Source organism: Streptomyces sp. NPDC000880 (assembly GCF_053599675.1).
The window spans coordinates 1-56,955 of record NZ_JBSFMS010000035.1 but is presented as its reverse complement, the minus strand read 5'-3'; the positions used below and the strand labels follow the sequence as shown (position 1 = coordinate 56,955).

Below are 56,955 nucleotides of genomic sequence, written 5' to 3'. Positions count from 1 at the left end.
GGCTCCGGCCGCCGAGGCGGCCAGCCGGCCCGCCTCCGCCCTCCAGCGCCCCGCATACGCGTCGCCACCCCGGCGGGCCGTACGCCAGGCCGCGGCCAGGTCGTCCCCGTACTCCCGAGGCGGCTCCTCGCTGAGCAGGGCCACCACCTCGGCGGCCCGGTGCGCACCCACCTCGTGCGCGCCGTCCAGTAGCGCCCGCGCCAGCCGTGGATGCAGGCCCAACCGGGCCATCCGTACGCCCCGTTCGGTCGCCCGGCCCGCCGCGTCCACCGCGCCGACCGCGGACAGTACCGAGCGCGCCGCGGCCAGCGCACCGGCCGGGGGCGGATCGAGCAGCGCGAGACCCGAGGCCGTCGGATCGCCCCAGCAAGCCGCCTGCAGGGCGAACGCCGTCAGGTCAGCGACCTTGATCTCGGGCGACGGAAACCGCACCAGCCTGGCGTCCTCCGCCTCGGACCAGCAGCGGTACACCATGCCGGGAGCCTCCCGGCCGGCTCGTCCCGCCCGCTGCCGCGCCGCCGCCTGTGAAGCCCGCACCGTGGTCAACGCGCTCAGGCCTCGGGCGTGATCGGTGCGCGGCTCGCGCGCGAGACCCGCGTCCACGACGACCCGTACGCCCGGCACGGTCAGCGACGACTCGGCGACCGACGTCGCGAGCACGACCCGGCGCCCGGGACCCCCGGACAGCACCGCGTCCTGCACCGCCGCGGGTGCGCGCCCGTGGACCTGGAGGACCTCCGCCTCCACATTCCCCAACTGGCCCGCCACCCGGGCGATTTCACCGACCCCGGGCAGAAAACACAGCACATCGCCCGTGCGCTCGGCGAGCGCACGGCGCACCACAGCGGCCACATGGGTCAGCAGCGCCGGGTCGACCCGCATCCCGTGCGGCGGCCGCACCGGCCGCGCGGGAGGGGCCCACACCACATCCACCGGATGCGCCACGCCCTGCGCCTGAACCACCGGCGCATCGCCGAGCAGCCGCGCCCAGCCCTGCGCGTCCGTGGTCGCCGAGGCAGCCACCAGTCGCAGCTCGGGGCGCAGCGCGGCCCGTACATCCAGCAGAAACGCGGCCACCGTGTCCGCGTCCAGATGCCGCTCATGACACTCGTCGAGGATCACCACATCGACCCCGGCCAGCTCCTGGTCGCGCTGCAGCCGCTGCAGCAGCACACCGGTGGTCACCACCTCCACCACCGTGCCGCGCCCCACCACGCGCTCCCCGCGCACGGTGAAGCCGACCTTCCCGCCGACCTTCTCGCCCAGCAGCCACGCCATCCGCCTGGCCGCGGCCCGCGCCGCGATCCGCCGCGGCTCGGCGACCACGACGCGAGCGCCGCGCTCGGCGAGGGCCAGCGGCACGAGGGTGGTCTTGCCGGTTCCGGGCGGCGCGCACAGCACGGCGCACCCGTGCTCGTCCAGCGCCCGCTCCAGGGCGGGCAGGGCGGAGCGTACGGGGAGGCTGCCGAGGGCTTCGTCGCGGATCACCGCCCCAGTGTCGCAAGAGTGCTGAGGCCGAAGCCGCCTACGAGGGGAAGGTCTTGTCGCAAGCCTTGCAGATCATGCGGTTCTTCCAGGAGGCCAGCTTGACCCGCTGGCGGGACGCGGTCGACTCCGCCGAGATCAGCCCGCCGACCCCGACGGCGATGGCGAGCAGCCCGCCCGGCCAGCTGCCGGTGACCAGCAGCGCGATCCCGCCGGCGACGAGGACGAGCCACCACCGCCACTGCGCCTCGGCCGCCACGGGCGGGGCGTAGCCCTTGCTGCGCGGGGCGTCCGGGGACATCCCGCCGTAGAAGACGCTCAGCCTCTCCACCGCCTCGCTCTTTCCGCACTCCGGGCAGACGTGCATGCGAACCCCCCCGATGGGAACGGCAGTCCGACGTACGAGTGCGTGAGTTCTTCCCCGGCCTTGAGGCGAACATGCCCGGGGTATCGCCGCTGGGCGCTCAGTCGCGCTCGCAGACGAAGATCGCTGTCCCCGGGATCAGATTCCCGCGCAGCGGGGACCAGCCGCCCCACTCCTGGCGATTCCAGGCAGGCCACTCGGGCTCGACGAGATCCACCAGCCGGAAACCGCCGGCCACCACGTCCCGTACCCGGTCGCCGATCGTCCGGTGGTGCTCCACGTACACCGCACGACCCGCCTCGTCCTGCTCGACGTAGGGAGTGCGGTCGAAGTACGAGGCGGCCACCGAAAGACCCTCGGGACCCGGCTCGTCGGGGAACGCCCAGCGGATCGGGTGGGTGACCGAGAAGACCCACCGCCCGCCCGGCCGCAGCACACGCCGCACTTCGCGGAAGACCTTCACCGGGTCCGCGACGAAGGGCACCGCCCCGTACGCCGAGCACGCGATGTCGAACGAGCCGTCCAGGAAGGGCAGCGCCCCCGCATCCGCCTCGACCAGCGGGACGTCATCGCCGATCCGCAGCGCGTGCTGGAGCTGCCGGTGGGAGAGGTCCAGGGCCACCGGGCGCGCGCCCTGCGCGGCCAGCCAGCGCGAACACTGCGCGGCGCCCGCGCCGATCTCCAGGACGTCGAGCCCCTTCAGTGAACCGGCCGGACCCAGCAGCCCCGCCTCCGCCTCGTCGAGCCCTTCCGGGCCCCACACGAAGCGGTCGTCGCCCAGGAACGCGCCGTGTTCGGTCTGATACTCATCGGCGTTCCGGTCCCACCAGCCGCGGCTGGCGCGGCTGCTCTCCGAGTCGCCGGCGTTACGGCGGGTGGCTTCCGGCTCGAAATCTTGGAACATCGTCACCGTCGTTGTAGTTTGCGCTCAGCGCGGCCAATGGCGGCCATTGTGGCCTCGGCAAACATTAGTTGTGCCGGGTATGGGGCGTTCCGCCCTGGGTGTGCGCCTTCGCGCATTGACCGTGTCCGGCTGCCCCCGTATGCTACAAGTTGCGCTGCGGGCCTGCGCGCCTCAGACAGAGCAGGTCGCGCTCGCATCTGTATGTATGTCCCCTCGGTTCACGAGGCGTCACCTTCTCTGGGCGGCGCTTCCTAGGCTGGCCGGCTTCTACAGCTGCGATACGGGCTCTCGGCGTAGCAGTACCTACGACTCAATGTCCGTACCGGAGCCCTTTCCCACATGACGAGCAGCACCGAGACCACCGCCACCACTCCGCAGGTAGCGGTCAACGACATCGGTAACGAGGAAGCTTTCCTCGCCGCGATCGACGAGACGATCAAGTACTTCAACGACGGCGACATCGTCGACGGCGTCATCGTGAAGGTCGACCGGGACGAGGTCCTGCTCGACATCGGTTACAAGACCGAAGGTGTTATCCCGAGCCGCGAGCTCTCGATCAAGCACGACGTCGACCCGAACGAGGTCGTCAAGGTCGGCGACGAGATCGAGGCCCTGGTTCTCCAGAAGGAGGACAAGGAAGGCCGCCTGATCCTCTCGAAGAAGCGCGCTCAGTACGAGCGTGCCTGGGGCACCATCGAGAAGATCAAGGAAGAGGACGGCATCGTCACCGGCACCGTCATCGAGGTGGTCAAGGGTGGTCTCATCCTCGACATCGGCCTCCGTGGCTTCCTGCCGGCATCTCTCGTCGAGATGCGCCGTGTCCGCGACCTCCAGCCCTACGTGGGCAAGGAGCTCGAGGCGAAGATCATCGAGCTGGACAAGAACCGCAACAACGTGGTCCTGTCCCGCCGCGCCTGGCTCGAGCAGACCCAGTCCGAGGTTCGCCAGACGTTCCTCACCACCCTGCAGAAGGGTCAGGTCCGCTCCGGCGTCGTCTCCTCGATCGTCAACTTCGGTGCCTTCGTGGACCTGGGTGGCGTCGACGGTCTCGTCCACGTCTCCGAGCTCTCCTGGAAGCACATCGACCACCCCTCCGAGGTTGTCGAGGTCGGCCAGGAAGTCACCGTCGAGGTTCTCGACGTCGACATGGACCGCGAGCGCGTCTCCCTGTCGCTCAAGGCGACGCAGGAAGACCCGTGGCAGCAGTTCGCCCGGACCCACCAGATCGGTCAGGTCGTCCCGGGTAAGGTCACCAAGCTCGTTCCGTTCGGTGCGTTCGTGCGCGTCGACGAGGGCATCGAGGGTCTGGTCCACATCTCCGAGCTGGCCGAGCGCCACGTGGAGATCCCGGAGCAGGTCGTCCAGGTCAACGACGAGATCTTCGTCAAGGTCATCGACATCGACCTCGAGCGCCGTCGCATCAGCCTCTCGCTGAAGCAGGCCAACGAGTCTTTCGGTGCCGACCCGGCCTCGGTCGAGTTCGACCCGACGCTGTACGGCATGGCCGCGTCCTACGACGACCAGGGGAACTACATCTACCCCGAGGGCTTCGACCCGGAGACCAACGACTGGCTCGAGGGCTTCGAGACCCAGCGCGAGGCGTGGGAGGGCCAGTACGCCGAGGCGCAGCAGCGCTTCGAGCAGCACCAGGCCCAGGTCATCAAGTCCCGCGAGGCCGACGAGGCCGCTGCTGCCGAGGGCGCTGCCGCCCCGGCCGCCGGTGGCAACGCCGGTGCGGGTGTCACGGGTGGTTCGTACTCCTCGGAGTCGGACGACAACTCCGGCGCCCTGGCGTCGGACGAGGCCCTGGCTGCCCTGCGCGAGAAGCTGGCCGGCGGCCAGAGCTGACGCTCCGACCCCAGCTGGTAACTAGCTGAAAGTAAGGCCCGCTCCCCCTGGGGAGCGGGCCTTACTGCGTTACTGCGAACTGAGCCTCCCCTTCGATGTGTTCATCGCGTGAGGCGGGAATGCCCGTGAGTCACCAGGCGTTCTTCTGTACGAACACGAGGAGGAGCGGTAATCGTGCTTGATCCGCAGGGTTTGTACGAATGGGAGCCGAAGGGCCTCGCCGTCGTCGACATGGCGCTTGCGCAGGAATCGGCCGGCCTGGTCATGCTGTACCACTTCGACGGATACATCGACGCGGGTGAGACCGGCGAGCAGATTGTCGACAGCCTGCTCGAAACGCTGCCCCACCAGGTGGTAGCCCGCTTCGACCACGACCGGCTGGTGGACTACCGCGCCCGCCGTCCGCTGCTGACCTTCCGCCGCGACCGCTGGAGCGCCTACGAGACGCCGACGCTGGATGTCCGGCTGGTCCAGGACGGCACAGGCGCGCCGTTCCTGCTGCTGGCGGGCCCCGAGCCGGACGTCGAGTGGGAGCGCTTCGCCGCCGCCGTCAGCCAGATCGTCGAGCGGCTCGGAGTGCGGCTCGCGGTCAACTTCCACGGCATTCCGATGGGCGTCCCGCACACCCGCCCCGTCGGCCTCACCCCGCACGGCAACCGCACAGACCTCATGCCGGGCCACCGCAGTCCCTTCGACGAGGCGCAGGTGCCGGGCAGCGCGGAGTCGCTGATCGAGTACCGCCTGATGGAGTCGGGGCACGACGTCCTCGGCGTCGCCGTGCATGTGCCGCACTATGTCGCACGCTCCTCCTACCCCGACGCCGCGCTGACCGCCCTGGAGGCGATCACGGCCGCGACGGGCCTCGTCCTGCCGGGCATCGCGCATTCGTTGCGTACGGAGGCGCACCGCACCCAGACCGAGATCGACCGGCAGATCGGCGAGGGCGACGAGGAGTTGGTGGCGCTGGTGCAGGGCCTTGAGCACCAGTACGACGCGGTGGCGGGCGCCGAGACCAGGGGCAGTCTGGTCGCGGAGCCGGTGGACCTGCCGTCCGCCGACGAGATCGGCCGCGAATTTGAACGCTTCCTCGCCGAGCGGGAGGGTGACGCATAGCCCGCTCACGTAGGCTGCGGCCATGCTGAAGGTGGGCCTGACCGGCGGGATCGGTGCCGGCAAGAGCGAAGTCTCCCGTCTCCTCGAGTCGTACGGAGCAGTGCTGATCGACGCCGACAAGATCGCTCGCGAGGTTGTCGAGCCCAGTACGCCCGGACTCGAGGCCGTGGTCGAGGCCTTCGGCCCGGAGATCCTCAGCCCGGATGGCACCCTGGACCGTCCCAAGCTCGGCTCGATCGTTTTCGCCGACACAGACCGCCTGGCGACGCTCAACTCGATCGTCCACCCGCTGGTCGGGGCGCGTTCCATGGAGCTGGAGAAAGCCGCAGGACCGGACGCCGTTGTGATCCACGACGTACCGCTGCTCACCGAGAACAACCTGGCGCCCCTGTACGACGAGGTGGTCGTCGTCGACGCCTCGCCCGAGACGCAGCTGGACCGACTGGTACGACTGCGCGGAATGGCGGAGTCCGAGGCGCGTGCGCGGATGGCGGCCCAGGCCACGCGCGAGCAGCGGCGGGCCATCGCCGATCTGGTCATCGACAACGACGGGCCGCTGGAGGATCTGGAGCCGCAGGTCCGCAAGGTCTGGGCGGAGCTGACCCAGCGCGCCGCAGCGCAGCCCGGCTCCCGTTAGGGCAGCCCGGCTCCCGCGTCAGGAGGCTTGATCGGAATACCGTTGCCGGAGGCGGTGTTGGAACCGGGAAGCAAGGGGAAGGATGCGACCGTGCCCAAGAGCAATCCGGAGACGCACGTCATCGACTTTCGCGCGGCCGAGCAGTTGCTGGCCGCGAGGGATCCGCGCGGCGCCGTGAAGCTGCTGGACTCGGTGATAGCGGACCACCCCGAAAACACCGCGGCCCGGCTGCTGCGTGCCCGCGCCTTCTTCGCCGCTGCCCAACTGCGCCCGGCCGAGCTCGAATTCGAGCTCGTCCTGGAGCGCGAGCCGGACAACGCCTTCGCCCACTTCGCACTGGCCCGCACCTTCGAGCGGGCCGGCCGTCCGGAACAGGCCAAGCGCCATTTCCGCCTGGCGGCGGCGCTGGACCCGAAGCCGGAGTATGTAAAGGCCGCGCGCTTCGACGCGCAGGCCTGAGATTCGGGGCCTGACGTTCGAGGCCTGATCTTGCGCAATCCGCTGGCGCTCTAGCGACCGGGGCGCGGACCGCGGCCGCCGTGGTCCGGTTCGTACGGCGGGATGTCGCGGCCCGGCTGGTAGTGCGGCCCCTGGTGGATGTGCCGCAGGACCATGAACAGGTCGACGGTGACGATCAGCAGCAGCACCCCGCACGCCGCCGCCCAGCCGGGCCGCGCCGCGAGGGCGAAGGCCGCCGTGCCCGTTCCGGCCCAGATCAGGCCCCATACACTCAGCCAGAGCCGCAGTCGCAGGGGACTGCGTGCAGTTGTCGGTTCACTCCCAGTGCGCATGGCAATGCATCTCCTACTACAGGATGCACCCGTATCCCCTCCCCGTTCCCGTAACCGAGCCGTTCCCGTAACCGAGCCGATGCCGACGTCGAGGAGCCGAGCAGTGGACAAGCAGCGATTCGGCCGAGGGCGCGGTGCCGGCCGAGGATCTGGGTCTGCAGACCGGCCGTGTCACGGCGAGTAACGGCGAACCGGTGCATCCGTACGACCGATATCCGCACAACTGATCCGGACATCCCGGTTATCCGGGACGGTGAGGGGGAGGAGTCGCTGGTGACAACGGAGTTGGTGGAGCTGCCGGAGGCGGACGAGCTGGCCGAGGCGCTGCTGGACCTGGCCGTGCCGCACGAGGACATCAACGAACTCCTGGCGCTGCGGGGCCGGATGACGGCGGACCCCGGGCTGCGCCGACTGCTGGAGAGGGGCGTCCAGGAGATGCTCCAGGACATGGGCAGGATCGGCGGAGGCGGGGAACTGCCGCGGATGCCCGATGGCTCGGGCGCGCCGGCCCGCTGCTTCCCGGTGTACGTCTTCGTCGCGGCCCTCCCGTACGTACGGGCATACCACCGGGAGCGTTCCGTGCCGGACGACGTCTCTCGTTACACGCTGGCCGACCAGCTTTGTGTTCGGCGATCCGGAACTGCAGCTCGACGCCCTGCCGCGCCGTACGACGCTGGAGCGCGCGATCGGCGACCATCTGCGGGCAGGCCGCCATTGGTACTCCGGCCACGGCTGGTTCGAGCTCTGAACGCCGGGCCGGACAAGGAGAAGTTGAAGTTTTTGAAGTCGGGGCACGGGGGGCGATGAGTCCGGTGGCGCCTCCCGGTCTATCTCTGCGAAAGCACTACGGAATGCTTACCGGAGGAGACCACGATGTCCGCAACGACCGCCGCCGCCGCTCCCACGACCGCCGCCACCGGAACCTCCCTGGGCCGCCGCTCGCACCTGGCCGTGCGTATGCTCCAGATCGTGCTCGCGGTGTTCATGGGCATCGCGAGCGCCGCGCCCAAGCTCCTCGGCCACTCCTCCGCGGCGGAGTCCTTCGACAAGATCGGCTTCGGCGACTGGTTCATGTATCTGACGGGCGGCCTGGAGCTGGCCGGCGCGATCGCGCTGGTGATCCCGATTCTCTCCGGGCTTTCGGCGCTCGCCTTCATGGGCCTGATGATCGGCGCCTTCATCACTCAGGTGACGGTGTTCGACGGCCAGTACGCGATCACGCCGGTCATCCTCTTCGTCGTCTTCGGCGGGATCGCCTGGGTGCGGCGCAATCACACGGCGGAGCTGGTCACTCTCGTACGCAAGCGCCTCTAGCGGCATGGGGTGGGCTCGGCTGGGCCCGGTCGGTCGGCTCGGTCTGGCTTCAGACGGCTCGGCCCGCTCGGCCCGCTCAGGGAAGGCCGCCCCCGGGGTGCGGCCTTCCTCCGTTCCGCCGGGGCCGGGCGGGCGCTGTCGACCGGGCGGCACGGCTACGCCCGAGACAGCGCTTGAGTCTCGCCCCAGGGGGCATACCGGGCATACCGTGGTATTTGACATCCACCTCGGACGGTAGGGGGTGCCCTGATGATCGAGGAGCTGGTGACTGCGGGTGTGGTGGCCGCGTCCGGCTTTGGGGCGTATGTAGTGGCGGCCGCCAAAGTGGTCAAGCAGTACGAGCGAGGTGTGGTCTTCCGCCTCGGCCGGTTGCGCAATGACGTGCGCGGACCCGGCTTCACCATGATCGTGCCGTTCGTGGACCGGCTGCGTAAGGTGAATATGCAGATCGTGACCATGCCGGTGCCCGCGCAGGACGGCATCACCCGGGACAACGTGACAGTGCGGGTCGACGCGGTGATCTATTTCAAGGTCGTCGATGCCGCCGATGCTGTGGTGCAGGTGGAGGATTACCGGTTCGCGGTTTCGCAGATGGCGCAGACGTCGTTGCGGTCGATCATCGGCAAGAGCGATCTTGATGATCTGCTGTCGAACCGCGAAAAGCTCAACCAGGGGCTGGAGTTGATGATCGACAGTCCGGCGATCGGATGGGGCGTGCAGATCGACCGGGTGGAGATCAAGGATGTCTCGCTGCCCGAGGCCATGAAGCGGTCGATGGCGCGGCAGGCGGAGGCGGACCGTGAGCGGCGGGCCCGGGTCATCAACGCGGACGCCGAGCTTCAGGCATCGAAGAAGCTGGCGGAGGCTGCCGGGGTGATGTCGGAACAGCCCGCGGCGCTTCAGCTGCGGCTGCTCCAGACCGTGGTAGCGGTCGCGGCGGAGAAGAACTCGACCCTGGTGCTGCCCTTCCCGGTGGAGCTGCTGCGGTTCCTGGAACGGGCGGCTCAGCAGCCCGGGCAGCCGCAGGTGCACGAGTCGCACGCCGGTTCACGGGCCGTGGATCCGCAGGCCGGGTCCCAGCCGCCACAAGTGGAGCCGCCGTCACCGTCACAGCCCTCACGGGCACCCGCGCAGGCACCGTCACCACCGCAGGCTGTCCCGCCGCTCTCGCCGCCATCGGTGCCTCCTGCGGCCTGAAGACCGTCGCCGCAGGTCGCGAGGTGCTCGGGCGGATGTCGCAGCACATTGTCAGACCCCACCCGTAAGGTCGTAGATCCAGTACTTCGGTACATCCGCATACGACCCGTGGGTGGGAGGTGACCCTGTGACGTCCGACATGCTGCGCCTGCGGGAGACGCTGCACACGTGTGCCGCGGTCTTCATTCCGGCGCCGCTGCCGCGTGAGGGCCGGGTCGCCTTCTGGGATCCGGACGGCGACCGGCTCCGGGGCGCGAGCGGCGAGCTGAGCGGTTGGCTCACCGTCGTAGGCCGCGACGGCACAGGCGCGGGCGCAGACACAGGCGCGGGCACCGACGCGGGTGTCCGCAGCCGCACCGTCCCCGCCCTGCTGCTGCCGGTCGCCGATGCCGTACCGCTGCTGACCCGCGCCCGCCATCACCCCGCCGCGCACCCCGCCGCGGCCTGCTGGGGCGCGGCAGCACTGCACGCCGTCCATCTGGTGGCGCGCGGCAGGCTGCTGCCCGGACTGACCGCGGCCGATCATGACGCGTGGCGCGCGGGCCCCCTGGACGCGGACGACATTGCCCAGCTGCGGGCCATCGCCGCCGCCATGCCGTACGAGGCGCATGCCGTCCCCGTCCCGGACCTGCGGCCGTTGCAGCTGCCCGACCCCGAGACGCTGGTGAGGTCGTTCTTCGACGCGGTGGCCGACACCCTGCCGCGTACGCCGGCTGCCGCGTACGCCGCGGGGGCGCCGTTCGCGGCCGCTTCCGCCCAGCATCTGCCCGGGGCGAGGGAGTGGGCGGCGGAGGCCGCGGCGGGCATGGACGCGGGGGTGCGGATCTCGCTGCGCCTCGACCTGTCCGCGTTCGAGCTCTTCGACATCGGGGAGGAAGACGGGGCCGAGCGCAACGCCGGGGCGGCCCTCGTCCAGGTGCACAGCCTCGCCGATCCGACGCTGGTCATCGACGCCGCCCGGCTGTGGGCGGGCGACGGGGACGAGCATTTCGGGCCGCGCGCCCGGATCGACGCGGTGCTGGCGATGCGCCGCGCGGCCCGGGTCTGGCCGCCGCTCGCCGGCCTCCTTGAGCGGGACGTGCCCGATGTGCTGCCGCTCACCGAGGACGATCTGTACGAGCTGCTGGGACCGGGGGCGGCACGGCTGGCGGCGGCCGGGGTGGCCGTGCACTGGCCGAAGGAGCTCGCCCGTACGCTCTCGGCCGCCGCGGTCGTACGGCCCGCGCCCGGCTCGGCGACGGACGGCACCCCCTTCTTCGACAGCGACAAACTGCTCAAGTTCAACTGGCAGCTGGCGCTCGACGGCGATCCGCTGACCGAGCGCGAGATGGACGCGCTGGCCGAGTCGCACCGACCGATCGTGCGGCTGCGGGACCAGTGGGTCGTGGTCGACCCCGATCTCGTACGCAAGGCGCGCAAGCGGGAGTTGGGGCTGCTGCAGCCCGTCGACGCCCTGGCGGTGGCGCTGACCGGCACGGCGGACGTGGACGGCGAGACGGTGGAGGCGGTGCCGACGGGCGCGCTGGCCACCCTGCGCGACCGGCTCACGGCGGCCTCCACCCCGGTCGCACCCCCACCTGCCCTCGCCGCCACGCTGCGCGACTACCAGCTGCGGGGCCTCGCCTGGCTCGACCTGATGACCTCGCTCGGGCTCGGCGGCTGCCTCGCGGACGACATGGGCCTCGGCAAGACGGTCACGGTGATCGCCCTCCACCTCCACCGCGACCGCACCGCCCCGACGCTGGTCGTCTGCCCCGCCTCCCTGCTCGGCAACTGGCAGCGGGAGATCGCCCGCTTCGCCCCCGGCGTGCCGGTGCGCCGCTTCCACGGCGCCGACCGCACCCTGCCGGAGCTCGACGGCGGCTTCGTCCTCACCACCTACGGCACGATGCGTACCAGCGCGGACCGGCTGGCCGCGCACACCTGGGGGATGGTCGTCGCCGACGAGGCGCAGCACGTCAAGAACCCGTTCTCGGCGACCGCCAAAGCCCTGCGCACCATCCCCACCCCGGCCAGGGTCGCGCTGACCGGCACGCCCGTCGAGAACAACCTCTCCGAGCTGTGGGCGCTGCTGGACTGGACGACCCCAGGACTGCTCGGCCCGCTGAAGGCCTTCCGCTCCCGCCACGCACGCCTCGTGGAGAACGGCGAGGACGAGGAAGCGGTCGAGCGGCTGTCCCGGCTGGTCCGCCCCTTCCTGCTGCGTCGCAAGAAGTCCGACCCGGGCATCGTGCCCGAGCTGCCGCCGAAGACGGAGTCCGACCATCCCGTGGCGCTCACCCGGGAGCAGGCCTCACTGTACGAAGCGGTCGTACGGGAGGCGATGGCGGCGATCGAGGGCGCGGAGGGCATCGCGCGGCGCGGGCTTGTGATGAAGCTGCTGACCGGACTCAAGCAGATCTGCAACCACCCCGCGCAGTATTTGAAAGAGCACAGCCTGAAGGAGCACAGTGCGGGGGACGGCACCGCGCGGCTGGCCGGCCGCTCCGGCAAGCTCGCACTCCTCGACGAACTCCTCGAGACGATCCTGTCCGAGGACGGCTCGGTCCTGATCTTCACCCAGTACGTCTCCATGGCCCGCCTGCTCTCGGCGCACCTCACGTCCCGTGCGATCGGGTCCCAACTCCTCCACGGGGGAACGCCGGTGGCGGAGCGCGAGCACATGGTGGACCGCTTCCAGTCCGGCGAGATCCCGGTCTTCGTGCTCTCCCTCAAGGCGGCCGGCACCGGCCTGAACCTGACCCGGGCGGGCCATGTCGTGCACTTCGACCGCTGGTGGAATCCGGCGGTGGAGGAGCAGGCGACGGACCGGGCGTACCGCATCGGCCAGACACAGCCGGTGCAGGTCCACCGGCTGATCGCGGAGGGCACGGTGGAGGACCGGATCGCCGACATGCTCGCGTCCAAGCGGGCACTGGCCGATGCGGTCCTCGGCTCCGGGGAGGCGGCCCTGACCGAGCTGACCGACCGCGAGCTGGCCGACCTCGTCTCGCTGCGGAGGCCGTCATGACACCGCGCACGCCTTCCCGTCACGACGACCGCCGGCGGACGTTCCCGGCCCTGGAGCCCCTCACGGGCGAGGAGTTCGCGTCCAGCTGGTGGGGCAACGCCTGGGTGGAGGCGCTGGAGGACACCGCGCTGGACCGGGCGCGGCTGACCCGGGGCCGTGCGTACGCGAACCGCGGCCATGTCGACGCGATCACGGTCACGCCGGGCCGGGTCATGGCGTACGTCCACGGCACCAGACCCCGCCCGTACCGCACGGAGATCCGCCTCCGTACGCTCACCGACGACGACTGGGACGACTTCCTGGCCGCGGCGGCGGCCCGCCCCGACCACATCGCGGCGCTGCTCGACAAGGACGTACCGCATGCGTTGGCAGCCGTGGCGGACCTCCTGCCCGCGCCCGGCGACCTGATCCCCGACTGCTCCTGCCCGGACGACGGTTACCCCTGCAAGCACGCGGCCGCGCTCTGCTACCAAACGGCCAGGATGCTCGACGAGGACCCGTTCGTGCTGTTCCTGATGCGCGGCCGCGGTGAACGCGAAATCCTCGCCGACCTCTCCCATCGCAACGCGACCCGGTCGGCGGCCGAGCGGACCAGCGCCGCGACCGCCGCGCGCCTGCCGACGGTCCCGGCCGGCGAGGCCCTCGCGCCACGCACGCTCCCGGCTCTCCCGCCCCCGTTCCCCGCGCCCAGCCACCCGGGCCGCCCCCCGGCCTACCCCCACACGCCCGACGCGCCCGACCCCCTCGCCCTCGACCTCCTTGCCACCGAGGCGGCCACCCGCGCCCACACCCTCCTCACCACCGGCGCCGACCCCACCGCGCAGCTGACCCAGTGGCAGGACGCGGTCCGGCTTGCCGCCGCCCACCCCGGCTCGGGCCTGACCGCCTCCACTCGGGCCCTCTACCGCGACCTCGCCGCCGCCACCGACCACACCCCCACGGACCTGGCCCGCGCGGTGGCGGCCTGGCGGCAGGGCGGACGCGAGGCCCTCGCCGTACTCGAAGAGCCCTGGGACCCGCCCGCGGGCCCCTTCGACCGCGCCCGCCCGGCCCTGATCGCCGCCGACTTCCCCCACTTCCGCCCCTGGCGCAACCACCTCTCCACCCGCTCCCTCCAACTCCGCTTCGGCCGCGACGGCCTCTGGTACGGCTATGAATCGGACCCGGACCGCGAGGACTGGTGGCCCCGCGGCACCCCCGACGCCGACCCGGTGGGCGCACTCACGGCACTGCTGGGCAGGTGACCGCCCAGTCTCCCTGCTCAGGCCACTTCGGCAGCCAGGGCGGCTGAGGCGGGAGAGCGGTGCCCACTGGGCCCTGGGGGCATGGGGGCCTTTGGGGGCTAGCTGCAGGAGGCCGCGAACCCGCACTCCTTAAGCCTTCCTGCCTCACATGGGTTTCATCTCCCGCTCCGCTCCGGATCCGGGCACCACGCGTTCTCGCGCGACGTGCCCCAGAGCCCGCAGAAGCCGACCTGGACGGGCGGCTTCGCCCCGTCGACGCGCTGGACCGAGATGAGCTTGTCCAGCGGGATCTGCTGGTCAACGACGCCGCCGAAGTCGATGCGCCCGCTCTCCCCGTCCAGGGCGGCGCCCCCGTGGATGCTGCTGAGCGCGTGCCACACGGCGGGCGGGGTGAGCGGCAGTTGGGGCGCGGTGTCCTGGAGCCGGCCGACCGCCTTCAGATACAGGTTGACTGCGTCGAAGGCGAGCGCCGCGTGTCCGTCGAGCGAGGTGCTCTTCACCTGTTCGCACTCCTCGGGGAACAGCCGCTTCATCGTGCTGTAGAGATCGCTGTCGTCCTCGCAGGACGCCGTCCCGCGCGTGAAGTCCAGGAATTCGTAAGGCACTCTGGGGTACGCGCCGCGCCGTGTGGGATCGGCCGCGAGCCGTGCCACGTCGTCGCCGCCGAGGAAGGTCGGCGGGCTGGAGCCGCAGGAGTTGTTGGACGACGAGAGGACGGTCTCGAAGTCCTCCGAACGTCCCGCGAAGAACACCAGCCCGTCATACCCGCAGGCCTTCTCGCCCACGGCCTGAGCCCCGGGGTACCCGGAGGTGCCGGCGGGGGTGGGCGATGGCTTGTAGCCCTGCTTCTCGACCGTGAAACCGTCGGCGCCGAAGGACTTGGCGGCGTCGTCGCGCAGGTTCTTGCTGTACTCGTCGGCCGGATCGGCGGAGTAGACGATCCGCACCGCGCGCTGCAGCTTCCCCTTCTCTGCCAGGTAAGAGGCGTACGCTGCGGCGACCTCCGCCTCCCTCCGGTTCTGCGGCGACACTTGGTAGTAGAGGGGCGAGTGGTCGTCGAGGGAGTCCGCTGACAGGGTCGTGGCCACCATCGGGAGACCGACGCGCGTCAGTTCGCCGATGGTTGTGATCGTCGCTTTGCGGCTCTGGTCGAGCCCGGTGACGCCGACAACGGTCCGGTCGGTGCGCATCATCCGCTCGATCGTGGCGACGACCTCGGGACCGTAGCGCATTCCGGAACCGGCGCTGGCCGGGTAGATCCGCAGGACGGGATCGGAGTCCCCCCGCTTGTCGAGCTGCCGCCGCTGGGCGCTTGCCGCGCCTTGCAGGGCCTCCCGTGCGTACGAGAGGGCGCTGGACGCCTGCCCCTTGCCGGGGCTGCTGAGGAGTGCCGACAGGTGCACCAGCGTCACCACGGGCCGCCGGGGGGCGTCGCGGTGGATCTCGTCGGCCTCGTCGTTCTGCCGGTCGATCGTGGCGAGGGTCTGCTTAAGGCGCTCGTCCGCGGCGCCGAAGGCGTAGCCGTGAGGGGCGACGCCCACGCACTCGCCGGTCGCTGCCTGCCGCTCCAGGGTGTCCGCGTCCGGATGGGACCGGCTCAGGTCGCAGTGCCCCTGCTGCCACTGCTGTTCGGCGTTGATCGCGTAGGCGGCCGCTGCGCCGAGCAACGCGAGCGCGAGGGCGGTGGCGGCGATGGTCACTCCACGGCGGGCCCAGGCCGCCGGCCGGTCCGTGGTGAACCGGCCGGCCATGCCGGCCTGTTCCTTGTGCTGCTCGTAGTCGCGGTCGTTGGCTGACAGCGGCGGACCCACCTGGATGGGCAGATACCAGAGGTCGGCCGTACGACGGCCCCGCGCGTCCTGGAGCTTGTGCTTCCAGACCTCGTACAGATCCTCGGTCAGCCCCCGCACTCTCCGGTGGCTGTGCTCGGTGCGCCTGCTGCTGACGACGACCAGCAGCGGATCGAAGGCGCCGGTATCGTTCCGTACCTCGATGAGCGAGCGGACCAGCTCCCGGCCGCGGTTGTCGGAGCTTACGCCCTTCAGGAACGCCACGCAGTAGGCGGTACGGCGAGCAGCGCGACGCCGCCAGATACGGCGCCAGTCACCGAGTCCTGGGCGTACGCCGCGACGTAGGCCTCGCGGATCCGCTCGATCTGCCGGTCGCGTAGGTGTGCCTCCGCGGCCGGGTAGAGCAGGATCAGCTCGTACGAACGCTCCCGCTCGATGGTGCCGTTGGAGTCCCGCCACTGTCCGCGGCCGTCCTGGACTGTCAGCCCGGACGGGAAGCTCGGCGTGACACTCCGGTCGATGAACGCCATGAACTGCCGGTCGGTCACATCGGGCCCGCCGTCCGGACGCTCTGTGCCGAAGAACAGCCGCGTCTCGATGTACGCCGCACCACGCGCCGCCGCGGACGGGGCCCTCGGTGCCTTCGTCTGTTCACTGCCGAGCGCGGCGGTGGAGGCGGGCGCGCCCACTGCCAGTACGGCAACGGTGGCACCGGCGACGGCCAGGAGAGTGCGCTGCTTCAAGGTGGGCACGGGGAGCGAGTCCTTCCATCGGGGTCTTCAGGGGCTGCGGGGGCCGCAGGGCGGCCGCCACGTGCGTTGCGACTCCGCCAGGGGGCCACGAAACAGTGCGCCGGGGCGCCGAATTCGTCTGGAGACAACCCGCACGAGCGCATCCCTCGATGCAGCGCCGCAAGGGCCGCCGGATCCAGGACTACGACGGCTAGGGAGCCGGCTGCGGGCACGAAGGCCCGTTCGACAAGCCGCACACACGAAAGAGTGAAAGGTGTATGTGCCATAACCCTATTGGCCTCATGACGTTATTCCGGTGCGGGCGAGTGCCCGTGAACGTCTCTTGAAGGCAGGGAACCCATGAGGCAGGTTCACCGAAAGGGTCTGGCCACCGTGATGCTCACGGGTGGCGCGCTCGCCATGGCAGGCAACGCGCACGCCGACTCGAACGCGGATGGCGGTGCGGCCCGTTCGCCGGGACTGCTGGCCGGTAACACGGTGCAGCTTCCCGTGAACGTCCCGGTCAATGTGTGCGGCAACACGGTCAATGTCGTCGGACTGCTCAACCCGGCGGCCGGAAACTCCTGCACCAACGCCGGTCAGGGCGGTGGTGGTTCGCAGGCCGGGTCCTCCGGCGCCACCGCCGAAAGTGGCGGAAAGGATTCGCCCGGTGTCCTGTCCGGCAACAGGGTTCAGGTCCCCGTCGATATTCCCGTCAACGTCACCGGGAACTCCGTGAACATCGTCGGCATCGGGAACGCCGCAGTCGGCAACTCCTCATCCAACGCCCCCGGCAAGCCGCCCGTCCGGCCGCGGCCCGCCACCCCGCCGAGGGCCGTAACGCCGCCGCAGCACGAGACACCCGGCTCCGACGTGGCCCTCGCCCACACCGGTGCCGGACCGGTCGCGTACGCCGTGCCCGCCGGCGCCGCGATGCTGCTCGGCGGCATCGTGCTCTACCGCCGCTCCCGGCCCGCCCAGGAGTCGGTTCGCCGCTCCTCCTAGTCCGGGCGCTCGGCCCAGTCCTGGCGCTCTGCCCAGGCGCGCCAGGACGCGAGCACTCCCTCGATCACCGCCGCCACCCGCGTACGTGCCTCGTGGCGGGCGACCCCGGCCATCAGCAGGGCGTCGTACTCCGTATCGAGATGCCGTACGGACGCCCGCACCGCGGCCGTCACCGCGCCCACCTCCATGGAGCGGCCCGCCGCGGTGCGGCCCACCCGGCCGCTGCCGCGCACCGAGGCGTGCGCCGCGACGTCCTGGGCGCGGGCGGGCGGACAGCCGGGGAACAGCCGCAGGATCTCGGCGGTGAGGCCTGCGGTGAACCGCACGTCCTCGGCCGCCCTGCGTAGCGCGTCCCTCTCGCGGCGGCGGGCCCGCGCGTCCGCGTCCGCCAGGCACGCCGACTCGGCCCGGGCCAGCGCCGCCCCCTCGACGAGCAGCCCCTGGCGTTCGTACCGCTTGCGGCGGCGGTTGAAGCGGACCACCACCGCGCACAGCGAACTCGCCTCGCGGGCGCGGCGGGTGAGCGCCGCACTGCCCCGCGGCAGATACACCAGGTGGGCAAGGTCCGCGCAGACCAGACAGACCGGGGCGTTGAACTCCAGCAGATGCAGCGGAAGAGGCCCCTTACGGCACTCCGCGCAGTGCCGCTCCTTCAGTGGTTCGATCACCACCAGGTCCATGCCCGGAGGGTACCCACCAGGTACGCTCCGCTCCCATGACGCTACTGCACTGTGCCGTGCTCGATGACTACCAGGGCGTCGCGCTCTCCATGGCGGACTGGCCGGCCCTCGCGCCCGAGGTCGAAGTCCGGTCGGTGCAAAGCCACTTCACGTCCGAGGACGAGGTGGCCGAAGCCGTCGGCGACTGCGAGATCCTGGTCGCGATGCGCGAACGGACCCCCTTCCCCGGATCGCTGTTCGCTCGCCTGCCGCGCCTCAAGCTGCTGATCACCTCCGGTATGCGCAATGCCTCCATTGACCTCGAAGCAGCGGCCCGGCACGGCGTCACCGTCTGCGGCACCGCCAGCAACTCCGAACCGCCCGTCGAGCTGACCTGGGCGCTCATCCTCGGTCTGGCCCGCCATGTGGTGCGGGAGGGCTCGGCATTCCACCAGAACGGCCCCTGGCAGTCCACGGTCGGCGCCGATCTTCACGGCCGCCGGCTCGCCCTCATCGGCCTCGGCAAGATTGGTGCGAAAGTCGCCCGCGTCGGCCAGGCCTTCGGCATGGAGGTGATCGCCTGGAGCCAGAACCTCGACAACGACCGGGCCGCCGAGCACGGAGTCGTACGCGCGTACTCCCTCGGGGAGTTGCTCGAAGCCGGCGACTTCGTCTCCGTACATCTGCAGCTCAGCCACCGCACCCGCGGTCTGATCGGGGCGAGCGAGCTCAAGCGGATGCGGCGCACCGCATATCTCGTCAACACCTCGCGGGCCGCGATCGTCGACCAGGCCGCGCTCGTACAGGCCCTGCACGACGGGTGGATCGCCGGAGCGGGATCCGATGTCTTCGAGAACGAGCCGCTGCCCGTCGGCGACCCGCTGCGCACCGCGCCGAACTTCCTCGGCCTGCCGCACCTCGGCTATGTCACCCGGCGCAATTACGAGGGATACTTTCAGCAGGCCGTCGAGGACATCGCCGCGTATCTCGCCGGCCGGCCGATGCGTACGCTCAGCGCACGCCCGGCGCAGCCGCCCCGATGAGCTCGGACAGCGTCTCGCGGGCCTGCTCCGAACGCTGCGACCGGTCCGCCTCGTCCGGCGCCTCGTGCATGCAGTTGGTCACCTCGAAGGCGGACGCGGCCGGCTCCAGCGCCTGGACGTCGTCACAGACCAACTGGACGCGGATCAGCGCCTGATGGGCCGCCGAGCGCAGCTGGTACGAGTCGATGCGGGCCTCCTCCGCGACCGCGCTGCCCGGTGACTCCTGCGCCCGGTGCCAGCGGCCGTTCTGGCCGCGCCGGTAGTCGACGAGCGCGCCCGCGAAGGCGCTGTACGCGGAGATCCGCTCCTGGCGCAACTGTTCGGCACGGGTGAGGGCAGCGGTGCGCTCCGCGGTCTGCCGCAAAGGAAGAAGTGGGTGGCCACCGAGCCCAGCAGGGTGCCTATGACCGCGATGACGAGCACTGGGTCACTGGCGGTATCCACTCAGGAAGCTGCCGATGCGGCGGACTGCGGCGTCGAGTTCGTCAGCGTACGGGACGGGCCTGCGTATCGCGTACCTTGGGGCGGTTTTGGCGACAGTGCGGGCGGCTGTTCGCAAGGGAACGCCGGGGCCGCGCCGAGGAGTCGGAGGGGTTCCATGGGGTTCGGCCAGATCATGGGGAGCGGGAAGCAGGGGCAGCGGCAGGGGCGTACGCGTACGGCGATGGTCCTGGTCGGGTGCCTGGCGGCGCTCGCGACAGTACCGTCCGCCGCGAACGCCACGCCCGGCAGCGGCGTCTCGGGGACGGTGCTCGCGCAGGGCGTGTCCCAAGAGACGCTGAAGCTGAAGACCAACGGCCGTACCGATGTGGTCGTACGGACGATCACGGTGGCCCCGGGCGGCTCCACCGGCTGGCACCACCACCCCGGGCAACTCCTTGCCGTCGTCAAGTCCGGGACGCTGACCCGGACTCTGGACGACTGTTCCGTCGAGGTGACTCCTGCCGGTACGGCGTTCATCGAGCCCTCCGGCGCGACGCACCGGCACATCGGGCGCAACCTGGGCAGCGAGCCGGTGGTGCTGTACGTGACGTATCTGCTGCCCGCCGGCAGCCCGCTGTCCGTCGACGCGGACGCCCCGCCCTGCGCCGGCAAGTAGCAGGTAGTCGGGGGCAGTCCTGCGGGGTGACGGTGATGGTCGCGGCCGAGGGCCCGGGTGCGGATCCTGGAGCGGGTCGGAGCCGGTATACGGCTTCCTGTCCATGTCCCTGCCGCGCTGGAGACCGACAAGGCGATGATGGAGGGGTGCGACTCGAAGCGATCACCTGGGAGCGGCTGACCGAGGCCTTGGCCGACCGGATCATGGCGGGGAAGGCCGAGGACGGCAGCCCCTGGCTGCGGGTCGGCGTCGACGGGGCGCCCGCCGCGCGGACCGGGGAGCTTGCCGAGCGGGTCGCCGAGGCGCTGCGGCTGCGCGGGCGGAGCGTGCTCGTGGCCGGGACGAGTGGGTTTCTGCGGCCCGCCTCGCTTCGGTACGAGTACGGGCGCGAGGACCCCGATACGTACTACAGCGGCTGGTTCGACACCGGGGCGCTGTGGCGGGAGGTCTTCGGGCCCCTGGAGGCCGGTGGCAGCGGGCGCGTGCTGCCCGATCTCTGGGATCCGCTGACCGACCGGGCGACGCGCAGTCCGCGTGTAGAACTCCCTCCCGGCGGCGTGTTGTTGCTGCACGGGCCGTTTCTGCTCGGGCACTGGTTCCCGTTCGACCTGAGCGTGCATCTGCGGCTCTCGCCCGCCGCGCTGCGGCGGCATACGCCGGAGAGCGAGCACTGGACACTGCCCGCCTTCGGGCGGTACGAGGACGAGGTGGGGCCGGCGGAGGCCGCCGATGCGGTCGTGCGGGCCGATGATCCGCGTCACCCCGCGTGGGGCGGCCTTCGCTGAGCCTCAGGCCGGGCTGTGCGGTCCCCTCCGCTCAGCCTCCCCCCGGGCTCTGCGGGCGCCCGCCGATCAGCGTCACCGCCTCCGCGCCCGCCCGGCAGCCCTCCGCCCCGGCCGTCGCCGCGTCCGCCCCGGCCAGCCGGGCGGCGAGGAACGCGCCGGTGAAGGCGTCGCCCGCGCCCGTCGAGTCCACCGCGACCGCCGGGGTCGGCGGGACGCGCGCCGTGACCGTGCCGGACTCGGCGACCAGCGCGCCGTCCGCTCCCAGCGTGACGACGGTCAGCGGGACAAGGCGGCTCAGCTTCGCGGCCGCGTCGGCCGGGTCGGGCAGGCCGGTGAGGAGGCGTGCCTCGTCGGCGTTCGGGAACAGCACGTCCGTGCCCGCGAGCGCTGCCAGCACGCGGTCCACGCCCAGCTCCGCGATGAAACCCGCCGAGGCCGGGTCCACGCTCACCGTGACGGCGCCGGCCCGCGCCGACTCCAGGGCGAGCCGGGCCAGTTGACGGCTGGAGGGGGAGAAGAGGAGGTAGCCGGAGAGGTGCAGATGGCCGACGCCGTCGAGCAGCGACGGCGACCAGTCGGCAGGGGAGATACGCAGCACCGCACCGCTGTCGGTGAGGAACGTCCGCTCGGCGGTCGCGTCGACCAGCGCGATGACTGTGGCCGTCGGGGCCTCGGCGTCCGCGATGAGGAGCGGCCGTACGCCCGCGGCGCGCAGCCGCGACTCGTGCCAGCCCGCCTCGTCGCGGCCGACCCGGCCGAGGAGACGTACGTCCGCGCAGCCCCAACGCGCCGCCCAGCACGCCGCATTGGCCCCTGCCCCGCCCGGCAGGATGCGGATCCGGGCCGCCGTGTCCGTGCCCCGGGCGAACGAAGTGAGATGGGGGTCTGCCAGGCCGGAAGCTGGTGGAGGCGCCCCGTGCCGGGCCACGACATCAGTGACCACATCGCCGATGACCAGTAACCCGGCGGCGGCCGTCACAGCGCCGCCGCGATCCGCGCCGCCAGCCCCACGTTCCCGCGCACCGCCGCCACATTGGCCTCCAGCGAAGCCCCCTCCGTCCGCCGCATCAGATGGTCGAGCAGGAACGGCGTCACGGCCTGGCCGCTGATGCCCCGCTCCCGGCACTCGTCCAGCGCCTCGCCGAGCACCCGGTCGTGCAGCGCCGGATCCAGCTGCTCCGCCCCCGGGACCGGATTCGCGACGATCAGCGCCGAATCCGGCCCGCCCAGCGCCTCCTTCGCCCGGATCACCTCCGCCACCTCCTCCGGCGTACGGACCGTCCAGTCGACCGGCTGCCCGGAGGAGGTCAGATAGAAGCCGGGGAACCGGTCGGTGCCGTACCCGAGAATTCCGATGCCCAGCGTCTCCAGCCGCTGCAGCGTGGCCGGCACGTCAAGGACCGACTTCACGCCCGCGCACACCACCGCGATCCGGGTCTGCGCGAGCACCCGCAGATCCGCGGACTCGTCCTGCGTCTCGGTCCACTCGCGGTGCACTCCGCCGAGTCCGCCGGTCGCGAAGACCCGGATCCCGGTCCGCGCTGCCAGGAAGGCCGTCGCCGACACGGTCGTCGCCCCGCTCACCCCGGCCGCCAGCGCGGGCGCGAGGTCCCGCTGCCCGAGCTTGCGTACGTCGTCGTCTCCGGCGACCCGCTCCAACTGTCCCTTGTCCAGGCCGATATGGACCATTCCATCCAGTATTGCGATGGTGGCGGGGACGGCGCCGCCGGACCGTACGATCGCCTCCAGCTCCTCGGCGACGGCCAGATTGCGCGGACGCGGCAGTCCGTGCGCGATGATCGTCGACTCCAGGGCCACGACGGGCTGGTGCGCGGCGAGCGCTTCTTGTACTTCCGCGGATACTTCCGTCACTTCCGTGGTCAGCAGCATGTCCCATCCCTGGCACGGGAGTGCCGCGCCCAAACCCGAACCAAAGTGCTCAGCCTGCTGACGGCCGGCCGGACAGTTCCGGGCCCGTGGCGGGAGCGGAACGGTCAGCTGAGCGCTCTGCGTACCGCGAGTGCGGCCATCGGCAGCAGCAGGCAGGCGCCGACCACGTTCAGCCAGCCGTAGCTCGCCTGCGCGACGATCAGTCCGGCGGCCGCGCCGCCCAGTCCCGCCGCCGTGTTCGAGGTCAGGTCGGACAGGCCCTGCACGGCGGCCCGGGCGGGCTGCGGCACGGAGTCGGTGAGCAGCGTGGAGCCGGACACCAGGCCCGCCGACCAGCCGAGTCCGAGGACGAAGAGCCCGGCGGCGGTCTGCCCGTGGCTCGCCCCCGCCGTACCGGCGAGCAGCGCGGCCGAGCAGAGCAGCCCCACCGCGAGGCCGATCACCGCGAGCCGGCCGACCCGGTCCGCGAGCCAGCCCATCACCGGCGAGAACGCGTACATGCCCGCGATATGGCCGCTGATCACCAGGCCGATCAGCTGGATGCCCGCGCCGTGGTGGCTGAGCGCGACCGGGGTCATCGACATGATCGACACCATCGCGGTGTGCGAGACGGCGACGGTGACCAGCGCCAGCCGGGCCATCGGCGACTCGCGCACGGCCCGCATTCCGGCCCGCAGTGAGCGGCCCTCGGGGGAGCGGTCGGCGGGGGACAGCGCGCGGGCGGTCAGCAGCGGATCGGGGCGCAGCAGGACGAGGACCATGAACCCGGAGACGAGGAACACCCCGGCCGCCCAGAAGAACGGCCCCGCGGCCGCCGGTATCCCGAGCCCGGACACGCTGCGGCCCGCGGGCGCTGCGATATTGGGGCCGAGCACCGCGCCGATCGTGGTCGCCCACACGACATTGGAGATGGCCCGGCCGCGTCGCTCTGGCTCGGCCAGGTCGGCGGCCGCGAAGCGCGCCTGCAGATTCGCCGACGAGCCGGCGCCGAAAAGGGCCATGCCCAGGAGCAGCAGCGGAAAGTTCCCGACGACCGCGGCCAGCACGACCACGCTCGCGCCCAACGCGCCGAGCAGGTAGGCGAGTACGAGCCCGGGCCGCCGCCCGCGGGCCGTCATCAGCGCGGCCAGCGGCATGGACAGCAGCGCGGTCCCGGCCACGGTGGCGGTCGGCGCAAGACCGGACAGTGCCTCGGCCCCGCTCACCTGCTGCGCCAGCACGGTGGCGAGCGCGATCCCGGTCGCGACGCCGAGTCCGCCGAGGATCTGGCTGGCGATGAGCACCGCGGTGATCCGCCGCCGCAGCGCGGGCAGCTCGTCGGCCGACACCGGCGCGGGAGCCGCGGCCTTGTCGATCGACGTCACCGTGCGCACGCCGTTCCACAAGGGGGCGCGACCCCGGCCAGGGAGGCGGTCGCGAGCCCGGCCGGGCGCCCGGCGGCCGCGGCAGGGGAGACTGCTCCCGCGACGACCGCGGCGGGCATATCGGATATATCGGTGGATATGGCAGGCGCGTCAGGGCTCGTGGTCACTGGCGCAGTGTGTCAGCCCGTACGCGCGTACGAAACCGCATTCCTCCGCATCCGGGCCGGGTGCCTCGGCGCAGGCCCCCATCAGAACAGCGGCTCCGGCAGCACCCCCTCCAGCGCCAGCAGCTTCCGCTTGGTCTCCAGGCCACCCCCGAACCCGCCCAGCCCGCCGTCCGTCTCCACCACGCGGTGGCACGGCACCACCACCGGCAGAGGATTGGAGCCCATCGCCGCGCCCACGGCCTGGGCGGCGCCCGGCCGGCCCACCCGGGCCGCCAGGTCGCCATACCCGACGACCGTGCCGTACGGCACGCCGTCCGCCAGTTCCCGCAGCACCTGCCGGTTGAACCCGCCGGACAGCGACCAGTCCAGCCGCATGTCGAACTCCCGCAGCCCGCCCGCGAAATACGCGTCCAGCTGGCGTATCGGCTCGGCCAGCAGGCCTGCCGCGTCCTGAACCGGCTCAGCGCCGAGCCGCCCCGCCAGCTGCCCGAGCGCCCTGTCCCGTATCGCCGCGTCGGCATGGAAGACCACGCTCACCAGGCCGTCCTCGGTGGCGGCGAGCAGCAGCGGCCCGATGTCCGCTCCCACGACGGTCCACTCGAAGCTCTTCATGCGAACCACCGTACGACCGGGCACTGACAGTGCCGGTTCAGTCCACCGCGTCCCGTACGACGTCCGGGTTGTTGGTGATGATGCCGTTCACCCCGACCCCGGGCGTACCGAGGAAGCCGGTCGTGATGTCGGGCCGCTGCTGGGTGCACGGCCTTCACACTGTCCGCGCCGAAGCTCTGAATGACCAGTCTGTGCTTGATGTGGAGGTGGTCGGGCCAGCCCTCCTCGCGCAGCACCCGCAGGGTGTCCTTCTCGATGCCCGGGTAGGCCTCGGGCTTCTTGATCTCCAGGAGCAACTTCTGGCCGTTGTCGTCGACCCGGTTCAGCGTCGGCACCCGCGCCCCCGCCCACTTCGCGCCGAACCAGCTGCCCGCGTCCGGCGTGGCGATCTCAGCGGCCGTGAAGTCCTTGATCTTCCCCGGCCCGCGCCCGGGGAAGCGCTGCGCCACGTTGGTGGTCCGCGCCAGTGTTCTCGGGCGCGTACGCGGAGGCGCCGCGGTGGGCGATCACAAGGGGTTCACCGTGCCGGGCCGGCGGTCTGGGCCGCGGCCTCGGCGGCCCCGGTCGCGGGGCCCGGGAGCAGTAGCGCGCCGACTCCCAGGACGGCGGCGGCCGTTGCTGCGACGGGTCGTGCGTACACCTGGACTCCTCACGGTGTCGGGTCGCGGACGGGCCGGGGGTGGCAGTTGACGGCCAACGAGGAACAGGCGAAGTATGGCCAGAACGTGAACGGATCCGCCCGGAACGCATCGCGTGACAGTTTCTGTGTCGATAAATCGCTGTTCAATTGTTTTCTTACAGTGGCGAGAGCCCTACTCTCGCCCCCGGACCAGACGTTCCGTCAGGGATCGCGGGGATCACAAGGAGCGAAGGGCTAACCGGCATGCAGGGGACTGTCGACGGATTCAGTTACGGCCTCGTCACGCCCGTGGTGGCCTACATGATGGCGTGGCTCGGCGGGGCTCTCGGCCTCCGCTGCACCACAAGGTCCATCCGTAACGGGCGCTCCTTCAAGCCGGGCTGGCTCGCCCTGGGCGCGACCGCGATCGGCTCGGGCATCTGGACGATGCACTTCATCGCGATGATGGGCTTCACCGTCGCCGAGGCCCCCATCGGCTACGACAGACCGACGACCTTCGCCAGCCTGGCGGTCGCCATCGTCATGGTCGGCATCGGGATCTTCATCGTCGGATACCGCGGCGCGACCCCCATGGCCCTGGTCACCGGCGGCACGATCACCGGCCTCGGGGTGGCCTCCATGCACTACCTCGGCATGGCCGGAATGCGACTGCAGGGACGCCTCGAGTACGACACCCTGACCGTCGTTCTCTCCGTGGTCATCGCCGTCGTGGCCGCCACCTCGGCACTCTGGGCGGCCGTATCGGTCCACGGCTTCCTGGCGAGCCTGGGCGGCAGCCTGATGATGGGCGTCGCCGTGAGCGGCATGCACTACACCGGGATGGCCGCGGTCAGCGTCCACCTGCACGGGGCGGCCGGCTCGGCCGGCACCGGCGACTCGCCCGCCACCCTGCTCGCGCCCATGCTGGTCGGCCCGGTCGTCTTCCTGCTCCTCGCCGGAGTGGTGGTGATGTTCGACCCGCTGCTCGTCATGGGCACGCCGGACTGGCGGCGGGCCGCCCAGGGGGTTCCCGCCCGCCCCGGAGTGCCCGCGCAGCGCACCGGGCAGCGGCAGGGACAGCCCCCGGCCTGGGCCGCCGACCGGTCCGCCCGCCGGGGCTCGCAACGGTCCCGCGACTGGTAAGTGCCTGACGCCACAGCGGATCGCCTCCGGTTGTCAGTGGTGGGTCGTACGGTGGATCCATGCGGCCCGTTTCCCAGATCGAACGTACGGTGGCGCCCTTCGAGGTCGTCAGTCCCTACCAGCCCAGCGGCGACCAGCCGACGGCCATCGCCGACCTGGAGCGGCGCATCCGCGCAGGTGAGAAGGATGTCGTCCTGCTCGGTGCGACCGGTACCGGCAAGTCGGCGACCACCGCCTGGATGATCGAGAAGCTTCAGCGCCCCACCCTGGTGATGGCGCCGAACAAGACCCTGGCCGCCCAGCTGGCGAACGAATTCCGCGAGCTCCTGCCGAACAACGCCGTCGAGTACTTCGTCTCGTATTACGACTACTACCAGCCCGAGGCGTACGTCCCACAATCGGACACCTACATCGAGAAGGACTCCTCGATCAACGAAGAGGTCGAGCGGCTGCGCCACTCCGCGACGAACTCCCTGCTCACCCGTCGCGATGTGATCGTGGTCGCCTCCGTATCGTGCATCTACGGCCTCGGCACCCCGCAGGAGTACGTCGACCGGATGGTGCCCCTCAAGGTCGGCGAGGAGATCGACCGCGACCAGCTGCTGCGCCGCTTCGTCGACATCCAGTACACGCGCAACGACGTGGCCTTCGCGCGTGGCACCTTCCGGGTCCGCGGCGACACCATCGAGATCTTCCCGGTCTACGAGGAGCTCGCCGTCCGCATCGAGATGTTCGGCGACGAGATCGAGGCGCTCTCCACCCTCCACCCGCTCACCGGCGAGATCATCAGCGAGGACGATTCGCTGTACGTCTTCCCGGCCAGCCACTATGTGGCGGGCCCGGAGCGCATGGAGAAGGCGATCAACGGCATCGAGGGGGAGCTGGAGCAGCGCCTCGCCGAACTCGACAAGCAGGGCAAGCTGCTGGAGTCCCAGCGGCTGCGCATGCGCACGTCGTACGACATCGAGATGATGCGCCAGATCGGCTCCTGCTCCGGCATCGAGAACTACTCGATGCATTTCGACGACCGGAGCCCCGGCTCCGCGCCCAACACCCTCCTCGACTACTTCCCCGAGGACTTCCTCCTCGTCATCGACGAGTCGCATGTCACCGTGCCGCAGATCGGCGCGATGTACGAGGGTGACGCGTCGCGCAAGCGGACCCTGGTCGACCACGGCTTCCGGCTGCCCTCAGCCCTCGACAACCGGCCGCTGAAGTGGGAGGAGTTCCAGAAGCGGATCGGCCAGAGCGTCTACCTGTCGGCGACCCCCGGGACGTACGAACTCTCCCGCGGTGACGGCTTCGTGGAGCAGATCATCCGCCCCACCGGACTGGTCGACCCGGAGGTCGTCGTCAAGCCCACCGAGGGCCAGATCGACGACCTGGTGCACGAGATCCGTCTGCGCACCGAGAAGGACGAGCGTGTCCTGGTCACCACCCTCACCAAGAAGATGGCCGAGGACCTCACCGACTACTTCCTCGAACTGGGCATCCAGGTCCGGTACCTGCACAGTGACGTCGACACCCTGCGCCGAGTCGAGCTGCTGCGCGAACTGCGCGCCGGCGAGTACGACGTGCTGGTCGGCATCAACCTGCTGCGTGAGGGCCTCGACCTCCCCGAAGTGTCACTGGTGGCCATTCTCGACGCCGACAAACAGGGCTTCCTGCGCTCCGGCACCTCGCTGATCCAGACCATCGGCCGCGCGGCGCGCAATGTCTCCGGCCAGGTCCATATGTACGCGGACACCATCACCCCGGCGATGGCCCAGGCCATCGAGGAGACCAACCGCCGCCGGGAGAAGCAGGTCGCGTACAACACCGAGCGCGGCCTCGACCCGCAGCCGCTCCGCAAGAAGATCAATGACATCGTCGCGACCATCGCGCGCGAGGAAGTCGACACCGAAGAGCTGCTCGGCACCGGCTACCGCCAGGCGAAGGCGGACAAGCCCGGCAAAGGCGCCAAGGCGCCGGTCCCGGTGCTCGGCGGCCGGGGCGGCAAGACGGGTGAGGTGCTCACCGACCGGCCCGCGGCCGAACTGGCCGGGATCATCGAGGAGATGACCGACCGGATGCGGGCCGCGGCCGCCGACCTGCAGTTCGAGATCGCCGCGCGGCTGCGTGACGAGGTGAGCGAGCTGAAGAAGGAGCTGCGCCAGATGAAGGAGGCGGGCCTCGCCTGAGCCCCACGCACCTGGTGTGTTTCAAGAGCGACACAAAAACGAGCCGTTCCTGCTGCGCCGTTGACGCTACTGCGTAGGGTTTCAGTCCAACCGCCCAGACAGGCGGCCGAGGGGAACGTTCTGAGAGGGGACAGCGCGTGAGCGTCAACTTGTCCAAGGGACAGGGCATCAGCCTGCAGAAGTCCGACGGGGGCGAACTGAGTGCGGTGCGGATGGGCCTGGGCTGGCAGGCTGCCCCTCGCCGTGGACTGTTCGGGTCGCGCACGAGGGAGGTCGACCTCGACGCATCGGCCGTGCTGTTCGCCGACAAGAAGCCGGTGGACGTGGTTTTCTTCCGCCATCTCGTCAGCGACGACGGCTCGGTCCGGCACACCGGAGACAACCTGGTCGGTGGAGCGGGTTCGGGCGGCGACGACGAGGCCATCCTCGTCGACCTCCAGCGGGTGCCGGTCCACATCGACCAGATCGTCTTCACGGTGAACTCCTTCACCGGGCAGACCTTCGCAGAGGTGCAGAACGCGTTCTGCCGCATCGTCGACGAGACCAACGGCCAGGAGCTGGCGCGCTACACGCTCACCGGCGGTGGTCAGTACACCGCTCAGATCATGGCGAAGGTGCACCGCGTGGGCGGCGGCTGGCAGATGACCGCCGTCGGCACCCCGACCAACGGCCGTACCTTCCAGGACCTGATGCCGGCGATCCTGCCGCACCTGTAGGCGCGGCGCGTACGGAAGACACGCAGCTCCCGGAGGAACCGGCCCGCCGGGAGCTGCACCGCTCACCACCACCGCACAGCACTGAGGGGACAGAGCGATGACGGCCGAGCTGGTCCGGGGGCAGAACCACCCCTTGCCCCACACCCGCCTGGAGATCCGGGTGTCGGCAGGCCATCCGGTCGTGGCCTGCGCCACCTGCTCCGACCCGCGGGGAGCCGTGCGGGACGAGTGGATCGCACACCCCGGCGCACCCACGCTGCCCGGCATCGAGGTGTCCCGGCGGGCCACCGAAGCGCCCCGGTTCACCGTCGACCTGGACGCGGTGCCCGACGCGGTGCACCAGGTCAATGTGCTGCTCGCCCTCCCCGAAGGCGCTGGGGGACCGGCCCACTTCGGCGCCACCGCGGCCCCCTTCCTGGCCGTCACCGGCCAGGACGAAGCCGGGCTGGCGAGCTTCACCATCACCGGCCTGGACGCCGAGACCGCGCTCGTCGCGGTCGAGCTGTACCGCCGCCAGGGTGCCTGGAAGGTGCGCGCGGTGGGTCAGGGGTACGCGGGCGGGCTCGCGGAGCTGCTGGCCGACCAGGGGCTGCACACGGCCCGCGAGACGGCCGCCGGCATCCAGGAGACGGTGGCGGCCCCCCGGGCGGAGCCGGCGCAGCTGCGTACGGGCGGCGCCGACGGCGCGTACACCAGGCCTGCCACACCGCGGCCGAATCAGACAACCGGGCCGGACGCGACGCTTCTGGCTGCCGGCGCCCAGTCAGGCGGCGCGGGCTCCCAGCAGACACCCACGCCCGACCCCCCGCACGCGGGCGGGCCGATCAACTACGCGCACCCGCGGCGCCAGTCCGTCGCGCCCCCGCCGTCGCCCCCGGCCGCCCATCCCGCCCGGCCCGGGCAGCCGGCCCCGCCCGTCGCGGGCGACGCCACCGGCTGGTCCATGGAGGAGCGTCTCTACAACCAGATCTGGGGCATGTTCGAGGACCTGGCCCGCAGCGTCGCCGCGTACCGCAGCGCCGTCGATTTCGCCGAGACCCGACTGGACCAGGAGCTCGACCAGGTGCTCTCCGACCCGCGCAGCCGCATCGGCGGCGCCGGGGACGCCACCCGCGAGGCGGCCCGCGCAAAGTGCCGGCAGCTGACCGACCGGGCCCGTCAGGTCCTCGACCGAGACCTGGCCCAGCTCACCGCCGAGTCCGAGGTCGTTGAGCCCGCGCTGCCGCCCGCCTTCGCCCGCTGGGACAATCCGGCCTGGCATGCGTACCGCGTCCCGATGGAGATCCCGATGGCGCTGCGCCTGGGCGATCTCGCTCTGCCCGAGAGCCCCGAGCTGCGCATACCGTTCCTGGTGCGGCTGCCGCTGGAGCGGGGGCTGTGGGTGGACAGCGGACGTTCCGGTTCCGAGGCGGCGATCGTGCTGGACGAGGCACACCTGCGTAGGCTCGCCCTGGACTGCGCGGTCGCGAACGCGGCCCGGCTGCTCGCGGTCTACCCACCGGGCGAGTTCACGGTTCACGTCATCGACCCGGCGGGCACCGCGGCCCCCTCGCTCGCCCCGCTGGTCGGCTCCGGGGCCCTCGCCGGTCCGCCGGCGGTCGGCGCGCAGGGCGTGAGCGACACGCTTGCCAAGCTCACCCAGCGGGTCGACCTGGTGACGATGGCAGTCCGCGGCGGTGCGGCCGACTCGCTCCCGCCCGACCTGGACATCGCGGAGCAGCTGCTGATAGTCAACGACTTCCCGCACGGTTTCGACGACCGCGCGGTCACCCAGTTGCGCTACCTCGCCGACGAGGGCCCGGCGGTCGGTGTCCATCTGCTGATGGTCGCGGACCGCGAGGACGCGAGCGCGTACGGACCGGTGCTCGACCCGCTCTGGCGCTCGCTGCTGCGCATCACCCCGGTCCCGGACGACCATCTGGCCGACCCGTGGGTCCGGCACGCCTGGACCTACGAGCCGCTCACGGTGCCGCCGGACAGCGCCGTGCTGCGCCAGGTGCTGGACCAAGTGGCCGCAGCCCGTCGCTCCTGGCGTCGCTGACCTGCACATTTGAAGCCCGCTTTACCAAGCACTTTACCTTCTCTTGGGGATTCCTGTACGCTCCTTTGAGCGGAGGGGAGTACTCCCGGCTGCGGCGTTCCCGTCAGTACGGACCGATACCGGGGTCCCGGGGCGCCGGCCCGTGCGGCAGAGCCGCTCGGGTGGAGGAGACCTCCGGCAGCGACGACGCTGATCAGTAGCCGTACGACGCCGGAGGCGCAGTGGACGTTTCATTGACCATGTGGACGCTGACCATTCTTGGTCTGAGTGCTCTGATCGCTGTCGACTTCTTCATCGGGCGCAAGCCCCATGACGTGTCGATCAAGGAAGCCGGAATCTGGACGGTCGTCTGGATCGTCCTGGCCGCTCTCTTCGGCCTCGGCCTGCTGGTATTCGGTGAGAGCCAGGCATCGGGAGAGTTTTTCGCGGGCTTCATCACCGAGAAGTCGCTGAGCGTCGACAATCTCTTCGTCTTCGTCCTGATCATGGCGAAGTTCGCGGTGCCGTCCCACCTCCAGCAGCGCGTGCTGCTCATCGGCGTGCTGATCGCTCTCGTCCTGCGCGCCATCTTCATCGCCGCCGGCGCCGCGATCATCGCCAGCTTCTCCTGGGTCTTTTACATCTTCGGCGCGTTCCTCATCTACACCGCCTGGAAGCTCATCCAGGAGGCGCGCTCCGACGAGGAGGAAGAGGAGTTCGAGGAGAACCGCCTCCTCAAGTCCATCGAGAAGCGCTTCGGCGTCGCCGACAAGTACCACGGCACCAAGCTCTTCATCCGCAACAACGGCAAGCGCGTCATGACCCCGCTGATGGTGGTCATGCTCGCCATCGGCACCACCGATGTGCTCTTCGCGCTGGACTCCATCCCCGCGATCTTCGGCCTGACCCAGGACCCGTACATCGTCTTCACGGCGAACGCCTTCGCCCTGATGGGCCTGCGCCAGTTGTACTTCCTCATCGGCGGCCTGCTGAGGAAGCTGGTCCACCTCAGCTACGGCCTGTCGGTGATTCTCGGCTTCATCGGCGTCAAACTGGTGCTGCACGCCCTCCACGAGAGCGGGGTGCATGTCCCCGAGATCTCGATTCCGTTCTCGCTGGCGTTCATCTGTGGCGTGCTGATCGTCACCACGATCACCAGCCTGATCGCCTCGAAGAGGAAGGCGGAGAGGGAAGCGGCCGAGGCCGACGAGGAGTCCCGGAAGGACGGCGTCGAGGCCCGGCAGCGGTAGGACGCAGGGGGTGTCACGTACCGGGACGGAGCGGTTGCCGGATGGCGACCGCTCCGTCCGGTTCTCAGTACGTGACGGTGATCCGGCGCCCCGGACCCATCCACGCGGACCGACCCGCCGTAAGTGCTGTCGGCGGACGGCAGCGAAGGGAGCGGCGGCGTACGAGAGCCCGGACGGAACGAGAGCAGGGAACGAGACCGGGGAACGGGAGCACGCAACGAGCGCGCTACCACCCGCGCTTGCGCCACTCCGGCAGATGCGGCCGCTCGTCACCCAGCGTCGTGTCCTTGCCATGCCCCGGGTAGACCCAGGTCTCGTCCGAAAGCAGGCCGAAGAGCTTCGTCTCGACGTCGTTGATCAGGCTCGCGAAGGCCTCGGGATCCTTGTGCGTGTTGCCCACCCCGCCGGGGAAGAGGCAGTCGCCCGTGAAAACGTGCGGGTGGCCGTGCGGGTCGTCGTAGACCAGGGCGATCGAGCCGGGGGTGTGCCCCACGAGATGACGGGCGGTCAGTTCGACGCGGCCCACCCGGATCGTGTCCCCGTCCTCGACGGGCACGTCCGTCGGGACGGGGATGCCCTCGGCGTCGTACCGGCCGGCGTAGGTGCGGGCACCGGTCGCGCGGACGATGTCGTCCAGCGCCTGCCAGTGATCGCCGTGGCGGTGGGTGGTGACGACGGACGCGATGGAGTCGTCGCCGATCAGCCTCAGCAGCGTCTCGGGCTCATTGGCCGCGTCGATCAGCAACTGCTCGTCGGTGGCCCGACAGCGCAGCAGATAGGCGTTGTTGTCCATCGGGCCGACCGCGACCTTGGAGATCATCAAGTCTGGGAGTTCGTGCACATCCGCAGCGCCGCCGACCTTCACCACTCCGCTGTATGTCATGGGGTCAGCCTATAGCGGCGGCAGCGCCGGAAGCAGGCCTCCCCCGGTGTTCAGATCCGACCCGTCGCGGCGGCCGGCGAGCCACCCGAGAAGTGGGGGGGCGGGGCCGGTGACCGTCACCGGGGCGCCCTCCGTGCCGCCCGTGTGCCACTCGCCGGAGCCCTCGCCCGAGGCGTCGGCCGAGCCGTCGCCGGAGGCCTTGCCGGCCGCGACGATGCGGGTCGGCGGGACGTCCGCGCGCCCGGAGAAGCGCTGGGCGAGGAAAACGATCTCCCGGTCGGTAAATTCTTCGGGCAGGTCCTCCAGCTCGTAGCCGATGTTCAGGTCGACGTGGTGCAGCTCGACCTCGGCAAGCCGGCGGAAGGGGACGCCGGCCGCGGCGTCCTTGATGCCGTTGCGCAGCTCGACCGTGCGGCTCCAGTCGGCGGGGACCGCGGACGCGGACTGGAAACGGGCGGCACTCTCGCGTACGTCGGCGAGCTGGGTGGCGAGCGGGCGGTGCGCGTCCCGCTCGATGTCGGTGTCGCGTGTCTCGGAGCTCACATACATCGGGCGGCCCTCGAGAACATTTACGAGCGCGTCAGCGTTACGGGAGAGGTGGGCCAGCACATGGCCGCGGCTCCAGCCCGGGAGCCGGGACGGCGCGGCGCCCCCGGAGTCGTCAAGACCGGCGGCTGCGGTCAGGAGCCGATCGGTGGCTTCACGTACAGAGGCCAGGTCACGCAAGGGATCGATCATGGGGCCGACGATAGCCCGGGCACTCGATCGGGTGAAGGTGGCAGAGCGTGGCCGTAATTCGAATGCGCGTGCTATAGGCTCGGTGGAGGCATCCTGGTTGCAGCAGGCATTTCACAGCTTGGAATCCAAACGATCCGGCGCCCCCATAGTCTGGGACGGGGGCTTTGCCCCCCCGCTTCTCTCAAGAAAGGTGCGGACCGGCGTGGCCGACCGTCTCATCGTTCGTGGCGCTCGCGAGCACAACCTCAAGAACGTCTCGCTCGACCTCCCGCGTGACTCCCTCATCGTGTTCACCGGGCTCTCCGGGTCGGGCAAGTCGTCCCTCGCGTTCGACACGATCTTCGCCGAGGGGCAGCGCCGGTACGTCGAATCGCTCTCCTCGTACGCCCGGCAGTTCCTCGGCCAGATGGACAAGCCGGACGTCGACTTCATCGAGGGCCTCTCCCCGGCCGTCTCCATCGACCAGAAGTCGACCTCGCGCAACCCGCGCTCGACGGTCGGCACCATCACCGAGGTCTACGACTACCTCCGGCTGCTCTTCGCCCGTATCGGCAAGCCGCACTGCCCCGAGTGCGGCCGGCCCATCTCGCGCCAGTCGCCGCAGGCCATCGTCGACAAGGTGCTGGAGCTGCCCGAGGGCAGCCGCTTCCAGGTCCTCTCGCCCCTCGTGCGCGATCGCAAGGGCGAGTTCGTCGACCTCTTCGCCGACCTCCAGACCAAGGGATACAGCCGGGCGCGGGTCGACGGACAGACGATCCAGCTCGCCGATCCGCCCAAGCTGAAGAAGCAGGAGAAGCACACCATCGAGGTGGTCGTCGACCGCCTCACCGTCAAGGACAGCGCCAAGCGCCGGCTGACCGACTCGGTGGAGACCGCGCTCGGGCTGTCCGGCGGCATGGTCATCCTCGACTTCGTCGACCTCCCCGAGGACGACCCCGAGCGCGAGCGGATGTTCTCGGAGCATCTCTACTGCCCGTACGACGACCTGTCCTTCGAGGAGCTGGAGCCCCGCTCCTTCTCCTTCAACTCACCGTTCGGCGCCTGCCCCGACTGCACCGGCATCGGCACGCGCATGGAGGTGGACCCCGAGCTGATCGTCCCGGACGAAGAGAGGTCCCTCGACGACGGCGCGATCCACCCCTGGTCGCACGGCCACACCAAGGAGTACTTCGGGCGGCTGATCGGCGGTCTCGCTCATGCCCTCGGCTTCTCCACCGACATGCCCTGGGCCGGGCTGCCGCAGCGCGCCAAGAACGCCCTGCTGTACGGACACAAGACCCAGGTCGAGGTCCGCTACCGCAACAGATACGGACGGGAGCGGGCCTACACCACCCCAGCCTTCGAGGGGGCCGTGCAGTTCGTCAAGCGGCGGCACAGCGAGGCAGAGAGTGACTCCAGCAGGGAGCGCTTCGAGGGCTATATGCGCGAGGTGCCCTGCCCGACCTGTCAGGGCACCCGGCTGAAGCCGGTCGTCCTCGCGGTCACGGTGATGGAGAAGTCCATCGCCGACATCGCCGCGATGTCGATCAGTGAGTGCGCGGACTTCCTCGGCGAGTTGAAGCTGAACGCCCGCGACAAGAAGATCGCCGAGCGGGTGCTCAAGGAGGTCAACGAACGGCTGAAGTTCCTGGTCGACGTCGGCCTCGACTACCTCTCGCTGAACCGCGCGGCCGGCACGCTCTCCGGTGGCGAGGCCCAGCGCATCCGGCTCGCCACTCAGATCGGCTCCGGCCTCGTCGGAGTGTTGTACGTGCTGGACGAGCCGTCCATCGGCCTGCACCAGCGCGACAACCACCGGCTCATCGAGACCCTTGTCCGGCTGCGTGACATGGGCAACACCCTCATCGTCGTCGAGCACGACGAGGACACCATCAAGATGGCCGACTGGGTCGTCGACATCGGCCCCGGCGCCGGCGAGCACGGCGGCAAGGTCGTGCACAGCGGCTCGCTGAAGGAGCTCCTTGCCAACAAGGACTCGGTGACCGGGCAGTATCTCGCCGGTAAGCGGTCCATTGCGACGCCCGACATCCGCCGGCCCACGGACCCGACCCGTCAGCTCACGGTCCACGGCGCACGCGAGAACAACCTGCGCGACATCGACGTCTCGTTCCCGCTCGGCGTGCTCACCGCGGTCACCGGTGTCTCGGGCTCCGGCAAGTCGACCCTGGTCAACGACATCCTCTACACCCACCTGGCCCGCGAGCTGAACGGCGCCAAGTCGGTGCCGGGCCGCCACACCCGGGTGGACGGCGACGACCTCGTCGACAAGGTGGTGCACGTCGACCAGTCGCCCATCGGCCGTACGCCGCGCTCCAACCCGGCGACATACACCGGCGTCTTCGACCATGTCCGCAGGCTCTTCGCGGAGACGATGGAGGCCAAGGTCCGGGGCTACCTCCCCGGCCGGTTCTCCTTCAACGTCAAGGGCGGCCGCTGCGAGAACTGCTCGGGCGACGGCACGATCAAGATCGAGATGAACTTCCTGCCGGATGTGTACGTCCCGTGTGAGGTCTGCCACGGAGCGCGCTACAACCGCGAGACCCTGGAGGTCCACTACAAGGGCAAGTCCATCGCCGAGGTGCTGGACATGCCGATCGAGGAGGCGCTGGACTTCTTCGCGGCCGTCCCGACGATCGCCCGTCATCTGAAGACCCTCCACGAGGTGGGCCTCGGCTATGTGCGGCTCGGCCAGTCCGCGCCGACGCTCTCGGGCGGTGAGGCCCAGCGCGTGAAGCTGGCCTCGGAGCTCCAGAAGCGTTCCACCGGCCGCACGGTCTACGTCCTGGACGAGCCGACGACCGGTCTGCACTTCGAGGACATCAGCAAGCTGATCAAGGTGCTGTCCGGCCTGGTGGACAAGGGCAACACAGTCATCGTGATCGAGCACAACCTGGACGTCATCAAGACCGCGGACTGGGTCGTCGACATGGGCCCGGAGGGTGGCAGCGGCGGCGGTCTGGTCATCGCCGAGGGCAGCCCGGAGCAGGTTGCGGGGGTGCCGACCAGCCACACCGGCAAGTTCCTGCGGGACATCCTGGACGCCGAGCGGATCAGCGACGCGGTGGTGCCGGCGGCGCGCAGGGCGCCGAAGAAGGCGGCGGCCAAGAAGCCCGCCACGGCGAAGAACGCGGTGGCCGCGAAGGCGAGCCCTGCCAAGAAGACGGCGACGGCGCGGACCAGCCGGGCCCGCAAGGCCTGACCGGGGATGCCGTTGTGTCCTCGATCTCCCCCGACTTCGTCCGGGGGAGATCGAGGACGGAACCGTTCAGCCGTTCAGCTCCGACGCGTACGGCGGCTCCGCGCCCGTGCGGGAGCAGGTCACTGCCGCAGCCCGGGACGCGAAGTGCAGCACCTCGTGCCATCCCTCCGCGCCCAGACCGGCCAGGGCGTTCGCAGACAGGGCGTCCCGGGCCGCGAGGCCGTGCAGCAGGGCAGCGTTCACCGTGTCGCCCGCGCCGATCGTGTCCGCGACGGTCACCGCCGTGGCCGGGACCGAGACCTCAAGCCCGCCCCGCGTCCGTACCGACAGCCCCGCCGCACCCCGCGTCAGCACCACCGCCGCGGGCCCCTCCGGCACGCCGCCGAGCCACCGGGCGTCGTCCTCGGACAGCTTCAACAGCGACACATACGGCAGCCAGCCGGCGAAGCGCGCCCGGTAGGCGTCCGCGTCCGGGATCAGACCGGCCCTGATGTTCGGGTCGAGCAGCGTGAAGACCCTGCGTCCCGCCTCCCGTCGCAGCAGCGCTTCGTACGCGGTCGCGCCCGGCTCCAGCACCAGCGAGCAGGTCCCGAGTGCCAGTGCCCGTACGGAGTCCGGCAGTTGGGGCGGCAGCTCGAAGAGCCGGTCCGCGCTGCCCTGCACATAGAAGCGGTACCCGGCGGAGCCGTCCGCGCCGATGCTCGCGACCGCCAGCGTCGTCGGCTCGGGCCCGCGCTGGACGAGGGAGGTCCCGACCCCCGCGGTACGCAGCCCGGCCAGCAGCGCCTCGCCGAAGCCGTCCGTCGAAACCCGGGAGCAGAAGCCGACCGTCGCGCCGAGCCGGCCGAGCGCCACAGCCGTGTTGTACGGTCCGCCGCCGAGCCGCGGCAGCAGCATGGGCAGCGGGTCGCAGTCCCCCTGCGGGACCAGGTCGATCAAGGACTCTCCGGCGACGACGATCACGGCGAGAACGTAACCCATAGCTTCCGGGGGCAACAGGGAGCCCGCCAGGTGGGCCGCCGATCTCCGCCGGTATCGTCGGGTCTGTCACCGACGCACTGATCAGTGGAGTTTCCATGTCCGGCCAGCCAGCCGCCCGCCGTACCGTGCTGAAAGGCGCCGCCCTCGCCGGGGCGGCCGGCCTGGGGGTCGCGGCCTGCTCCACCGAGTCGAAGCTCGGCCACGCAGAGAACCCCACACCCACCGCGCCCGTCGATCTCGGCGCGGCCGACGCCGTCCCGGTCGGCGGCGCCAAGCTCTACCGCGAGCAGCGCCTGGTCGTGAGCTGCCCGGCCAAGGGCCAGTACAAGGCATTCAGTGCGCAGTGCACGCACGCGGGCTGCGTTCTCGACAAGGTCGAGGGCACCGAAGGCAACTGCCCCTGCCACGGCAGCCGCTTCGACGTCACCACCGGCAAGGCGCTCCATGGCCCGGCGACCGTGCCGCTCCCCGAGGTGCCGATCAAGGCCGAGGGCGGCAAGCTCGTCGCCGGCCCGGAGGCGTGAACCACAAACGCGAGCGTCAGTCCCAGTCCCAGTCGATCCCCAGGATCCCCGGACGTACGCCCTGCTCCACCAGATGGACCGTACGGTGCCGGCCGCTCAGTGTCAGATCCGTCCTGGCGCCGCGCGGCACTCCTGTCGTGGCCTGCGCGAACCGCCGGCACCGCACCGGCAGCGCAGCCTCGTCGAAGCGCACCTGGAGGACGTACTGCCCGCCCGCGAAGCTGAAGCCTCGGACGTACTCCTCGCTCGGCCCGCCGGTCCCGTCCTCGAAGCCGTAGCCGAAGAGGTACGTCTCACCCGCGCGCAGCCGGGCGTCGAAGAGCAGCTCCGCGATCAGGACCCCGGTCTCCCGGTGCCACCGCACCCGCCCCGTGCGGCAGTTCTCCAGCGCGCTGACCTCCACCCGCGCGGGATCGCAGCCCGGATTGCCGTGGTGAATGGCCAGATAGCGGTCGATGCCGTCGCGGTGGGCGCGTACTACATGCGCCGAATCGCGCCCCAGCAGCTCGCGCCCCGCCCCGATCCGTACCCGCTCGTGGTGGCCCACCGTGTGCAGCCCGCCGTCCGCCGGCGACTCGAGCTCGGCAAGCACCTGCTCCACCGCGCCGGAGGTCCCCACCAGTGAGCGGTAGGAGCGCGTAGCGGGGCGCTCGACATCGGTTCGGGTGCCGCCTTCGCCGACGCCGAGCAGCCGGATCAGCGAGTTCCCGGGCAGTTCGAGTACGTCCTCCAGAGCACGCACGGCGCGCAGCGACTCGGGGCGCTGCGGGCGGCGCGCGCCCTGCTGCCAGTAGCTGAGGCTGGTCACGCCCACCTTTATCCCGCGGTGCGCGAGATGGTGCTGGACGCGCTGGAGCGGCAGCCCGCGCACCGCGAGGGCAGCGCGCAGCGCCAGATGGAACGGGCCGGTGTGCAGCACCTGTGCCAGATCGGCCTCGGTGTGCCCCATGGTTCCTCCAGCGACTTGCGGGAATTAAGTGAGCGTTTACGACGGGGGCGAGCCGCTGTGGGTGGGCGGCGACCGGCGTCCAGGTGGAGCGGGACGGAGGTGTTCACATCCCGGCCGCAGTGTCCACAGCGCCGTGTCATCCCGCATTGAAGCGTGTTGACCCGCCGCCGACAAGGACTGATGCTCATCCGCGGCGTCCGGACGCGATACCCACGCCGATCCGGTGATCACGGTCGCCTCGGCGACGGCGGTCACGGGCGCGCTCGCGCACCCGCCCGGGTCGGCACGGCGGCCTGGCACTGCCGTACGGGATCCGGTGCGGAGCCCCGACGAGGGCCGGACCCGGCCCGCGCTGTCACTGCCCGCCAGTAGGCTGGTCGACATGGCAGACCCCTCCAGTTACCGCCCCAAGCCGGGACAGATCCCCGACTCACCGGGGGTCTACAGATTCCGCGACGAGCACCGCCGGGTGATCTACGTCGGGAAGGCCAAAAGTCTGCGCCAGCGCCTCGCCAACTACTTCCAGGACGTGGCGACTCTGCACCCGCGCACCGCCACCATGGTCACCACGGCGGCCTCCGTGGAGTGGACGGTGGTCTCCACCGAGGTCGAGGCGCTCCAGCTGGAGTACTCCTGGATCAAGGAATTCGACCCGCGGTTCAACGTCAAGTACCGGGACGACAAGAGCTATCCGTATCTCGCGGTCACCCTCAACGAGGACTTCCCGCGGGTCCAGGTGATGCGCGGCGCCAAGAAGAAGGGCGTGCGCTACTTCGGTCCGTACGGCCACGCCTGGGCGATCCGCGAGACCGTCGACCTGATGCTGCGGGTCTTTCCCGTACGCACCTGCTCGGCCGGGGTCTTCAGGAATCACCAGCAGAAAGGGCGCCCCTGTCTGCTCGGCTACATCGGCAAGTGCTCCGCGCCCTGCGTGGGCCGGGTCACCCCCGAGGAGCACCGCGAACTGGCCGAGGAGTTCTGCGACTTCATGGCCGGCCGCACCGGCACGTACATCCGCCGTCTGGAGAAGCAGATGATGGCGGCCGCCGAGGAGATGGAGTACGAGAAGGCGGCCCGGCTGCGCGACGACATAGGGGCACTCAAGCGGGCTCTGGAGAAGAACGCCGTCGTGCTCGCGGACGCCACCGACGCCGATCTGATCGCCGTCGCCGAGGACGAGCTCGAAGCCGCCGTGCAGATCTTCCACGTCCGCGGCGGCCGGGTGCGCGGCCAGCGCGGCTGGGTCACGGACAAGGTCGAGGCCGTGGACACCGCCGGCCTCGTCGAGCACGCGCTCCAGCAGCTGTACGGCGAGGAGCGGGGCGAGGCCGTCCCCAAAGAGGTCCTCGTCCCGGCCCTCCCCGATGACACCGACGCGGTCAGTCTGTGGCTGAGCGGCCGGCGCGGCTCGAATGTCTCGCTCCGTATCCCTCAGCGCGGCGACAAGAGGGACCTGATGGAGACGGTCCAGCGCAATGCCCTGCAGGCCCTCGCACTGCACAAGACCAAACGCGCCAGCGATCTCACCACCCGCTCGCGCGCCCTGGAGGAGATCGCCGAGGCCCTCGGTCTGGTCTCGGCGCCGCTGCGGATCGAGTGCTTCGACATCTCGCACCTCCAGGGCGAGGACGTGGTGGCGTCCATGGTCGTCTTCGAGGACGGCCTGGCGCGCAAGAGCGAGTACCGCCGTTTCCAGATCAAAGGCTTCGAAGGGCAGGACGATGTCCGCTCGATGCACGAGGTGATCACCCGCCGCTTCAGGCGGTACCTCGCGGAGAAAGACAAGACGGGGGAGTGGATCGGCGAAGACACCCCCGAGTCTGTGTCTGACGGAGAAGAGGACAACAGGCCCAAGCGCTTCGCCTATCCGCCCCAGCTCGTCGTCGTGGACGGCGGAAAGCCGCAGGTGGCCGCCGCGCAGCGCGCCCTCGACGAGCTCGGCATCGACGATGTCGCCGTGTGCGGACTGGCCAAGCGCCTCGAAGAGGTCTGGCTGCCGCACGACGACGACCCGGTGGTCCTGCCACGCTCCAGCGAGGGGCTCTATCTCCTTCAGCGGGTCCGTGACACAGCCCACGACTTCGCCATCCGCTACCAGCGCTCCAAGCGGACCAAGCGCATCAGGACCAGCCCGCTGGACGCGGTCCCGGGTCTCGGCGAAACCCGGAAACAGGCGCTGATCAAACATTTCGGCTCGGTGAAGCGGTTGAAGCAGGCGACAATCGAGCAGATCTGCGAGGTTCCCGGCATGGGCCGCAAGACGGCGGAGTCCGTCGTGGTGGCCCTCGCCCAGGCGGCTCCGGCCGCCCCTGCCGTGAATACGGCAACAGGAGAGATCATTGAAGAGAACGACGGGGGCAGCAGGACATGACTGAGCACGATGGAGACGGAGCAGCAGACGTGAGTACGGGCACCACGAGCGAGCCCGGCGGGGCCGCGGACGCGGCAATCCCCGAGCTGGTGATCATCTCCGGAATGTCGGGCGCCGGGCGCAGCACGGCCGCGAAGTGTCTGGAGGACCTCGGCTGGTTCGTCGTCGACAACCTGCCGCCCGCGCTGATCCCCACCATGGTGGAGCTCGGCGCACGCTCGCAGGGCAATGTCGCCCGGATCGCCGTCGTCGTCGACGTACGCGGCCGGCGGTTCTTCGACAACCTCCGCGAGTCCCTCGCCGACCTGGACACCAAGCAGGTCACCCGGCGAATCGTCTTCCTCGAGTCCTCCGACGACGCCCTGGTCCGCCGCTTCGAGTCGGTCCGCAGACCGCACCCCCTCCAGGGCGACGGCCGGATCGTCGACGGCATCGCGTCCGAGCGTGACCTGCTGCGCGAACTGCGCGGCGACGCCGACCTGGTGATCGACACCTCCAGCCTCAACGTCCATGAGCTGCGTGCCAAGATGGATGCCCAGTTCGCGGGCGACGAGGAGCCGGAGCTGCGGGCCACGGTGATGTCGTTCGGATTCAAGTACGGACTGCCGGTCGACGCGGACCTCGTCGTCGACATGCGCTTCCTGCCGAACCCGCACTGGGTCCCGGAGCTGCGTCCGTTCACCGGCCTCAACGAAGAGGTGTCGAACTACGTCTTCAACCAGCCCGGCGCCAAGGAGTTCATCGACCGCTACACCGAGCTGCTCCAGCTGATCGCCGCGGGCTACCGCCGCGAGGGCAAGCGGTACGTGACCATCGCGGTCGGTTGCACCGGCGGTAAGCACCGCTCCGTCGCCACGTCGGAGAAGCTCGCCGCCAGGCTCTCCTCCGCGGGGATCGAGACCGTCGTTGTCCACCGGGACATGGGGCGCGAGTGACCGGACGTAACCTCCGTCTGCGGCGGCTGCGCAGGTCCACGCACGCGCTGACCGGACGGAAGCGCGGCGCACAGCCCAAGGTCGTCGCGCTCGGTGGCGGCATGGGCTTGTCCGCGTCACTCACGGCCCTGCGCCGTATCACCGGCGACCTCACCGCGGTCGTCACCGTCGCCGACGACGGCGGCTCCAGCGGCCGGCTCCGTGACGAGCTCGGCGTGCTGCCGCCCGGTGACCTGCGCAAGGCTCTCGCTGCGCTGTGCGGCGACGACGACTGGGGCCAGACCTGGGCCCGGGTGATCCAGCACCGCTTCGAGTCCAAGGGCGACCTGCATGAACACGCGGTCGGCAATCTGTTGATAGTGGCCCTGTGGGAGCAGCTCGGCGACCATGTCCTGGCCCTGGACCTGGTCGGCAAGCTGCTCGGCGCACACGGCCGGGTGCTGCCGATGTCCGCCGTCCCGCTGGAGCTGCAGGCGCTGGTCCGGGGCCACGACCCGGCCCGCCCGAACGACGTGGTTACCGTGCGCGGCCAGGCGACCGTCGCGCTCACGCCCGGTGAGGTGCAGTCGGTGCACCTCGTCCCGCACGACCCGCCCGCCGTCCCCGAGGCCGTCGCCGCCGTCCTGGACGCCGACTGGGTGGTGCTCGGCCCGGGTTCCTGGTTCTCCTCGGTGATCCCGCATCTGCTCGTGCCCGAACTGCTGAACGCGCTGATCGAGACGAAGGCCCGCCGCGTCCTCTCGCTCAACCTCGCGCCGCAGCCCGGCGAAACAGATGGCTTCTCACCGCAGCGTCATTTGGAGGTTTTGGGACGACACGCGCCTAAACTCGCCCTGGACGTGGTGCTGGCCGACGAGGCCGCCGTGCCCGACCGTGAGTCCCTCGCCGACGCCGCCACGCGGCTCGGCGCCGCGGTCGAGCTGGCCCCCGTGGCCTCGCCCAACGGCGTTCCGAAGCATGATCCGGAGCTGTTGGCCGCCGCGTACGACCGTATTTTTCGGATGCATGGAAGGATCGGCCCATGGCGATGACGGCAGCGGTGAAGGACGAAATCTCCCGGCTTCCCGTCACCCGGACCTGCTGCAGAAAAGCGGAGGTCTCGGCGATCCTTCGGTTCGCGGGCGGGCTGCACCTGGTGAGTGGCCGCATCGTGATCGAGGCGGAGCTGGACACCGGCATCGCGGCACGCCGGCTGAAGCGGGACATCCTGGAGATCTTCGGGCACAGCTCCGAGCTGATGGTGATGGCGCCCGGCGGACTGCGCCGCGGCTCGCGCTACGTCGTACGGGTGGTGGCCGGCGGCGACCAGCTGGCCCGCCAGACCGGTCTCGTCGACGGCCGCGGCCGCCCGATCCGGGGGCTGCCCCCGCAGGTCGTCTCCGGTGCCACCTGTGACGCGGAGGCCGCCTGGCGAGGTGCGTTCCTGGCACACGGCTCGCTCACCGAGCCGGGCCGCTCCTCCTCGCTGGAGGTCACCTGCCCCGGCCCGGAGGCAGCTCTGGCTCTGGTCGGCGCGGCACGCCGGCTCTCCATCGCCGCCAAGGCGCGTGAGGTACGTGGCGTGGACCGCGTCGTCGTGCGCGACGGGGACGCGATCAGCGCGCTGCTGACGCGCCTCGGGGCGCACGAGTCGGTGCTGGCCTGGGAAGAGCGGCGGATGCGCCGCGAGGTGCGCGCCACCGCCAACCGCCTCGCCAACTTCGACGACGCCAACCTGCGCCGCTCGGCGCGCGCCGCGGTCGCCGCGGGCGCCCGGGTGCAGCGCGCGCTGGAGATCCTCGCCGAGGAGGTGCCCGAGCACCTCGCCGCGGCCGGCCGGCTGCGGATGGAACACAAGCAGGCTTCACTCGAGGAGCTGGGCGCGCTGGCAGACCCGCCGCTGACCAAGGACGCGGTCGCGGGCCGTATCCGCCGGCTGCTCGCGATGGCCGACAAGCGAGCCCAGGACCTCGGCATTCCGGGTACGGAGTCCAATCTGACCGAGGAAATGGCCGACGGTCTCGTCGGCTGAGTCCGGCTGAGTTCCGGCTGATGTCCACCACCATGATCGAGCCACCGCTGTCGGCGCCTTCCAGGTGCCGACAGCGGCGTTATGTCTATTTGTATGCTCTTGACATGATCATGAAGTGTCATGAGCCTGACGTCTGTCCACTTTCGTGGCACACAACAGCAAAGGGAGGCTCATGAGACGCAGAGCGAGATCGATCCTCGCCGCGGCTTCACTGCTGATGGCCGGACTGGCGGCCGCACCGATCGCCCAGGCGGAACAGGCGGGTGACGACGACGGACTCTCCGTATGGCATGCGAAGGTCACCAAAGCCCAGGTCCCGCTGATCCTCGCGGCGGGCGCCGACGCACATGAACTCAGCGAGCAGGTGCCCGACAAGGGCACCGCCACGGTCGAGCTCTACCTCACCGAGCAGCAGGCCGGCGCACTGCGCGAGCAGGGCATCGGCATCACCGAGCACACCATCTCGGGCACGGCCGAGAACCGCGTGGCCGCCGCGGGCGACGGCGTCTTCCGCCCGTACGGCGGCGAGACGGGCCTGAAGCGCGAGATCCTCGCCACCGCGCAGGCCAACCCCGCCCTCACCAAGGTCGTCAGCATCGGCAAGACCCTGGGGGGCCAGGACATCCTCGCCCTCAAGCTCAGCAAGGGCGCCAAGAAGTACAAGGACGGCTCCAAGCCCGCCACGCTGTATCTGTCCAACCAGCACGCCCGCGAGTGGATCACCCCGGAGATGACCCGCCGGCTGATGCACCACTACCTGGCGGGCTACGGCAAGGACCCTCGGATCACGAAGATCGTCGACTCCACCGAACTGTGGTTCGTCCTCTCCGCCAACCCCGACGGCTACGACTACACGTTCAAGGGCACCGCCGAGCGCCAGTGGCGCAAGAACCTCCGCGACAACAACGGCGACGGCAAGACAGCCCCCGGCGACGGCGTCGACCTCAACCGCAACTTCGCCTACAAGTGGGGCTACGACAACGAAGGTTCGTCCCCCGACCCCGCCTCCGAGACCTACCGCGGCACCGGTCCGGCCTCCGAGCCCGAGACGAAGGCGCTCGACGCCTTCCAGAAGCGCATCGGCTTCGAGTACGGCATCAACTACCACTCCGCGGCCCAACTGCTCCTGTACGGAGTCGGCTGGCAGGTCGCCACCCCGACGCCGGACGACGTCCTGTACGAGTCCCTCGCCGGTACGCCCCAGAACTCCGCCGTCCCCGGCTACCGCCCCCAGGTCTCCTCCGAGCTCTACACCACCAACGGGGAGGCCGACGGCCACGCGGCCAACGTCAACGGGATGATGATGTACACCCCGGAGATGTCGACCTGCGCCACCGCCTCCAGGATCGACCCCAACGACTCCTGGAACGCTGCCGACTGTGCATCCGTCTTCACCTTCCCGGACGACGAGAAGCTGATCCAGCAGGAGTTCGCCAAGAACATCCCGTTCGCGCTCTCCGTCGCCGAAACCGCGGCCCACCCCGACCAGCCGTCTTCCTCGCTCGGCCTGAAGGCCGCGGACTTCACCCCCGATGCCTTCACCACCTCCTACGCCGCCGGCGGCGACCAGGAAGTCTCCGTCATCGCGCGCAAGTCGGTACGCGACAAGGAGCTCAAGTACCGCGTCAACGGCGGCCGTACGCACGACCAGGCGCTCAGGGCCTGGAAGGGCGGCGAGGTCTACGGCGGCGATGACAACATCCGCTTCGACGAGTACCGGGCCAAGGTGCAGGACGGCGACGTCGGCGACAAGGTCGAGGTCTGGTTCACCGGTGAGACCAAAGCCGGAAAACCCACCTCCAGCGAGCACTTCACCTACACGGTCGCCGAACGGCCGCGCGGCGACACGCTGGTGATCGCCGAGGAGGGCGGCACCGCCCCGGCGCAGAACACCGCCGCGTACACCAAGGCCCTCGCGGACAACGGCCACAGCGCCGCGGTCTGGGACGTCGCCACGCAGGGCGTCCCGGACGCCCTCGGCGTGCTCAGCCACTTCGAGACGGTCATCTGGTACACCGGCGCCGGACAGCCCTCCGCGGCGACCACGGGCGTCGTACGGGACTACCTCAACGAGGGCGGGAAGCTGATCAACGCCGGTGAGCTGGCCGGCGGCGACGTCGACCTCGGTGGGGCCGACTCCAACGACTTCGCGCAGTACTACCTCGGCGCGTACAACCGCGTCGGGCTGAAGTCCCCGTTCTCCTTCGCCGGCACCGGAAGGCTCGCGGGCGCGAAGGCCTCACTCGCCGCTGCGCCCGGGAACCCGCTCGATCTGGCCGGGGCGTACACGATCACCTCGGACACCCTGAAGCCCGACCGGTTCCCGCAGTTCAAGAGCGCCTCCGCGGGCGGATACCCGGGCATCCGCACCCCGTTCGAGCCGGCTGACGGCTCCTGGTTCGCGGCGGCGAAGCATGAGGACGACGCGTACATGCGGCTGTCGCGCACCGTGGATCTGACCGGCACGGCGGCCGGTGCCAAGCCGAGCCTGCAGTTCCAGCTCAGCCACGACACCGAGCGCGGCTTCGACAATGTCGTCGTCGAGGCGCACACGGTCGGCCAGGAGGACTGGACGACCCTGCCGGACGCCAACGGCGGCACCACCACCCAGGTGCCCGTCCAGTGCGAGGAGGGCTACTACGTAGAGGGCCACCCGTTCCTCGCCCACTACCTGACCGTCACGGACAGCGGCTGCACGGCGACCGGCACCAGCGGTGCCTGGAACCGCTTCACCGGTTCCTCCAACGGCTGGCAGCCCGTCTCCGTCGACCTCAGCGCCTACGCGGGCAAGCAGGTCGAGCTCTCCATCTCGTACGTCACGGACCCGGGCACCGGCGGAATCGGCGCCTTCGTCGACGACACCGAGCTTGTCGTCGGCGGCACCCCGCAAGGTCCGGAGGGCTTCGAGACCGCGCTCGGCCCGTGGACCGTCGCCAGGCCGCCGGCCGGCAGCCCCGGCAACACCGGCGACTGGGCACGCGCCCAGGCGCTGTTCCATTCCCAGGCTGCCGTCACCACCCGGGACACCGTGCTCATCGGCTTCGGCCTGGAGCATGTGCCCGGCGCGGCCGACCGCAAGCAGCTCATCGGAAAGGCTCTCAGCGCGCTGCCGCGCTGACGCTGCGTAGCAGGGACGGCGGTCCGTGGCCCCTACTGGGGGGTACGGATCGCCGTGCCACGCAGGGAGCCACTCGATGTCACCCCGGGGCCCTCATGGAGGTAGGGTCGTAGGCGGTCGGGGACATCCCATACAACTCGCCGGCGTCTAAAACCGGCGTACCAACGAGGAGATCGGTTCGTGACGATCCGCGTAGGCATCAACGGCTTTGGCCGCATCGGTCGTAACTACTTCCGCGCGCTGCTGGAGCAGGGTGCAGACATCGAGATCGTGGCTGTCAACGACCTTGGTGACACTGCGACCACGGCCCACTTGCTGAAGTACGACACCATCCTGGGCCGCCTCAAGGCCGAGGTGACCCACACCGCCGACACGATCACGGTCGACGGCCACACCATCAAGGTGCTCTCCGAGCGCAACCCCGCCGACATTCCGTGGGGCGAGCTGGGCGTCGACATCGTCATCGAGTCGACCGGCATCTTCACCAAGAAGGCCGACGCCGAGAAGCACATCGCCGGCGGCGCCAAGAAGGTCCTCATCTCGGCTCCGGCCAAGAACGAGGACATCACCATCGTGATGGGCGTCAACCAGGACAAGTACGACGCGGCCAACCACCACGTCATCTCCAACGCCTCCTGCACCACCAACTGTGTGGCGCCGATGGCCAAGGTTCTCCTGGAGAACTTCGGCATCGTCAAGGGCCTGATGACCACGGTCCACGCGTACACGAACGACCAGCGCATCCTGGACTTCCCGCACTCGGACCTGCGCCGCGCCCGCGCCGCCGCCGAGAACATCATCCCGACCACCACCGGTGCCGCGAAGGCCACCGCGCTGGTCATCCCGGAGCTGGCGGGCAAGCTCGACGGCATCGCGATGCGCGTCCCGGTCCCCACCGGCTCCGTGACCGACCTGGTGGTCGAGCTCGAGCGCGAGGTCACCAAGGACGAGATCAACACCGCGTTCCAGAAGGCGGCCGAGGGCCAGCTCAAGGGCATCGTGGACTACACCGAGGACCAGATCGTCTCCTCGGACATCGTCAATTGGCCCGCCTCCTGCACCTTCGACTCCTCCCTGACCATGGTCCAGGGCAAGAACGTCAAGGTCATCGGCTGGTACGACAACGAGTGGGGCTACTCCAACCGCCTCGTGGACCTCACGGTCTTCGTCGGCGGCCAGCTCTGATCTGCAACGAGAGCACCACGATGTGAGCGATAGGGCTCGGGCAGCGCAACGCAGCGCGGTTCGAGCCCTTCGCACGTCCCAGCCCTCTGAGGAGCCGTACACATGAAGACGATCGACCAACTTCTCGCCGAAGGGGTCGCCGGCAAGCGGGTATTCGTCCGCGCCGACCTCAATGTGCCGCTCGACGGCACCACGATCACCGACGACGGCCGCATCCGCGCCGTAGTGCCGGCCGTCGCCAAGCTCGCCGAGGCGGGCGCGCGTGTCGTCGTCGCCTCCCACCTGGGCCGGCCCAAGGGCGCCCCGGACCCGGCCTTCTCGCTCGCCCCCGCGGCCGCGCGGCTCGGTGAACTGCTCGGTGCCGACGTCGCCTTCGCCACCGACACCGTCGGCGAGTCGGCCAAGGCCGTCGTCGCGGGCCTCGCCGACGGCCAGGTCGCCGTCATCGAGAACCTCCGCTTCAACCCCGGTGAGACCAGCAAGGACGACGCCGAACGCGGCGCCTTCGCCGATCAGCTCGCCGGTCTTGCCGATCTGTACGTGGGCGACGGCTTCGGCGCCGTACACCGCAAGCACGCCTCGGTGTACGACCTCCCGGCCCGCCTGCCGCACGCCGCCGGCTACCTCATCGCCACCGAGGTCGGCGTCCTGAAGAAGCTCACCGAGGACGTCGAGCGCCCGTACGCCGTCGTCCTCGGCGGTGCCAAGGTCTCCGACAAGCTCGGCGTCATCGATCACCTGCTGGAGAAGGCCGACCGCATCCTGATCGGCGGCGGCATGGCGTACACCTTCCTCAAGGCCCAGGGGTACGAGGTCGGCATCTCGCTGCTCCAGGAGGACCAGATTCCGGCGGTCCGGGAGTACCTGGAGCGGGCCAAGGCGAAGGGCGTGGAGTTCGTGCTCCCCGTCGATGTCCTGGTCGCGCCCGAGTTCCCGGACCTGAAGACCAAGGCCCCGGCCAACCCGTCCACCGTCGCCGCGGACGCGATCCCGGCCGACCAGCTGGGTCTGGACATCGGTCCCGAGACCCGCAAGCTGTACGCATCGAAGCTCGCCGACGCGGCCACCGTCTTCTGGAACGGTCCGATGGGCGTCTTCGAGCACCCTGACTACGCCGAGGGCACCAGAGCCGTTGCCCAGGCGCTCGTGGACTCCCGGGCGTTCTCGGTCGTCGGCGGTGGCGACTCCGCCGCGGCCGTCCGGATCCTGGGCTTCGACGAGAAGGCATTCAGCCACATTTCGACCGGTGGCGGCGCGAGCCTCGAGTACCTCGAGGGCAAGACGCTTCCCGGCCTCGCCGCACTGGAGGACTGACCCCTAATGACTGCTCCCGAAATGGGCCGCACCCCGCTGATGGCGGGCAACTGGAAGATGAACCTCAACCACCTCGAGGCCATCGCCCATGTCCAGAAGCTCGCTTTCGCCCTGGCGGACAAGGATTACGAGGCCGTAGAGGTCGCCGTAATTCCGGCCTTCACCGCCCTGCGTTCCGTGCAGACCCTGGTCGACGGCGACAAGCTCAAGATCAAGTACGGTGCGCAGGACCTCTCCGCGCACGACTCCGGCGCGTACACCGGCGAAGTCTCGGGCTCGATGCTGTCCAAGCTGAAGTGCACCTACGTCACCGTGGGCCACTCCGAGCGCCGGCAGTACCACGCGGAGACGGACGAGCTCTGCAACGCCAAGGTGAAGGCCGCCTTCCGGCACGGCCTGACCCCGATCCTCTGCGTCGGTGAGGGCCTGGAGGTCCGCAAGGCCGGCCAGCAGGTCGAGTACACGATCACGCAGCTCGACGGCGGCCTGAAGGACATCCCGGCCGAGCAGGCCGAGTCCATCGTGATCGCGTACGAGCCGGTGTGGGCCATCGGTACCGGCGAGGTCGCCACCCCCGAGGACGCGCAGGAGGTCTGCGGTGCGATCCGCGGGCGCCTGGCCGAGCTGTACTCCCAGGAGCTGGCCGACAAGGTCCGCATCCAGTACGGCGGCTCGGTGAAGTCCGGGAACGTCGCCGCGATCATGGCGCAGCCCGATGTGGACGGCGCTCTGGTGGGCGGTGCTGCGCTGGACGCGGACGAGTTCGTCAAGATCGTCCGGTTCCGCGACCAGTAAGTATGCGGTAGCGCGGATCCGTCGTACGCTTGCGGGGGCCCGAGGCTTCTCCGAGCCCGGGCCCCCGTCGTCCATTTCAGTCCGAGGAAGTTGGTCCAGCCGTGATTATGGGGTTTTCGATCGCCCTGATCGTCTTCAGCCTGCTGATGATGCTGCTGGTGCTGATGCACAAGGGGAAGGGCGGCGGCCTCTCCGACATGTTCGGTGGCGGTATGCAGTCCTCAGTAGGCGGCTCCTCGGTCGCCGAGCGCAACCTCGACCGCATTACGGTGGTCATCGGCCTGCTGTGGTTTGCGTGCATTGTCGTACTTGGCTTGCTGATGAAGTTGGACAGCTGACCCGTCGCCGTCAGCGTCTCGGTGCGGGGTGTAACTCCAATCACTGGACGCACGTTGGGCCTTACGTAGACTGGGGCATCTTCGAGCACCATCACGCAGGGAGTTACGACCGTGGCAAGTGGCAACGCGATCCGGGGAAGCCGGGTCGGAGCGGGGCCGATGGGTGAGGCCGAGCGGGGCGAGTCCGCGCCGCGCCTGCGCATCTCCTTCTGGTGCTCGAACGGGCACGAGACGCAGCCGAGCTTCGCCAGCGACGCACAGGTTCCCGACACTTGGGACTGTCCTCGCTGTGGGTTCCCGGCCGGACAGGACCGGGAGAATCCGCCGGACCCGCCGCGCACCGAGCCGTACAAGACGCACCTCGCCTATGTACGCGAGCGGCGCAGCGACGCGGATGGCGAGGCGATTCTCGCCGAGGCGCTCGCGAAACTGCGGGGCGAAATCTAGAAGTTGTTACCCGGCCGGATGCCTGTGGGCGTCCGGCCGGAGTGCGTTCGCGGCCGGCTCGGCGCGGGGGCCCGGCGGAGCCGCCGCGGTGATCACGGACTTCCGGGCCCGCAGCGTGGCGGGCTGCCTGTCGGCCCACAGACTGGCCGTCCGGATCGGGCGAATACGGAGCGTGTTCGCCGCGGGGCTTGTGCGGACCGGGTGCCTGGTCGCCATGGGGTCCGTGGGCGCGCTGTGGGTCACGATCGCCGCGATGGCGGTGTCCGCGGTCATGGGCATGGTGTGGAACGTCAACCAGACGACGCTGGTCCAGGAGCGAAACCCGCCGCAGCTGAGCGCCGGATCGGCGCCGCCTTCCGTACGCCCGCGATCGCCGGCGCTCCGCTCGGCGCGCTGCTCGGCGGAGCGGCAGCGGCCGCCTGGGGGCCGAACACACCCGCCTTGCCGACGGCCGCACTGCGCATTCCGGCAGTCGCGTCGCTCACCCCTCTGATCAATTAGGTTGGAGACGCAGCGGGGCACGCAGGCAGGTACGAGAAGAAGTGGGCTGATGTCCAAGATGCTGTGTCTTCCCGGGGGACAACCCCCGGACCCCCGGCCGAAAAGCAGGTCAGCGGGGCTGAACCGACCGTCCAGGCGAGGGTGAATCTCTGTGAACGCAGAAGGCCGTACGAGGCTCAATCAGACGCCCGAATGGGCTGCTCTCGGCAAGCACCGCGAGCAACTCGGACAGACGCATCTGCGGGAACTGTTCGCAGCCGACCAGGCGCGCGGCAGCCGGTACACCCTCCAGGTCGGCGATCTCTACCTCGACTACTCCAAGCATCTGGTGACCGACGAGACGCTGGCGCTGCTGCGCGCGCTGGCCGCGGCCACCAACGTCGCAGCGCTGCGGGACGCGATGTTCCGCGGCGAGAAGATCAACACCACCGAGGACCGCGCCGTCCTGCACACGGCGCTGCGCGCCCCGCGGGACGCCGTGATCGAGGTGGACGGCGAGAACGTGGTGCCGGCGGTGCACGCCGTGCTCGACAAGATGGCCACCTTCTCCGACCGCGTCAGGTCGGGCGAGTGGACCGGCCATACCGGCAAGCCCATCAAGAACGTGGTGAACATCGGCATCGGCGGCTCCGACCTGGGCCCGGCCATGGCGTACGAGGCGCTGCGCTCATACACCGCGCGCGATCTTACGTTCCGTTTCGTGTCGAACGTCGACGGGGCCGATCTGCACGAGGCCGTAAGGGACTTGGACCCGGCCGAGACGCTCTTCATCATCGCCTCCAAGACCTTCACCACCATCGAGACCATCACCAACGCCACCTCCGCCCGCGACTGGCTCCTCTCCGGGCTGAAGGCGGGTCAGGACGCCGTCGCCAAGCACTTCGTGGCGCTGTCCACGAACGCCGAGAAGGTCTCCGACTTCGGCATCGACACGGCGAACATGTTCGAGTTCTGGGACTGGGTCGGCGGGCGCTACTCCTTCGACTCGGCGATCGGCCTCTCGCTGATGATCGCGATCGGCCCGGACCACTTCCGCGACATGCTCGCCGGCTTCCACCTGGTCGACGAGCACTTCCGTACGGCTCCGGCGGAGGCCAACGCGCCGCTGCTGCTCGGCCTGCTGGGCGTCTGGTACGGCGAGTTCTTCGACGCGCAGTCGCACGCCGTGCTGCCCTACTCCCACTATCTGAGCAAGTTCACCGCCTACCTCCAGCAGCTCGACATGGAGTCCAACGGCAAGTCCGTGGACCGCGAGGGCAACCCCGTCGACTGGCAGACCGGTCCCGTCGTCTGGGGCACGCCCGGCACCAACGGACAGCACGCGTACTACCAGCTGATCCACCAGGGCACCAAGGTCATCCCGGCGGACTTCATCGGATTCGCCAAGCCGGTCGGGGATCTGCCGCCCGGTCTGGTCGCCCAGCACGATCTGCTGATGGCCAACTTCTTCGCGCAGACGCAGGCGCTCGCCTTCGGCAAGACGCCTCAGGAGGTACGGGCGGAGGGTGTGCCCGAGGAACTGGTGGCGCACAAGACGTTCCAGGGCAACCACCCGACGACCACGATCCTCGCAGGCGAGCTCACGTCGTCCGTGCTCGGCCAGCTGATCGCGCTCTACGAGCACAAGGTGTTCGTCCAGGGCGCCATCTGGAACATCGACTCCTTCGACCAGTGGGGCGTCGAGCTCGGCAAGGTGCTCGCCAAGAGGATCGAGCCGGTGCTGACCGAGGGGACAGGCGGCGAGCAGCTGGACAGCTCGACCTCGACGCTGGCGGCCAAGTACCGCACACTGCGGGGGCGTTGAGCCGATGGAGGAGGAGGGGGTGAGGCTGAGGCTGCCGAACAGCACACTGAACGAGCGGGTGGTCGGCTGGTGGCGAGTGCAGTTGCTGTTGGCGACCGCGCTTCCGGTGGCCGTGCTCGCCGTACTGGGCCTGCTTATCGAGCCGGCCCGGCTGTGGCTGCTGACGCCCGCCGCCGTGCTGGCGGTGCTGGGCCTGGCCTGCACCCTCCTCCTCCCCAAGTGGTGGTTCCAGGTGCACCGCTGGGAGGTCACGGACGAGGCGGTCTACGTCCGTACGGGGGCGATCTGGCAGGAATGGCGGATCGCGCCCATGTCCAGGATCCAGACTGTGGATACGGTGCGTGGGCCGCTGGAGCAGGCCTTCCGGCTCGCCACGGTCATCGTCACCACCGCGTCCTCCAAGGGCGCGATCAAGATCGAGGGGCTCGACCATGAGCTCGCCGCGGAGCTCGCGCAGCAGCTGACCCGTATCACCCAGGCCACGCCCGGGGACGCGACATGAGCTCGGCCGAGCCGGAGCCGGTGGCCGAGAAAGAGTGGCGGCAGCTCGACAAGCGCACCGTGCTCGTCACTGCCTTCATCCTGGCGGGGGCGGCCGCGGGCGCAGGGCTGCCCACCACCCTCGGCCTCGCCGGCGGAATGCCGCTCGGGCAGGCGGTCGGATGGGTGCTGGCCGGTGCCGTGCTGCTGATCGCGGTGGGCACGGGCGCCGACTACGTACGGTGGCGCCGGACGCGCTACCGCATCGGCCTCGAGCGCGCCGAGCTCCACACCGGACTGCTGCTGGTCAAACGCCGATCGCTGGCCCGCGAGCGCATCCGTAGCGTCGACCTGTCCGCCAACCCGCTGCTGCGCGTCCTCGGCCTGGTCAAGGTACGTATCGGCACGGGCGAGCACACCGCCGGCGAGTCCACGCTGGAGCTCGACCCGGTCAGCAAGGCGGAGGGCGAGCGGTTGCGTACACAGCTGCTGGCCCGGGCGGCGACGACCGCTCCCGGCACCCACCGCGAGGGCGAGCTCGCTGCCTTCGACCCGTCCTGGATCCGGTACGCGCCGGTCAGCTTTGTCGCCCCGCTGCTCGGTGGCGCCGCGGCCGGCGGTGTGATGCAGGTCAGCGAGTGGTTCGGGGCACAGGGCAAGGTCATCGACTGGGTGCGGGACCGGTTCCAGGACACCCCCATCGCCGTGGCGGTCGTGGTGCTCGTCGTCGCGGCCGTGGCCGTCGGAGTCGTCGGCGCGCTCGGCCTGTGGATCGAGATGTGGTGGAACTACCGCCTGGAGCGTGAGCCGGGCGGCACCCTGCGAGTGCGGCGTGGCCTGTTCACCGCGCGCTCGATCTCCATAGAGGAGCGCCGCCTGCGCGGTGTCGAACTCGTCGAGCCGCTCGGCGTCAGACTGTTCGGCGCGGCCCGGGTGGACGCGGTCGCCACCGGTCTCACCGACGACGAGCGGGACAAGCACGCCGATCTGAAGGTGCTGCTGCCGCCGGCCCCGCGGGCGATGGCGGACGAAGTGGCCGCGCAGGTGCTGCGCGAGCCCGTGGCCCCGACGAGCGCGGCCCGCCTGACCGCCCACCCCCGGGCGGCGCGCACCCGGCGGCTGCGCTGGGCGCTGGTATCGGCGCTGCTGCCGCTGCTGGTGCTGACGGTTGTGGGGGCCTGGCTCACCTCCGTACTGCTGTACATCGCGGCGGCGTGCGCGTTCGTGGCGCTGCCGGCCGCGGTGATCCTCGCCCTGGATGCGTACCGCAGCCTGGGGCACGGCATCAGCGGTGCGTATTTGGTGGCCCGCTCCGGCACGGTCTGCCGCGCGACGGTCGCGCTGCAGCGGGGCGGGGTCATCGGCTGGACGGTGAAGCAGTCGGTCTTCCAGCGCCGGGCCG

Annotated in this window: 50 protein-coding genes and 2 pseudogenes; 34 read left to right on the top strand and 18 right to left on the bottom strand. The window is 70.3% G+C overall.

Annotated elements, in window-relative coordinates; genetic code table 11:
• The 3 genes from ACWDO5_RS14715 to ACWDO5_RS14705 all read right to left on the bottom strand — a co-directional run.
• Positions 1–1,488, bottom strand: a 1,488-nt coding sequence (locus ACWDO5_RS14715) for a DEAD/DEAH box helicase (RefSeq protein WP_450530650.1), incomplete at its 3' end; no start/stop codon positions are given.
• Positions 1,489–1,525: 37 nt separating this feature from the next.
• A complete protein-coding gene (locus tag ACWDO5_RS14710) occupies positions 1,526–1,852 on the bottom strand; it encodes a hypothetical protein (RefSeq protein WP_450530649.1) in 327 nt (108 codons plus the stop codon).
• Between the two features lie 97 nt (positions 1,853–1,949).
• Positions 1,950–2,753, bottom strand: coding sequence for a class I SAM-dependent methyltransferase (locus ACWDO5_RS14705; RefSeq protein WP_450530648.1), 804 nt, complete (start codon positions 2,751–2,753; stop codon positions 1,950–1,952).
• A 339-nt stretch (positions 2,754–3,092) separates the two neighbouring features.
• Between ACWDO5_RS14705 and rpsA the strand changes: the two genes are divergently transcribed.
• The 4 genes from rpsA (at position 3,093) to ACWDO5_RS14685 (ending at position 6,810) form a co-directional block, all read left to right on the top strand.
• Positions 3,093–4,601, top strand: a complete 1,509-nt coding sequence (rpsA, locus tag ACWDO5_RS14700) for a 30S ribosomal protein S1 (protein ID WP_398988003.1) — start codon at positions 3,093–3,095, stop codon at positions 4,599–4,601.
• A gap of 174 nt (positions 4,602–4,775) precedes the next feature.
• The gene (locus ACWDO5_RS14695; protein WP_450530647.1) at positions 4,776–5,714 is read left to right on the top strand and encodes a PAC2 family protein; all 939 of its coding nucleotides are present in this window, start codon (positions 4,776–4,778) and stop codon (positions 5,712–5,714) included.
• A gap of 22 nt (positions 5,715–5,736) precedes the next feature.
• Positions 5,737–6,351 carry a dephospho-CoA kinase gene (gene coaE, locus ACWDO5_RS14690; RefSeq protein ID WP_450530646.1) on the top strand — a complete coding sequence of 205 codons (615 nt, stop codon included), beginning with the start codon at positions 5,737–5,739 and terminating at the stop codon, positions 6,349–6,351.
• Between the two features lie 90 nt (positions 6,352–6,441).
• The gene (locus ACWDO5_RS14685) at positions 6,442–6,810 is read left to right on the top strand and encodes a tetratricopeptide repeat protein (protein WP_450530645.1); all 369 of its coding nucleotides are present in this window, start codon (positions 6,442–6,444) and stop codon (positions 6,808–6,810) included.
• A 50-nt stretch (positions 6,811–6,860) separates the two neighbouring features.
• On the opposite strand, the gene ACWDO5_RS14680 is transcribed toward ACWDO5_RS14685, so the two are convergent.
• Complete coding sequence (locus ACWDO5_RS14680) at positions 6,861–7,142, bottom strand: DUF6343 family protein (protein ID WP_450530644.1); 282 nt, start codon at positions 7,140–7,142, stop codon at positions 6,861–6,863.
• Between the two features lie 273 nt (positions 7,143–7,415).
• Here ACWDO5_RS14680 and ACWDO5_RS14675 point away from each other — a divergent pair.
• The 5 genes and pseudogenes from ACWDO5_RS14675 (at position 7,416) to ACWDO5_RS14655 (ending at position 13,907) form a co-directional block, all read left to right on the top strand.
• A pseudogene (locus ACWDO5_RS14675) lies at positions 7,416–7,890 on the top strand (acyltransferase domain-containing protein).
• Between the two features lie 125 nt (positions 7,891–8,015).
• Positions 8,016–8,456, top strand: a complete 441-nt coding sequence (locus tag ACWDO5_RS14670; RefSeq protein WP_450530643.1) for a DoxX family protein — start codon at positions 8,016–8,018, stop codon at positions 8,454–8,456.
• A gap of 249 nt (positions 8,457–8,705) precedes the next feature.
• The gene (locus ACWDO5_RS14665) at positions 8,706–9,653 is read left to right on the top strand and encodes an SPFH domain-containing protein (protein ID WP_450530642.1); all 948 of its coding nucleotides are present in this window, start codon (positions 8,706–8,708) and stop codon (positions 9,651–9,653) included.
• A gap of 139 nt (positions 9,654–9,792) precedes the next feature.
• Positions 9,793–12,663: a DEAD/DEAH box helicase gene (locus ACWDO5_RS14660; RefSeq protein ID WP_450530653.1), complete on the top strand. Its 2,871-nt coding sequence runs from the start codon at positions 9,793–9,795 to the stop codon at positions 12,661–12,663.
• Complete coding sequence (locus ACWDO5_RS14655) at positions 12,660–13,907, top strand: SWIM zinc finger family protein (protein WP_450530641.1); 1,248 nt, start codon at positions 12,660–12,662, stop codon at positions 13,905–13,907. The genes ACWDO5_RS14660 and ACWDO5_RS14655 overlap by 4 nt, the downstream gene beginning before the upstream one ends.
• A gap of 155 nt (positions 13,908–14,062) precedes the next feature.
• On the opposite strand, the gene ACWDO5_RS14650 is transcribed toward ACWDO5_RS14655, so the two are convergent.
• Both ACWDO5_RS14650 and ACWDO5_RS14645 read right to left on the bottom strand, forming a co-directional pair.
• Positions 14,063–15,961 (bottom strand): ABC transporter substrate-binding protein, encoded by a 1,899-nt coding sequence (locus tag ACWDO5_RS14650; RefSeq protein ID WP_450530640.1) that lies wholly within the window; start codon positions 15,959–15,961, stop codon positions 14,063–14,065.
• Positions 15,949–16,449 (bottom strand): DUF3574 domain-containing protein, encoded by a 501-nt coding sequence (locus ACWDO5_RS14645; protein ID WP_450530639.1) that lies wholly within the window; start codon positions 16,447–16,449, stop codon positions 15,949–15,951. Before ACWDO5_RS14645 ends, ACWDO5_RS14650 begins: the two co-directional genes overlap by 13 nt.
• Positions 16,450–16,788: 339 nt before the next feature.
• On the opposite strand from ACWDO5_RS14645, the gene ACWDO5_RS14640 reads away from it, so the two are divergent.
• Positions 16,789–17,433, top strand: coding sequence for a chaplin (locus ACWDO5_RS14640; RefSeq protein ID WP_450530638.1), 645 nt, complete (start codon positions 16,789–16,791; stop codon positions 17,431–17,433).
• On the opposite strand, the gene ACWDO5_RS14635 is transcribed toward ACWDO5_RS14640, so the two are convergent.
• Positions 17,430–18,113, bottom strand: a complete 684-nt coding sequence (locus tag ACWDO5_RS14635) for a DUF2293 domain-containing protein (RefSeq protein WP_450530637.1) — start codon at positions 18,111–18,113, stop codon at positions 17,430–17,432. The two genes, ACWDO5_RS14640 and ACWDO5_RS14635, sit on opposite strands and share 4 nt — an antisense overlap.
• 35 nt (positions 18,114–18,148) lie before the next feature.
• On the opposite strand from ACWDO5_RS14635, the gene ACWDO5_RS14630 reads away from it, so the two are divergent.
• On the top strand, positions 18,149–19,135 hold the full coding sequence (locus ACWDO5_RS14630; protein ID WP_450530636.1) for a D-2-hydroxyacid dehydrogenase family protein: 987 nt from the start codon (positions 18,149–18,151) through the stop codon (positions 19,133–19,135).
• Here ACWDO5_RS14630 and ACWDO5_RS14625 read toward each other — a convergent pair.
• Positions 19,104–19,499, bottom strand: coding sequence for a hypothetical protein (locus ACWDO5_RS14625; RefSeq protein WP_450530635.1), 396 nt, complete (start codon positions 19,497–19,499; stop codon positions 19,104–19,106). The two genes, ACWDO5_RS14630 and ACWDO5_RS14625, sit on opposite strands and share 32 nt — an antisense overlap.
• A 300-nt stretch (positions 19,500–19,799) precedes the next feature.
• On the opposite strand from ACWDO5_RS14625, the gene ACWDO5_RS14620 reads away from it, so the two are divergent.
• Both ACWDO5_RS14620 and ACWDO5_RS14615 read left to right on the top strand, forming a co-directional pair.
• The gene (locus tag ACWDO5_RS14620) at positions 19,800–20,234 is read left to right on the top strand and encodes a cupin domain-containing protein (RefSeq protein WP_450530652.1); all 435 of its coding nucleotides are present in this window, start codon (positions 19,800–19,802) and stop codon (positions 20,232–20,234) included.
• A 146-nt stretch (positions 20,235–20,380) separates the two neighbouring features.
• A complete protein-coding gene (locus ACWDO5_RS14615) occupies positions 20,381–21,019 on the top strand; it encodes a uridine kinase (protein WP_450530634.1) in 639 nt (212 codons plus the stop codon).
• A gap of 31 nt (positions 21,020–21,050) precedes the next feature.
• Here ACWDO5_RS14615 and ACWDO5_RS14610 read toward each other — a convergent pair whose 3' ends face one another.
• The 5 genes and pseudogenes from ACWDO5_RS14610 to ACWDO5_RS14590 form a co-directional block, all read right to left on the bottom strand.
• On the bottom strand, positions 21,051–21,998 hold the full coding sequence (locus ACWDO5_RS14610) for a carbohydrate kinase family protein (protein ID WP_450530633.1): 948 nt from the start codon (positions 21,996–21,998) through the stop codon (positions 21,051–21,053).
• Positions 21,995–22,909, bottom strand: a complete 915-nt coding sequence (locus tag ACWDO5_RS14605; RefSeq protein ID WP_450530632.1) for a pseudouridine-5'-phosphate glycosidase — start codon at positions 22,907–22,909, stop codon at positions 21,995–21,997. The genes ACWDO5_RS14610 and ACWDO5_RS14605 overlap by 4 nt, the downstream gene beginning before the upstream one ends.
• Before the next feature lie 104 nt (positions 22,910–23,013).
• Positions 23,014–24,273 (bottom strand): MFS transporter, encoded by a 1,260-nt coding sequence (locus ACWDO5_RS14600; protein WP_450530651.1) that lies wholly within the window; start codon positions 24,271–24,273, stop codon positions 23,014–23,016.
• Positions 24,274–24,521: 248 nt separating this feature from the next.
• Entirely contained in the window at positions 24,522–25,052 is a 531-nt protein-coding gene (locus ACWDO5_RS14595; RefSeq protein ID WP_450530631.1) for a methylated-DNA--[protein]-cysteine S-methyltransferase, read from the bottom strand.
• A 37-nt stretch (positions 25,053–25,089) separates the two neighbouring features.
• Positions 25,090–25,692: pseudogene (locus ACWDO5_RS14590) on the bottom strand (glycerophosphodiester phosphodiesterase family protein).
• A gap of 243 nt (positions 25,693–25,935) precedes the next feature.
• On the opposite strand from ACWDO5_RS14590, the gene ACWDO5_RS14585 reads away from it, so the two are divergent.
• The 5 genes from ACWDO5_RS14585 (at position 25,936) to ACWDO5_RS14565 (ending at position 32,980) form a co-directional block, all read left to right on the top strand.
• The gene (locus ACWDO5_RS14585) at positions 25,936–26,814 is read left to right on the top strand and encodes an MHYT domain-containing protein (RefSeq protein ID WP_450530630.1); all 879 of its coding nucleotides are present in this window, start codon (positions 25,936–25,938) and stop codon (positions 26,812–26,814) included.
• 59 nt (positions 26,815–26,873) lie between these two features.
• The gene (gene uvrB, locus ACWDO5_RS14580; protein WP_450530629.1) at positions 26,874–28,994 is read left to right on the top strand and encodes an excinuclease ABC subunit UvrB; all 2,121 of its coding nucleotides are present in this window, start codon (positions 26,874–26,876) and stop codon (positions 28,992–28,994) included.
• Between the two features lie 137 nt (positions 28,995–29,131).
• A complete protein-coding gene (locus tag ACWDO5_RS14575; protein ID WP_450530628.1) occupies positions 29,132–29,710 on the top strand; it encodes a TerD family protein in 579 nt (192 codons plus the stop codon).
• 97 nt (positions 29,711–29,807) lie between these two features.
• On the top strand, positions 29,808–31,751 hold the full coding sequence (locus ACWDO5_RS14570; RefSeq protein WP_450530627.1) for a TerD family protein: 1,944 nt from the start codon (positions 29,808–29,810) through the stop codon (positions 31,749–31,751).
• Positions 31,752–31,972: 221 nt separating this feature from the next.
• Positions 31,973–32,980, top strand: coding sequence for a TerC/Alx family metal homeostasis membrane protein (locus ACWDO5_RS14565; RefSeq protein WP_450530626.1), 1,008 nt, complete (start codon positions 31,973–31,975; stop codon positions 32,978–32,980).
• A 226-nt stretch (positions 32,981–33,206) separates the two neighbouring features.
• On the opposite strand, the gene ACWDO5_RS14560 is transcribed toward ACWDO5_RS14565, so the two are convergent.
• Both ACWDO5_RS14560 and ACWDO5_RS14555 read right to left on the bottom strand, forming a co-directional pair.
• Positions 33,207–33,863 (bottom strand): MBL fold metallo-hydrolase, encoded by a 657-nt coding sequence (locus ACWDO5_RS14560; protein ID WP_450530625.1) that lies wholly within the window; start codon positions 33,861–33,863, stop codon positions 33,207–33,209.
• A gap of 9 nt (positions 33,864–33,872) precedes the next feature.
• Positions 33,873–34,601 carry a maleylpyruvate isomerase family mycothiol-dependent enzyme gene (locus ACWDO5_RS14555; protein WP_450530624.1) on the bottom strand — a complete coding sequence of 243 codons (729 nt, stop codon included), beginning with the start codon at positions 34,599–34,601 and terminating at the stop codon, positions 33,873–33,875.
• A gap of 202 nt (positions 34,602–34,803) precedes the next feature.
• On the opposite strand from ACWDO5_RS14555, the gene uvrA reads away from it, so the two are divergent.
• The gene (gene uvrA / locus ACWDO5_RS14550) at positions 34,804–37,800 is read left to right on the top strand and encodes an excinuclease ABC subunit UvrA (RefSeq protein ID WP_450530623.1); all 2,997 of its coding nucleotides are present in this window, start codon (positions 34,804–34,806) and stop codon (positions 37,798–37,800) included.
• A gap of 66 nt (positions 37,801–37,866) precedes the next feature.
• Here the strand turns inward: uvrA and ACWDO5_RS14545 are convergent, their stop codons facing one another.
• A complete protein-coding gene (locus tag ACWDO5_RS14545; RefSeq protein ID WP_450530622.1) occupies positions 37,867–38,763 on the bottom strand; it encodes a carbohydrate kinase family protein in 897 nt (298 codons plus the stop codon).
• Positions 38,764–38,876: 113 nt separating this feature from the next.
• Here ACWDO5_RS14545 and ACWDO5_RS14540 point away from each other — a divergent pair, with 113 nt between their 5' ends.
• Positions 38,877–39,305 (top strand): Rieske (2Fe-2S) protein, encoded by a 429-nt coding sequence (locus tag ACWDO5_RS14540; RefSeq protein WP_450530621.1) that lies wholly within the window; start codon positions 38,877–38,879, stop codon positions 39,303–39,305.
• 16 nt (positions 39,306–39,321) lie between these two features.
• Here the strand turns inward: ACWDO5_RS14540 and ACWDO5_RS14535 are convergent, their stop codons facing one another.
• Positions 39,322–40,254: a hypothetical protein gene (locus ACWDO5_RS14535; protein ID WP_450530620.1), complete on the bottom strand. Its 933-nt coding sequence runs from the start codon at positions 40,252–40,254 to the stop codon at positions 39,322–39,324.
• 382 nt (positions 40,255–40,636) lie between these two features.
• Here ACWDO5_RS14535 and uvrC point away from each other — a divergent pair, with 382 nt between their 5' ends.
• The 10 genes from uvrC to ACWDO5_RS14485 all read left to right on the top strand — a co-directional run bounded on the left by uvrC (position 40,637) and on the right by ACWDO5_RS14485 (position 52,768).
• Complete coding sequence (gene uvrC / locus ACWDO5_RS14530) at positions 40,637–42,625, top strand: excinuclease ABC subunit UvrC (RefSeq protein WP_450530619.1); 1,989 nt, start codon at positions 40,637–40,639, stop codon at positions 42,623–42,625.
• Complete coding sequence (rapZ, locus tag ACWDO5_RS14525; RefSeq protein WP_450530618.1) at positions 42,622–43,560, top strand: RNase adapter RapZ; 939 nt, start codon at positions 42,622–42,624, stop codon at positions 43,558–43,560. The genes uvrC and rapZ overlap by 4 nt, the downstream gene beginning before the upstream one ends.
• Positions 43,557–44,591, top strand: a complete 1,035-nt coding sequence (locus tag ACWDO5_RS14520; protein WP_450530617.1) for a gluconeogenesis factor YvcK family protein — start codon at positions 43,557–43,559, stop codon at positions 44,589–44,591. Before rapZ ends, ACWDO5_RS14520 begins: the two co-directional genes overlap by 4 nt.
• Positions 44,582–45,571 (top strand): DNA-binding protein WhiA, encoded by a 990-nt coding sequence (gene whiA / locus ACWDO5_RS14515; protein WP_450530616.1) that lies wholly within the window; start codon positions 44,582–44,584, stop codon positions 45,569–45,571. The genes ACWDO5_RS14520 and whiA overlap by 10 nt, the downstream gene beginning before the upstream one ends.
• A gap of 172 nt (positions 45,572–45,743) precedes the next feature.
• Complete coding sequence (locus tag ACWDO5_RS14510) at positions 45,744–48,689, top strand: M14 family zinc carboxypeptidase (RefSeq protein WP_450530615.1); 2,946 nt, start codon at positions 45,744–45,746, stop codon at positions 48,687–48,689.
• A gap of 180 nt (positions 48,690–48,869) precedes the next feature.
• Entirely contained in the window at positions 48,870–49,874 is a 1,005-nt protein-coding gene (gap, locus tag ACWDO5_RS14505) for a type I glyceraldehyde-3-phosphate dehydrogenase (RefSeq protein ID WP_450530614.1), read from the top strand.
• A 102-nt stretch (positions 49,875–49,976) separates the two neighbouring features.
• Positions 49,977–51,188: a phosphoglycerate kinase gene (locus ACWDO5_RS14500; RefSeq protein WP_450530613.1), complete on the top strand. Its 1,212-nt coding sequence runs from the start codon at positions 49,977–49,979 to the stop codon at positions 51,186–51,188.
• 6 nt (positions 51,189–51,194) lie between these two features.
• The gene (tpiA, locus tag ACWDO5_RS14495; protein WP_450530612.1) at positions 51,195–51,983 is read left to right on the top strand and encodes a triose-phosphate isomerase; all 789 of its coding nucleotides are present in this window, start codon (positions 51,195–51,197) and stop codon (positions 51,981–51,983) included.
• 107 nt (positions 51,984–52,090) lie between these two features.
• Positions 52,091–52,321 (top strand): preprotein translocase subunit SecG, encoded by a 231-nt coding sequence (gene secG, locus ACWDO5_RS14490; protein ID WP_266543062.1) that lies wholly within the window; start codon positions 52,091–52,093, stop codon positions 52,319–52,321.
• A 111-nt stretch (positions 52,322–52,432) separates the two neighbouring features.
• Positions 52,433–52,768, top strand: a complete 336-nt coding sequence (locus ACWDO5_RS14485) for an RNA polymerase-binding protein RbpA (RefSeq protein ID WP_078649359.1) — start codon at positions 52,433–52,435, stop codon at positions 52,766–52,768.
• Positions 52,769–52,774: 6 nt separating this feature from the next.
• On the opposite strand, the gene ACWDO5_RS14480 is transcribed toward ACWDO5_RS14485, so the two are convergent.
• Entirely contained in the window at positions 52,775–53,041 is a 267-nt protein-coding gene (locus ACWDO5_RS14480) for a hypothetical protein (protein WP_450530611.1), read from the bottom strand.
• A 9-nt stretch (positions 53,042–53,050) separates the two neighbouring features.
• Between ACWDO5_RS14480 and ACWDO5_RS14475 the strand changes: the two genes are divergently transcribed.
• The 4 genes from ACWDO5_RS14475 to ACWDO5_RS14460 all read left to right on the top strand — a co-directional run.
• Positions 53,051–53,269 (top strand): hypothetical protein, encoded by a 219-nt coding sequence (locus ACWDO5_RS14475; protein ID WP_450530610.1) that lies wholly within the window; start codon positions 53,051–53,053, stop codon positions 53,267–53,269.
• Between the two features lie 151 nt (positions 53,270–53,420).
• Positions 53,421–55,073 (top strand): glucose-6-phosphate isomerase, encoded by a 1,653-nt coding sequence (pgi, locus tag ACWDO5_RS14470; protein ID WP_450530609.1) that lies wholly within the window; start codon positions 53,421–53,423, stop codon positions 55,071–55,073.
• Positions 55,074–55,077: 4 nt separating this feature from the next.
• Entirely contained in the window at positions 55,078–55,575 is a 498-nt protein-coding gene (locus tag ACWDO5_RS14465; protein ID WP_450530608.1) for a PH domain-containing protein, read from the top strand.
• Positions 55,572–56,955 (top strand): PH domain-containing protein (locus ACWDO5_RS14460; RefSeq protein WP_450530607.1); only part of this gene is annotated, 1,384 nt, incomplete at its 3' end. The genes ACWDO5_RS14465 and ACWDO5_RS14460, both read left to right, overlap by 4 nt.

Bases quoted from the DNA above. Each gene is read 5' to 3' on its own strand.
- ACWDO5_RS14655 (WP_450530641.1), top strand. From the start codon at position 12,660: ATGACACCGCGCACGCCTTCCCGTCACGACGACCGCCGGCGGACGTTC.
- ACWDO5_RS14555 (WP_450530624.1), bottom strand. From the start codon at position 34,601: ATGATCGATCCCTTGCGTGACCTGGCCTCTGTACGTGAAGCCACCGAT.
- ACWDO5_RS14635 (WP_450530637.1), bottom strand. From the start codon at position 18,113: ATGGACCTGGTGGTGATCGAACCACTGAAGGAGCGGCACTGCGCGGAG.
- ACWDO5_RS14640 (WP_450530638.1), top strand. From the start codon at position 16,789: ATGAGGCAGGTTCACCGAAAGGGTCTGGCCACCGTGATGCTCACGGGT.
- ACWDO5_RS14705 (WP_450530648.1), bottom strand. From the start codon at position 2,753: ATGTTCCAAGATTTCGAGCCGGAAGCCACCCGCCGTAACGCCGGCGAC.
- secG (WP_266543062.1), top strand. From the start codon at position 52,091: ATGGGGTTTTCGATCGCCCTGATCGTCTTCAGCCTGCTGATGATGCTG.
- ACWDO5_RS14535 (WP_450530620.1), bottom strand. From the start codon at position 40,254: ATGGGGCACACCGAGGCCGATCTGGCACAGGTGCTGCACACCGGCCCG.
- tpiA (WP_450530612.1), top strand. From the start codon at position 51,195: ATGACTGCTCCCGAAATGGGCCGCACCCCGCTGATGGCGGGCAACTGG.
- ACWDO5_RS14620 (WP_450530652.1), top strand. From the start codon at position 19,800: ATGGTCCTGGTCGGGTGCCTGGCGGCGCTCGCGACAGTACCGTCCGCC.
- uvrB (WP_450530629.1), top strand. From the start codon at position 26,874: ATGCGGCCCGTTTCCCAGATCGAACGTACGGTGGCGCCCTTCGAGGTC.
- ACWDO5_RS14660 (WP_450530653.1), top strand. From the start codon at position 9,793: ATGCTGCGCCTGCGGGAGACGCTGCACACGTGTGCCGCGGTCTTCATT.
- coaE (WP_450530646.1), top strand. From the start codon at position 5,737: ATGCTGAAGGTGGGCCTGACCGGCGGGATCGGTGCCGGCAAGAGCGAA.
- ACWDO5_RS14680 (WP_450530644.1), bottom strand. From the start codon at position 7,142: ATGCGCACTGGGAGTGAACCGACAACTGCACGCAGTCCCCTGCGACTG.
- ACWDO5_RS14540 (WP_450530621.1), top strand. From the start codon at position 38,877: ATGTCCGGCCAGCCAGCCGCCCGCCGTACCGTGCTGAAAGGCGCCGCC.
- whiA (WP_450530616.1), top strand. From the start codon at position 44,582: ATGGCGATGACGGCAGCGGTGAAGGACGAAATCTCCCGGCTTCCCGTC.
- ACWDO5_RS14570 (WP_450530627.1), top strand. From the start codon at position 29,808: ATGACGGCCGAGCTGGTCCGGGGGCAGAACCACCCCTTGCCCCACACC.
- ACWDO5_RS14560 (WP_450530625.1), bottom strand. From the start codon at position 33,863: ATGACATACAGCGGAGTGGTGAAGGTCGGCGGCGCTGCGGATGTGCAC.
- ACWDO5_RS14480 (WP_450530611.1), bottom strand. From the start codon at position 53,041: ATGACCGCGGACACCGCCATCGCGGCGATCGTGACCCACAGCGCGCCC.
- ACWDO5_RS14710 (WP_450530649.1), bottom strand. From the start codon at position 1,852: ATGCACGTCTGCCCGGAGTGCGGAAAGAGCGAGGCGGTGGAGAGGCTG.
- ACWDO5_RS14665 (WP_450530642.1), top strand. From the start codon at position 8,706: ATGATCGAGGAGCTGGTGACTGCGGGTGTGGTGGCCGCGTCCGGCTTT.
- ACWDO5_RS14510 (WP_450530615.1), top strand. From the start codon at position 45,744: ATGAGACGCAGAGCGAGATCGATCCTCGCCGCGGCTTCACTGCTGATG.
- ACWDO5_RS14585 (WP_450530630.1), top strand. From the start codon at position 25,936: ATGCAGGGGACTGTCGACGGATTCAGTTACGGCCTCGTCACGCCCGTG.
- ACWDO5_RS14500 (WP_450530613.1), top strand. From the start codon at position 49,977: ATGAAGACGATCGACCAACTTCTCGCCGAAGGGGTCGCCGGCAAGCGG.
- rapZ (WP_450530618.1), top strand. From the start codon at position 42,622: ATGACTGAGCACGATGGAGACGGAGCAGCAGACGTGAGTACGGGCACC.
- ACWDO5_RS14605 (WP_450530632.1), bottom strand. From the start codon at position 22,909: ATGCTGCTGACCACGGAAGTGACGGAAGTATCCGCGGAAGTACAAGAA.
- ACWDO5_RS14465 (WP_450530608.1), top strand. From the start codon at position 55,078: ATGGAGGAGGAGGGGGTGAGGCTGAGGCTGCCGAACAGCACACTGAAC.
- ACWDO5_RS14630 (WP_450530636.1), top strand. From the start codon at position 18,149: ATGACGCTACTGCACTGTGCCGTGCTCGATGACTACCAGGGCGTCGCG.
- ACWDO5_RS14670 (WP_450530643.1), top strand. From the start codon at position 8,016: ATGTCCGCAACGACCGCCGCCGCCGCTCCCACGACCGCCGCCACCGGA.
- ACWDO5_RS14595 (WP_450530631.1), bottom strand. From the start codon at position 25,052: ATGAAGAGCTTCGAGTGGACCGTCGTGGGAGCGGACATCGGGCCGCTG.
- rpsA (WP_398988003.1), top strand. From the start codon at position 3,093: ATGACGAGCAGCACCGAGACCACCGCCACCACTCCGCAGGTAGCGGTC.
- uvrC (WP_450530619.1), top strand. From the start codon at position 40,637: ATGGCAGACCCCTCCAGTTACCGCCCCAAGCCGGGACAGATCCCCGAC.